A 57,671-nucleotide genomic window follows, 5' to 3' on the forward strand; every position below is an offset into this window, starting at 1 on the left:
CTGGCAACCAAAGCAGTGAGCCAATTTTTGTGTTAGGCATGCCGCGCTCTGGCACCACCTTAGTTGAGCGCATTTTATCTAGCCACAGCGACGTACAATCGGCGGGCGAACTGCAAGACTTTGGCCTAAGTGTAAAAAAACTTAGCCAAACGCACACGCCTCAAGTACTTGATACAGACACCTTAAGCCAAGCTTACCAGCTTGATTTTGCGAAACTTGGCAGCACTTACCTGGAAGCAACCCGTGTTGTAACCGGCAGTCATAAACACTTTATTGATAAACTACCGTTTAACTTTTTTTATATTGATTTAATTACCAAAGCACTGCCAAACGCGAAAATAATTTGCCTACTTCGCGACCCCATGGACACCTGTATTGGTAACTATCGCCAGCTATTTACTATCAACAACCCGTATTATGCCTACTCGTTAGACTTACTCGACACCGCTAAATTTTACAGCCGCTTTTATAAACTGATGCAGCACTTTAGCGCCCTTCACAGCAATATTAAACTAGTAAAATACGAAGAACTCATCGCCGCACCAGAGCAAAAGATAAAAGAGTTAGTGAGCTATTGCGACTTAGACTGGCAACCACAGTGCCTTGATTTTCATTTAAACACCGCACCGGTTTCAACCGCCAGCAAAATGCAAGTGCGCCAACCGCTTAACAACAAAGCCATAGGCCGCTGGAAAAAATTTAAGCCCCATACCGATGAAGCGCAGGCTTATTTAGTTAAGGAAGGAGTTATAGGTTCAATTAAATAACAAAAAATATTAGGTGGAAGGATAGTTCAGTTTGATTAATTTGAAAGTTAGCGGATGGATATAAATTTTTAGGCTGAATGTATTTGGGGGTTTTTCTCTGTTAACTTACCCTCTTCCACTTAAGGAAAAACCCAACGCTACCATAAAAAACTAACAAAAAGTAATACACCAATTACAACAGCAGCTATAAATAAGTATTTACCAAGCTTAGCATTGTGTTTAAGAGATTCTTGGTGTTTAGCCTTAAGCATAAGTAATTGTGCTTCGTTTAAATCGGAACAATGCGTACATTTATCCAAAAATTCAGAATAATACAGTTCACACCTATCACATCGTTTTTGTTTAGGTTGCTTAGATCTCCATGATATGCTCATCCCTAAAGACATTATAACTTCCACTCGAGAGTACCAGCGTACTCAACCTTAACCAGCCTACCATTTAATAACGCAGGCTTAAATCGCCATAGTTTTAAAGCCCGTAAACCTTCCTTTTCAAATACACCTTTTGGGGCAGATTCAATTACTTCAACTCTTTCTAACGCACCAACTTCATTCACTATTGCTTTGAATTTTATGTAGCCCTCTACGTTATTTTTAGCCGCATCTTCAGGATATTTTGGTTCAATCTTCACAACCCATTTAGCAGGTGAATCTGTTTGCGCATTGATATACACAATACTTGAATTTGCCACTTTATCAGTGCTATTACAACCAGTAAAAGGACTAAAATTATAGTTATGTACTTCAAAGACTACTCCTAAAAATATAGCTCAGTTAAATGTACAACTAGTGGTTAAGTTTACTAAGGTGTGCAGCAGCGCTAAACGAACTTACTAAAATATTCCCAACAAAAAAACGCTTTTCTATAAACGTATAAACCTAGACAAAACATTTCAAAATTTATCTTAAACTTCTTTTGTAGTGTCATTTTTATCACGAACTCTGATCAAGCGGGTTGATATAATAATTAACACACCACAAACTATCCCCAAACCAATGGACTTACTTAATCCCAGTGATCCTAAAACAGGTTTTATCATAAAATAATTAAAAATAACCATAGGTAAAAGCGCAACGAAAAACACTTTTATATTAAAGGTTACTGCAAATGGTTTTTTGCATTGCGGGCACTCTCTTATCTTGCTCCAACTTTGTAACGCTTTAGAAAAAAATCCAATTTTTTCTTCACAATGAGGACATTTATAAAATTGTTCATTCGCCTCAAAGCCATCCTCAACTTCATGACTCGTTGTTGGGTTTACAAGGCGATTATTTAACTCTTTCTTTAGTTCATTTGTTCTTTCAGGATACGCTTCTTGATCGATAGCACGTAATGACTCTTCTAGCTCTGAAATTGAATATTCTGAGTAATTTGGTTCCATACCTGTGTTTTCCTTGTTTAATACAGCCCACTGAAAAAGAGTTAAAGTAATCGTTCAAGAGACGCTAGCCAACTGTTTTTTATATAAATAAAACAAATGTAAAGTCGCTATAAAGGGTGCAATAATAATATACATAAAAATAAATTCTTGTGGTTTCATCGTACTAAATTCAGTCGTTGTTAAAACGACAGGACAAAAACTACAACCTAATAACAATCCAACTATCACAATAATAGGATGCTTTAATACCGTTAAGTTTTTCATCGTTTTTATTAATGAATGGAGTGACCATAAACCATAAGCACCACCCACCAAAAAATAACCCAAAAAAGGGTTTAATGTAAGTGAAAATACAACCCAACCAAATATACTATAAATCAAATAAAGCAATAACGTAGGTACAAAAGCAAAAGCAGTATAAAGAGATATTAGATTTTGTAGTTGAGAGTTACTCATACGTTTTATAAACATCCAAAACTATGTTAAATTGCAGATAATAGCTGGCTAAAGCATCGTGCGATTGCAATATGTCGCTTTTTCAAAATCACTAATATTCATTGCAATGTTAGAAATTTCAGGAAATAAAGTAACAAGCTTACTAACAATTACTCGTGAGAGGTTCGCTTTTTGTTCTGTTGTTCTTCCTTGCATTATATGGGCAAACACATGAATAAAGTCTTCACGCTTATTCCCCACAGAGAAAGTATTAAATGGGTTTATTCTAACTTTTATATCACCTTCGTCAAATAAACCTGTAGCGTGAGCTACAAAATGAATTTGTTCAATAATGTATTCCTCATCATGTTCCCCAAAAACATTTTCAGAACAGTCCATTATAAAATGAGGCATATACTCTCCTTGATATTAATCGCTGATGAAAATAGCTTGACCGCATCTTACTTGTGCATGAGATTCAAATCGATACCTGTCTTAAACACTTTTTTCAATACAACTTATATAAACATTTCGTGAGGGTTTAAAAAAAACATTCTTTTCCAACCCTGAGTCTGTGTTGTAGCTAACCAAGGAATTGGAATTATTGATAAGATTGAGTAATGAATGTGTGGCTGTTTTCCTTGGGCATTACCTGAATCCCCCAAAACACCAATAACTGAGCCAGTCTTAACAACAGTACCCGTTGTAACAGAGTAACTGTCCATATGCGCATAATAGTGAATACGCCATTTAGGCCCTAAAACTGCCACTACATTCCCGCCTTTACTTATTGTGCCCGTATAAATGACTAAGCCTTTACTAGAAGAAAGTGTGGTAGTTCCTTTTTTACCAAATATATCAATTCCCTTATGGACCACAGAGCTTCCCCATGGCTCATACCAAAAAGTATTATGGTTCCAATCGTTGGGTGTCGCACCCTCAACAGGAATAACAATGTCATCTGGTATGATCATACCTATAAGGAAAACTGCGGTAAGTAGAATGAGTATAAACCTTAATTTTTTCAATGAGCTATCCTTGGCACATATTAACTAAAACACTACCAGTTTGGGTGTCAGCGTGGGAACTATTTATACAATGGGCTTTAGTTTATAAAGGGAAGATTTTAATGCCCTAACCAGGCCCAAGTTAATGAAATCCGCTGCCCTAGGCCATCCCTGCATTACTCAGCATATTAATTAAGCTGATATTAAACCGAATTAGGCGCGTTAAATCAACACACTAATTTCGACTATAAGTTAAGTTGAATATGAGCGTCTCAATTAACATAAGCGTTTTGTATTATCGATTGTCTGCAAAGTGCCATAAGCGGACTGTAACAATAAAGTTGTAGAATAACCCCAAAATAAGCTCTTGAAGTTAATGGAGCCCATATAAAAGCCAACTTTTTTATCCTTGTTTAGTTTCTCGTTAGATTTTTACTCACCTACATGTATTTTTAGCAAAGCTTCACTGCCATCTAAGTTTTTAACTAGTAATAGTAATATTTCACCTGTTTCTTTATCCATAAGCTTTTTAGCTTTATCTGCTGGGCAGCCCGGGATTTTGCAACCATCAAGTTCGATAACTAATTGACCAACTTTAACTCCAGCTTTTTCTGCAGGAGATCCAGAATGAACTTCATCAATTTTAAACTCGGTTATTTCAGGACTAAAAAACCCATCAACAGACACACCGACGGCAATCCCAACTTTCCCTTTGGCGAAAGCTACAAATGGAAAAAACAAACAAATTAATAGAACCTTCCTAGTTAAATTCAAAAACCTTACTCCTTTAAAAAATTAACCGCCGTTTTAAGCGGTTTGTAATTATTTGCTAAAATATGAAACGACGTGGAACCGACAAAACTGTTAGAGGCCCGACTTGAAAAACCTTATACACGTATTGCTAATTAGTGAATTTTGTTTCTTAATTTCGTTAGCATTTTTATTTGTTTCTGCAACTGCTAAGTCAATTTTAGCTTTGGTACATTTATCAGACAGCTCTTTACTTACAAGGTAATTCTGATCTTTTTGATACTGAGCCATACCTTCTAAACCGTTATATTGATCTCTATCTTCAAGTATTTTATCTTTTTGGTATGGTGCTGGTTGGGTTGCACCACAAGCTGATAACAAAACGATCAGAGAAATTGGAATTAATTTATTGAACAATACCCTTACTCCATGTGTATAATTTAATAGCACGCGAATAGCGCATTTCTCTGCTATAGGCACGATAATATCTACATAGTTTTACCAAATTACCTAAGATATTACTATCTCTAAGTTTCTATCGCCTACAAAAAAGCTGAGTCAACAATATACGCTTTTCCTCATTTCATGAATATATGAGTAAAAAACAGTTTGACCAATCAATTAACTCTTACATTTAGCCACTCTCAATGTCCGCTTCTCGCTCATACCCGAATTCTTTTGTAGCGAGCTAAGCTTAAAACTCCATAAACACCGGAGTACAACTAATGCACCAGTTAACTATATATCAGCCTAAAGAGCCTTGGAATAAAAATAAGCTTGTAGGACAAAAGTTACCTCTAAAATTACAGCAAATATGGGCTATCCGAATACGACTGGAACTTTTTCATAAAATAAGAGATCTAGCACTATTTAACCTAGCCATAGATAGCAAACTAAGAGGGTGTGATTTAGTTTCACTAAAAGTTAATGACATTGCACATGGTAAAGCAATCCAATCACGGGCAATAGTCGTTCAAAAAAAGACTGGTATGCCTGTTCAATTTGAAATTACTGGAAATACAAGGAAATCAATTGTGGCGCTCATAGAGCAATTTACTCTCAATTCTTATGATTACTTGTTTAAGTCACGAATTCATTCCTCTGAACACCTTTCAACCCGTCAATATGGACGTATAGTTGACTCTTGGGTCACCTCAATTGGGTTAGATAAGACTCAATATGGCACTCATTCAATGAGACGTACCAAACCATCACTAATTTACAAAAAAACTAAAAATTTAAGAGCCTGTCAGCTTCTACTTGGCCATAGAAAACTAGAGAGCACTGTCAGGTACTTGGGAATAGAAGTTGATGATGCGTTAGAAGTATCAGAACAGATCGATGCTTAAATTTGAACCTAAGCCAGACTCGAAGTTAGAGTCTGGCACGTGCCATAATCCGACCTTGAGACACATAGAGATTAAGACTGCAAAGATACGAAAGCGGAAGTTAGCTTTGGCCTGTTTAACGACAAATATTCCGACAAAGCAGTCATGACTATTAGTTTATTGTTAAATCTAATCTTTCTTTTCGTTCATCTACTCAATAACCCCACGCTAAACGTGACTTTAGCGTGGGGTTAGAGTTCACAGTAATTTTATCTGGATAGCTCTTTTATTTTTTTCTCTGAAAACCAGCGATATAAAACAGGTAAAACAAATAATGTTAACAGTGTTGCAGTTACCAAGCCGCCAACAATAACACTCGCTAATGGGCGCTGTATTTCTGCACCAACACCATTAGACATTAACATCGGTATCAAACCTAAAGCTGATGTTATAGCAGTCATAAGTACAGGTCTTAATCTTGAAGTAGCGCCTTCAAAAACGGCTTTAGATGCTTCTAGACCGTCTTTAATACGTTGGTTGATACTTTCTACCATAACGACCCCATTCAATACCGCTACACCAAATAAGGTAATAAAGCCAACGGAGCTTGGTACAGACAAGTATTGTCCAGATAAATATAAGGAGAAAACTCCGCCAATTACAGCAAGCGGCACGTTGACCAATATCAGCATAGCTTGACCAACAGAACCAAAGGCAAAGTAAAGTAGTAGTGCGATTAGTGCTAACGATAAAGGTACAACTATAGCTAACCTATTTTGAGCACGTTTTTGACTTTCGAACTGGCCGCCAATCGAAACAGAATAACCTGAAGGTAAGTCAACCTTTTCAGCAATTACCGTTCTGATATCGGCAACCACGCTTCCCATATCTCGATTTTGTACATTTGCTTGGATAACGACTCTTCGTTGTACATCATCGCGTCTAACTTGTGGTGGGCCTGACTCAAATGAGACTGAGGCTACGTCACCCAGCCGCACCCAAGCACCAGTAGGTGATTGAAGCCGAATATCAGCAATAGCTTCTTTGTTACTTCGGTACTCTTCCTCTATGCGAACGTAAATATCATAACGTTCATTACCATTGATTATTTGTCCGGCTTCAACACCACCAATACCATCACGCACAACCTCCATTATGTCACTCACAGACAATCCAAAGCGTGATAGTTCTTGCCTGTTAGGACTTATCACCAATTGCGCTTCACCAGCAATTTGCTCCAATGCAACATCCCTTGCACCTTCAATGTTTTTAATTGCTGTTTCTATTTCTTGACCTTTAGCCGCCAGTACCTCAAGTTCAGGCCCAAACAACTTTATCGCCAACTGAGCCTTAACACCAGATAGTAGCTCATCGACACGAGTCGCAATAGGTTGAGAAAAGTTGAGTAGCAACCCAGGGAATTCTTCTAAAGATCTCTCCATTTTTCCTTGAAGTTCATATCGATTAGATGCACTGGTCCACTCAGAAACAGGCTTCAACCCTATGTAAATTTCGATGTTATTCACAGGCTCTGGGTCTCCACCTATTTCTGCTCGACCAATTCGGCTTAATGCATAGGTTACTTCAGGGAAAGCCATTAGTTTTTCTTCTAGAATTGGTGCCACAGTGAGCGCGGTATCTAAACTGGAAGAAGGTGCAAGCGTTGCTCTTAAGTTTATCGTCCCTTCTTCTAACTCAGGTACAAATTCAGTACCAATTAATGGAACTAATGCAAAGGCAGAGAAAACTAATATAAGTGCGGCTGAAATGACTAATTTGGTGCGTTTTAGTGCGAATGTAAGCCCTTTTCTGTAGAGTTTGTCTAATGGCCTAAGAACAAAGCTTTCCCTCTCTTTTACACCTGACTTAAATAAATAAGTAGCTAAAGCGGGTACAACAAACAACGCAACCACAATAGCAGATATAACAGCTAAAATGATGCTTATTGCCATAGGTTGAAATAACTTTGCCTCAACACCTTCAAAGCTAAATAAAGGCGTAAATACGACTAAAATAATAGAAGCTGCAAAAAATACGGGACGAGCCACTTCTTTACCCGCATTTTGAAGACGTAACTTAATACCATGCTCATCTTGTTCTACATCATGTGGATCAGTATCAGCACTAGGCACTCTTTCTTTTACAGTTTTTAAATGGGTAGAGTCTGGTCTATTTAAATGCTTAAACATGTTTTCAACCATCACGACTGAACCATCAACTAGCATACCAATGGCTACGGCAATGCCACCCAATGACATAAGGTTTGCAGAAATGCCCCACCAAGCCATGATCATTAACGCGATACCAATTGAAATTGGAATAGATATTAGGACAAGGAAGGTTGCACGTATATTCATTAAAAATAGTGCTAATACAATACAGATGAAAATAAATGCTAGTAATAGTGCATCAACTACTGTATCAACGGCTTTTTCAATCAAATCAGCCTGATCATAAAATGGTTCAAAGCGAACACCTTTAGGCAATGCTTGATTAATCAATGGGATTCTTGCATTGATACCATCAATGGTGGCTTTAGTATTAGACCCCATGCGTTTTAAGACAATGCCAGAGACAACTTCACCTAAATTTTCGACTTTACCGTCTTCGGTTTTGCGCGTCATTGTGACAGCACCTTGACGAATTTCACTGCCCATTTCAACTTTAGCAATATCCGAAACCGTCACAACTGTCCCATCAACTGTTTTGACGGGAACTTGTTTGATATTACTAATACCAGCGTCACCACTTTCAAACCAACCTGCACCTCTAATAACAAGCTGCTCTTGCCCACGGTTCATATACCATCCGCCAACATTGGCATTGTTGTTATCTAGGGCACCAACAACGTCTTCTTGCGTTAGGTTATAAGAAAGAAGCTTAGATGGATCTACATTTACTTGGTACTGCCTAACAATACCTCCAAAGGAGAGTACATCAGTAACACCATCGACAGGCATAACGAGTAATTTTACTACCCAATCATTGAGACTCCTGAGTGCCATAGCATCATAGCCTGCATCTTTATCTGAAATAAGAAGGTACTGAAATACTTGGCCTAGCCCTGAGGTGTTTGGCCCCATTTCGGGTGTGCCGACACCTTCTGGTATCAGTTCTTTTGCGGCTTGAAGACGCTCAAATACAAGTTGTCTTGCAAAGTAAATGTCGGTGCCTTCTTTGAAAACAACCGTGACGCCAGACAAGCCTGTTTTAGAAATTGAGCGCACTTGTTCTACATCAGGTAAGGCATACATGACCGCTTCAATGGGGTACGTAATGAGTTGTTCAACTTCTTCAGCAGCTAGTCCTGGCGCTTCAGTATTTACAGCAACTTGAACATTAGTAACATCAGGAAAGGCATCTAAATTTAGTTTTGGTATAACCATAATTGCGCCGACAATTGTGGCAAACAGCGCAATCAAAATCAGGAGTCTATTATTAACAGACCAATCTATTATTTTATTAAACATAGTCTTGCTCCTTAGTGGTTATGCGGATCAAATCCGCCTTTAGCGATTTCAGAAGCAACAAAAAATGCGCCTTTGGTTACAATTCGCGTCCCACTATCAAGGCCAATGATTTCCCTAAAATCACCTAAGGCTCGGCCTAGTTCTACTTCTACAGCTTTAAATTCTCCAGGGTGGTCTTCGACAAATACGGTCCAATCACCATCTACGCTGCGGATCAATGCTTCTTCTGGCACAGCCATCACTTTCTGCTTTGTGGCAAACTGAAAGTAAACTTTTACAAACATACCTGAATGAAGGTTATCATCAGCATTCTGTACCCCCAATCTAATAATTCTTGTACGAGTTACGGGATCAATTGTATGGGCTTCTTGGATAACTTTGGCATTGTAACTCTGGCCTTCTAATTTAAGTACCGCAGGAGAATCAATTGATAAATTTAGCTTTTTATTTGGAGAAACTTTTGCTTCAACCCATAGTTGTTTTTCATCAGCTAACAACATGACTGAATCCCCAGCATCAACACGTTGCCCTTGGATAAAGTCGTCTTGAAGCACGACACCTTCACGGTGCGCCGTTAATGCATATTGTCCAAATGCTTTAATGTCTTTGTTAGAAATACCATTTATTGCTTTTTCAGTTAACCCTAAAGCAATGAGCTTGCCATAGCTCGCATTGTATGTTGTTTCAGCTTGTAATAATCGACTTTCACTCACCGTCTTATTACCCAGCTTTTTTACACGTTGCCATTCGGTTGAAGCGATTAAATAGTCAGCTTGTGCTTGTGCCATTGCTTCACTAAATAATGTAACTAACTTCTGACCTATTTCTACATACTCGCCAAGCGCTGCATGGCGACTGATAATGACTGACTCTGTACGTGGTGATACCACATAACTTTTATAGCCATTAGCTTTTATTTCGCCAGGTGCATATACGGAGCTAAATTGATATTCAGGCTTAACACTTTCCACTTTAATGTTAGCAAGCGACATCTTCTTTGGATCAATAGTGATACCTTCTTCATGTCCTTCTTCTCCCTCTTTATTACCACCTTCATGGCCGTGCTCGTCATGGTCACCTTTATCTTCTTCATGTCCCTTTTCGTGTTCATGCTCATCTTGATGTTCTTTTTCTTCTTGTTTCGAAACGTTTGTGACAGAACCAGTTCCATCTGACGACTGTGCAAAAGCATCATGATTTGTAGTAAACCCAACTAACAGGCAGCTAATTACTACGGCTAAAAATTTTTTACTAATTACTGTATTCATTTTTGTAACCTATATTTTTAATAAATTTAAGATTTCGTTTTTCGCTACTGAAAAAACAAAGCGCTCAAATCTCAAATTTGGATAACTGACCCATACTTAAAATGAAGGATATTTCTGCAAGCTTGAATTGATTTTCCAAACGTATTCCTGCATGAAGCCCTTCCGCACGTTGATTTAATGCAAGTAAGTAGTCAGAAGTATTAATGTCACCAGCTTCCCAGCGCTTATTTAATAAGTTTTCGCTGCTATCTAATCTGCCTTTTGTCAGTTTTTGCCATTGCTCATAATATTTTTTACTGACAATAAGCGATTCATAATTAGCTTTTGCTTCAAATGACTGCTTTCGATAAACCGACCGAAAGTTAGCCTCTGCTGCAATTGCTTCTGAATAAGCGGCTTTAACAGTATCTGAATAGTTATTTCTGATATTTAAAGGCATTGAGAAAGTCACGCCAATCAAGTCTTCATCTCCACTTTTCCCTGCGTTAACTCCAATGGTTGGATTGGCTTTAGATTCCATAGTGGTTAGTTGAGCTTTAGATTGTTTTATCTTCCATTGCGCTCTAGCGAGTTTAACTTTTGGATGTTCCTCAACCCACTGAGAGTTAAATGAATAGTTTGTTGCTCCAAAAGTAAATGAAAACAAATTGGTAGTATTAGGCGTCCAATCAGGCAATAACTCCTGAACATTTACCTCTGCATTTTTCAAAGCAATTTGCGACTCAGATATTTCACTGAAAACTTGGGACAAGTTTAAATAAACCAGTTCAGCGTCAAGTGGCTCTAAAAGTCCTGCTTTTCGCTTATCTTCAATAATTCCAACGAGCGTTTGTAATTGATTTTCTCTTACTGAAAGTAACTGAGCCACCTTTTTTGCTGCTTGCCAATTAACTATTGCAGTTAAAGCGTTAGCCTTTTTAGAATCGAGTAGAGATAACAATTGTTGCTGGTTTGCATAAACACCAATTTCACCAATGCTTTTATTTGCTGATTGCTTATCCCAAAAATCAATCGTTTGACTGATACCAATAGAATAATTATCAAAATCACCCTCTTTTTCATAGCTTGCTTCAAGCTCTGGGTTATATACGGCTTTAGTTAAGCTCTTGGCTCTATGATTACTTGCATTAAGTAACTCTTTAGCCGCAACAACTTCGGGATCTTTATTTATTTGACTATCTAGCCATGAAATACTTTTCTGTTTGGCATAAGTGGCAACTGAAAAACTCACAGCCATACATAAAGACAGGACTAAACCTGCATTTTTTAAATATATATACATAAAAATTCTTAATTTTAAAATTAATAAACACGAAACCTTTATCCATTATTAAAGGATAAATAGGTCATTAAAAATTAATCTAATTAAGAAATGGGCGGACGAAGTATCGCTTCAAGAAAGGTACTTGTTTGATCAATTTGATAAGGCGTTTTATTGATAATGTTTAGTTTGCCCGTGGTATTTGAATTACTGACTAAAATCCAAGATAAGTGGCTGCCACTGCAATGTCCGCAGTGATGACAATCTTTTTCATTATGCTGCTCATCACCTACATTATCATTTGAGACATTTCGATCATCTGCATGATCATGTTGAATTTGAAGGTGCTCTATATCTATTTGGTGATTCTCAGGTGTTGCGGATACAACAGCAGTTAACGATTGCAAAACAATCGAAACGACTAATAGTATTTTTAACGCAACATTGAATTTCAAAATAAACACCTACTTAAATATGAAAAATTATAATATCAAAAAAAGGTTTTCTAAACTAGCCATGCGCATGTTTTTCATGCTCGTCACGGCAAGTTTCTTGAGGAAACTCAAACTCAATGGTTGTATGAGATAAATTATAAGAAGAAAGTTCCTTAGCCACTTGTTGTTTTAGCCTAATTAATTTATCAACCTCAAAGTTATGGGCTAACTCTAGGTGAGCAGTTAATACGTGACTTTCCCCGTCTAATGACCAAAAGTGCATATGATGAATCCCATTAATTTCAGGTATAGCCTTTATCGCTTTTTCAATATTATTCTGCACTTCTTCATCAGGTGTAGCTTGAAGAAATAGTGCCAATGTTGTTTTCAGGTTTTTCAAAACGTTAAACAATATAAACAGTGTAAAGCCTATAGAAAGCAAAGGATCTAATATTGGTAGATCTACAAAAAGCAGCACGATAGAAACAATTAGGACTGCAACCCAGCCAAGTACGTCTTCAAGCAAATGCCACGTAAGTACTTTTTCGTTCAGCGTTTTACCCGCTTTTAGTTTAAATACTGCATACCCATTAACAGCAACCCCAAGTAATGCAAGACCCAACATTCCTTCAGCCATTGGCATTTCAGGATTAGATAATCTTGGTATTGCTTCAAATAGCACCCAGACAGAACCAATAACTAATACAATACTGTTAATTAATGCGCCAAACAGGGTAAGACGACGATAGCCATAGCTAAATCTATCGGATGCTTCTTTATCCGAGAAACGACTCAGTATCCAAGCGAATCCTATAGATAAACTGTCACCCAGGTCATGTACAGCATCAGCCATAATAGCGGTACTGTTGGTTAGCCAACCACCAATAAATTCGATAATAGTAAATGAAACATTAAGGAAAAATGTCCAACCTATACGGTCGTCTTTTCCATGCGAATGGCTATGGCTATGATTGTGCATTTTCCACCTCAAGAACTTTTAAATTTCTTACATTGACTACGTTAAAATTGATAAAGTGACGGATCACTCGTTGATACATCCAACGTTTGATTCCTGATAAGTTAGTTCCTTTTTCGAGATAAAACTCATCAGGGGAATTATAAACACCAAAATCATCATGAATACCTTCTTTTTGTATATAGGTATCTTGACCACGCCAATCTGTATCTGGCGAAGAGAAACACTTTGTTGCAACACCATAACCACAAAATTCGTTTTTTATTTGACTAAATTTGTGCTGTAGTGAACTTAAATATTGTTCATCTAATATAAAGCCTTCTAAGTTTATCCAACGATCCTTGAAATAAACTTCAATCCAACTATGAATGATATATTTAGGTGCTAACCAAAATACATAAGTTGGAATAGCTCCTTTTTGTAATCGCTGCTCAATAGTAAAGCCGTGAAAACGACATTGAATACCTAATCCTCGTAACAAAGCCATCAGCAAGTTACCCTTGGTATTGCATTGTCCGTAACCATCGGCTAAAACACTGCTTGCTGAAATATCATCACTCTCATTGTAACCAAATAATATTTCATCTTTAACAAATTGGTAGGCTGCACCAATTTTGTTGAAGTCATCGAGTTCTTGCCAATTACGCTCAGAAATTAATGATTGAATTGTAGAGTGTTCAAAATTTACTATCTTGGTTTTTTCTAGATATTTGCTATTCATTGATGTTTCCTTACTTTGAACAACCAAAGGTTGATTGTTTATCTTCATTTGGTGTTTAACGTGTTTTCTCAGCAACAGCTAATTCTTGTTTAGCATCGCTTAGTATTCGGTAAGCGCCTCGAAGAATTAACATTGAAATGATGCTACCAATGACGATATCAGGCCAACGCTGTTTCAGCACCATAACGAGTATGCCTGCGATAACGACACCAAGATTTGCAATTACATCATTCGCTGAAAATATCCAGCTAGCTCTCATATGTACTTCATCGTTGTTGTGCTTTCGAATAAGGATGAGACAAATCACATTTGCAACTAAAGCAACCATGCCTACGCCAATCATAAACCAAGAGTGAGGCTCACTTTCACCATACAGCCTTCTAGCAATATCCATTAGAATTAGCACGCCTAACCCCAGTTGGAAATAGCCACTCACTAAAGCAGCATTAGCCTTATGTTGGATTGACTTTCCCACCGCGTATAGTGCAATTGCATAGACGATTGCATCCGCTAGCATGTCTAACGAATCTGCAATTAAAGCCGTTGATTCTGATAACCAACCAAAGCCAATTTCAAAAACAAACATCGAGGCATTGATAGCCAGAAGCCAATAAAGCACCGTTTTTTGCTGGTTATCTTTTAGCTCAACTTCACACCCACAATCGCTCATTTTCATCTCCGATTAACTTGTATGCTCTAACTATACATCCTATAGTGACTATAGGGTCAAGTTTATTTGGAAATTTTATGAAAATTGGTGAGTTATCGAAAACATCGGGGTATTCAGTACAAACCATCCGATATTATGAAAAGGAGGGCTTGCTGTCAGATCCTGATCGCACTGAAGGGAATTTCAGGTTGTATTCTAATAAGGCATTTAAAGAGCTAGAGTTCGTAAAGCATTGTCGAAGTTTAGATATTCCGCTTAATGATATTAAGCGACTCATTGAATTAAAAAACAAGCCAGAGGAGAGTTGCTCTAGTGTAAATGCATTAATTGATCGGCAACTAACTTTAGTTAATCAACGAATGAAGGAATTGAATGCACTCAAAAAAGAGTTAAAACTAATGGCAAGCTCTTGCGGGTCTGACGGTACAATTGAAGTCTGTGGCATTATCAAGTCATTAGATAGTTGAACTAAATATAACTTTAGATTAGTAGTATTCACAAAGGCAATAATGAAAACCATTGGCAAATTAGCACAATCATTAAATTTAAATGTAGAAACCATTCGTTTTTATGAACGAGAAGGACTGATTACACAACCTGAAAAACCAATATCTGGTTATAGACAATATGACGAATCAATAGCAGGACAACTTAGGTTTATCACAAAAGCCAAAGCGCTCGGCTTTACGTTAAGAGAAATAAAATCGCTAATGTCTATGGACAGCAACTGCGCTCAAGTTGAGCTATTAAACCGACAAAAGTTAGCAATCATTCGAGACAAAATTAATGACCTTCAACGTTTAGAGAAAGTAATTGTGGGTATGACAAATACCTGTATGCAAAACGAAGATCCAACACATTGCCCCATAATTGACTCATTAAAATGATTGACTCCGTACTTGTATACGGAGTTTAGAATGATGGTAATATCAACCAATAGACTTTCAAATGATAAATAAAATATTAGACAGAGTAGGCTCTAGTGGCGTTTGGCTAGCGGCACGGCCTGCCTCCCTGCATTAAGGTCACTTGCATCGGCATTAGGACTAGGCTTCTTCTCTCACTTCGAAGGAATAGCTGTAAATACGCTTTTACCTATTTTTGCATCTTTGGAACTATTGGTAAACTTATACAACTGGCACAAAAATAAAAACCATACCAGAGCTGTCTTCAGCATTCTAGGGCCTGTAGCAGTGCTATTAACGCTTTATCCTCTTTGGCTATATGATTGGAGCACATACCTATTTTACTTTGGTATTTGCTTAATGGTCGTTATGTCGGTTTTGGATATCGTAAAACCAGTAAGGGAGCAAACATGCAACGTATGGCTAATTGCCGTCGTTGAAACGATTAACGGTCAATGTCTGCTTTTCGCTCACAGCCGAACTTCGTAAAAGTGCCATGAGCGGAAGTTCGTAACGCCGCCTTAAGCTGTGAGTGAACGCGTGCCATGTTTGAGCGGAGAGTTCGGCACGCGTTTGCGAATCAGACTTAAAGGCTTTGTTAACCGTCAAAATCGATGATTATAAGAACACTGTTTGCTGTGTCGTAAAGAACCATAAGTGAATATACAAAAACACCAATAATGGCAACATTTAGAAGTAGTTCAGCATTATCCATAGCAATAATATGTTCTGAACCTTTAATACTAAGTATGCTGATCGATATGACGACCAGTGCTATTTGTTCTTTTATTGATAGTAACATTTGGTCACGTGTACGTTTGAAACAACCAGCACTACCTTTAGAATCAACCATTTCACGAACTTTAGTCAAAACAATACCCATCGTAGTAGCGTTAATAGCTAGCAAAGCAATGAGTATCGTAACTAGATTTTGTGCTAAAAACGTATGTAAAAACTCAGACCCAAGCCATGAGTTTGTCAGTTCAGCAATGAAGCCAACCCCTAAGGCAATGAATGTGGTTTTTACAACGTGTCCTATCATTTGAGCAACTCTTTTAATACTTGGGCAATTTGTTCCGCATTACCCGTTAATTCCATTTCACCCAACGATATTTCTTTGACTGTGCGGGAAGTCTGATGATGTTTCTTAATGCCATCAATTTTAAGTGAAATATTACCTCCCCCCTCACTACTATAGTCAACCAAACCTTTCAACGCAGAGTTATCCTCTTCAAGATGCAGTGCTGAATCATGCTCAGATTCAATTTTCAAATTGTTTCTTGTCGAGTTTGTACACTTTGCAAACAATTTAAGATCATCAGGTAATGTCCCTGAGATATTTGCCATATTTGGAGTTATTATTTCAAAATCAACTGATTTTACTTTGCCACGATATTTTCGTAATAAAGTCCAAAATTGTTGTTTTTCAAATAATGGTTCGTATATAGCTCGAAGTTGAAAATGAGTTAACTGCGGCTCTATTTTTTCTAGTATGAGTTTTGCTACGGTTTCACACTTTGCAAATGCAGTTGTTCTTTTTTGAACAGCTATGTACTGCTTATCAGGATGGTTCCAGATCGCGACGAGAATGGACGGCCAACTATCGATTGTTTCATCTTTGAAGTCACGCGTTTCTCTATGAAGAGTTTTATTGTGGGCAATTCGATACAAGTAAAAATCACCGTGATTAAGTAATTGCTTGACCACAGTCTTATGCCGTTTATTTGAAAAGTCTGATTGACCCAGCAAAGCTTGAGCAAAAAACTTGTTTTTCTGCTTGATCAATTCTTCAACATTATGAACTCCGTTAAAGAAGTCACCTTGAAAGTATCGGTCTACTGGAAGAATCTGATACCTAAACAACTCAAATGTGTTCGTTTTACTACTCATAATACTCCGAGATTAGCCCATGATGGTTAACAGCTTTATCAGAGGACACTTTCCCTATTTTAGCGTGAAAACATCCTTATTTTATTAGCTTCTATTAATAACAAAAAGCATAAGTTATTGCTAGCTATATATATTATGCTTAGGATGGCTTATTTCGTTATGTAGAAGGGGGGAAAGTACCCTTTAGCCTTACTCAGCAGGGGGCAAATTTCATGAATGACCGCTGATCGCTCTTACTTACCTTCTAGGTTTTGATCTAATAGTTAAAACTATATAAAACTCAGCACGTAAATTAAGGGTTATTCCTCATCGGCATCGCGAATGCGTTCTTTACGTTCTTGCTCTTCATCAAAGGCGGCTTGAATTTCGTCAAGTACTGAATCAACATCCGCAGCTTCGCCATCGTCTTCAAATTCGCCACTTAGCACTGAGTGCGGGGTTAAGTTAGCATCTGCAAACAATGCCCACATTTCTTTGGCGTATTGCGTGTGTAATAACGCAGGTGCAAATTGGCCATAATAGCGGCGCATGTTATTTACATCGCGGGCAAACATCGCCTCGGCGCTATTATTAGCAGAGGCGTTAACCGCTTGGGGTAAATCAATAATTACTGGGCCGTTGCTATCTACAAGTACGTTAAATTCAGATAAGTCACCGTGAATAATCCCTGCGCACAGCATGAGCTTGATGTAATGCATCATTAATGTATGCTGCTCAATGGCTTGTTGCTCGGTTAAATCAACCGCGCCAAGTTGTGGTGCAACATCGCCTTCATCATCACTTACAAGTTCCATTAACAAAACACCGTCAATGCAGCCGTAAGTTTGCGGTACGCGAACACCTGCTGAGGATAAACGCGACAGCGCGTCAACCTCGGCATTTTGCCAAATTTCTTCTTCTAATTGACGGCCATAGCTTGAACGCTTACCCATAGCACGGGCTTGTCGGCCACTGCGTACTTTGCGGCCTTCTTGATACTGGGCGGCTTTCTTAAAACTGCGCTTACTGGCATCTTTGTATACTTTAGCGCAGCGAATGTCATCGCCACAGGCCACCACAAATACATCGGCCTCTTTACCGCTCATTAACCGGCTGATCACTTCATCAATAAAACCATCATCAACTAATGGCTGTAAGCGTTTAGGTATTTTCAAACGACACCTACTAAAAATACAGGGTTGGCTTTTTGTTTTGCTATGTGGTTCAAACGAGGCATACCTTTGGGGATTGAAGAAAGTTATAAATTATTAGTAAACTTTAAAGTTACATTTAATGACTAAATACGCTGCTAGAATAAGCGACTACACAGAAAAAGCCAACCGCCTTTTGTGCTTTTTAAGTATTATTGACCAAGAACCTAAATAAAACCAAAAAACGAGCACGGTTTAGCGTACTCGTTTACTTTATATTATTAAAAAGTGTTTAGAACTGCCACACTAAAGACGCCCAATAGCGACGGCCATCTTCAACATAGCCATACTCTTGCTCTGTGATCTCTTTATCAAGCAAGTTGTAAATTCCAGCACCAAGTTTAACGTCATCACTAAGCTGATAATTAGCGCCTAAATTGGCAATGGTATAATCAGGAGCAATTAAACTACTTTGTGAAGGCCCTGTGGTAGGCTGGCTTTCTTCTCCACGATATTGCACACGTAACCATCCGCCTAACTTATCTGTTGGACGCCAATTTAAAGACGTTTGTAAACTATGTTTTGGTAGCTGATTAAGTGGGCTCCCCTTATATTCACCGGTTTTTTGCTCTGAGTCGGTGTAGGTATAACTAGCACTCAAATCAATTTCAGTTGAAATATCGTAATCTACTGATAGCTCAATACCTTGGGTTATGGCTTCATCTACATTAATGTACGTAGTTGGCATGGAGCCGAACTGATTTGGGCCATCTGTGCACTGCGTTAATGGGCATGCTATACGAGTTATTTTGTCATCAAATTCATTATAAAAAACGGTTGCCGATATACTTAAATCGCGTCCAGAGTCATAGTAAACACCCATTTCATAGTTGACTGATTGCTCAGGCTTTAATTCAGGGTTACCATAAATATTACCGCCACGACTCACTTGTCCCCATTGAGCAGTAGATTGGCGAATATTTGGGGCCCGAAAACCGGTTGATATGCCGCCTTTAATAGTGATCGCTTTAGATGCGCTATAAACACCATACAAACGTGGGCTCCAATGACCCGCAAAATTGCCATCATGATCGTAACGTAAGCCTGCGGTGAGCTTAAAGTCATCCGTTGCTGTCCACTCGTTTTCACCAAAAACAGACCATTGCTCGTTTTCTACATGGGTTAAGTCGCTGATTTTATTACTTGTATAATCATCCAATGACTCTTTTAAATAGGTCGCACCAAATGTAGAGTTATGATTGCTATAAAGCGGTAAACTCCAAGTTGTTTGAATGTCGGTATTTTCGACAAACATTTCACGTGAGTTATTATCAAACTTATCGTACTTAATATAACTTCGCGACGAGCCAAAGTCATAAAAACCATTGTGTGACATAGAGTATGTTTGTTGCTCATACTCAGTAGTTGATGATTCAGGACAGCCACGTCGACCACAGCTTTCACCTGGAGTAAGCTCGGCAACTGTTTTGCCGAGGGTTTCATCTAATGTTTGCTTTGCCGAGCCAAGTTCAAACATTAATTCGTGACTATCATTAGGTGTTAATGTGAACTTGGCTTTAACATTGCTTTGTTCTTTACCTCGAAATCCCGCAGTAAACTCATCTTCATTTCGCTTTGAAAACTGCCCATACAATTGCACACCCAATAACTGTGGAATAATGCCACCAGAAGTGAAAAAGCTCGCTTGGTTTATATCACCTGACTGACTTTGCTCTTGAATAGTGCTGTCTAAACGCAGTTCTCCATACCACTGCTCTGGCGCTTTACGGGTAATAATATTGATCACACCACCAATTGCATCAGAGCCATACAATGACGACATAGGGCCACGTATTACTTCAATACGTTCAATCGCAGAAATTGGCGGCGTCCAAGCGCCTTCTACGCCTGGGCCATCACTATTTGGTCGTGTTTCTCTTGAGCTTTGCCGTTGCCCATCAATTAAAATAAGCGTGTATTGGCTTGCCATACCACGCAAGCTAATATCTTTTCTGTCACCTCCGCCGGTCACTATTACACCCGGAATATCAGCCATTGCGTCGGTTAAGTCACGATAAAAGCTTTTTTCTAGCTGCGCTCTGTCGATAACGCTAATACTTGCAGGTGCCTCTTTGAGCATTTGTTCGTAACCAGAAGCAGTGACAACCATTACTTCCATATCTTGTTTTTTTTCATCAGCAAAAGCAGGGTTAGCAATTGCAAAAGTACTTAAAATAAATGCAGTTACCGGCCTTAACTTACAACTTACCGTGTTCATGATATTTCTCCGTGACATTCAGCATGTAAATGATAATAATTAGCGTTTGCGATAATAGTGAGAAGTCCCCTTCTTCTCAACGCTATTTTTATTAAAGCTAATTTAAGTAAGGCTTAACGGTATGAGTGATAAGTTAACTAAAACCCTGAATATATTTGTTCGCACTGTGCAAACGGGAAGTATGAGTAAAGCTGCCGCAGACCTTTTAATGACAACCTCTGCAATTAGCCAGCAAATAAAACAAATAGAGCAAGATGTAGGTTTGAGTTTATTTAATCGCAGCCCTCGAGAATTAACGCTTACCGAGGCGGGTGAACTTTATTATCAAAGTTGTTTACAAATGCTTGCCGTTGCAACAGCTACATCAGAACAATTACAGCATTTACAAAATTGCCCGAGTGGGCAATTAAAACTAGCAGCCCCTGTTGGTTTTGGAGGTGGGTTACTAAGTGAGCCTGTAAAGCATTTAATTAGCCAATTTAATGATATAGATGTGCACTTAACGCTTTCTGACGAGCCCATTGATATGATCAGAACAGGTATAGATTTAGTGCTGGCGATTGGCCCTCTCGAAGACTCAAACTTAATTGCACGCCAGCTCGCTAGTTGGCCATTAATACTGTGTGTTCATAAAAATCATGCACTAGCACAGCAGCCAAAAATCACACTGGATGACCTAAAAGCGCATAACCGCATTGCGCATATAGCTGTTGATCCGACGCTTACGCACCTTACTCGCGGCGTAAGTACAACACTACCAAAAGCGCGTATTACCATTAATAATATGCAAACTGTGATTCAATTTGTTCTCGACGAGTTAGGCTATGCTATTTTGCCTGAGCCTGAAGTACGCAATTTCTTAGCTACAGGAGAACTTTTAGAAATATGCACTGATTGGCAACTTCCCCATTACGATGTATTTGCTCTAACGCCTGCACGCGACACGTTAGCAGCAAAAACAAAAGCTGCAATTAAAGCACTTAACGCATCATTTTCAGCTATTTAAATAACCTAAGTTCAGGTTAAGGCTTGTTTATAGTTAACTAATTGCAAGCCAAACTCCTACTAGCACCATTAAACTCCCCGCAATTCGGTTCAGTCATTTAATATTGTTGCCTTTGGTTAGAATTTATACTTGCAGTTTTTCTGTTATGTAAACGCAAAACAAGCATATAGCTAAGCGCTCATTCAGTAAGACTGCATTATTATTAATACTTTACAGAACATTAATAAACACAGGATTATTACACAGGAGTATACATTACATGGCAACCACACCTAAAAAGTCACATGAGGTTAATAAGATACAATCGGCTTTATTAAACCCAGAGCACAGCATTCAAGTAAGAGGCGCACGTGTTCATAACTTAAAAGATGTGGATGTAAACCTGCCCCGTAATTCACTTGTGGTGTTTACCGGTATATCGGGCTCGGGTAAATCATCGCTCGCCTTTGGAACATTATTTGCCGAATCGCAACATCGTTATCTTGACTCGGTTTCACCTTATGCACGCAGATTAATTGATCAGGTAGACGAGCCTGATGTAGATTCGATCGAAGGCCTGCCACCAGCGGTCGCACTGCAGCAGCGTGGTGCACCCTCGGTACGTTCATCGGTGGGTAGTGTAACCACTATATCTAACGCGCTGCGAATGCTCTACTCACGCGCAGGCGAATACCCCAAAGGGCAAGGCATACTTTACGCCGATGCGTTTTCGCCCAATACGCCACAAGGCGCCTGCCCAGAGTGCCATGGTATTGGCCGCGTTTTTAACGTCACCGAAGAGCTACTAGTGCCCGATCCCACTAAATCAATTAAAGAGCGCGCCATTGCAGCATGGCCGCCTGCTTGGCAAGGTAAAAACCTAAGCCGTATTCTTACCTCTTTAGGCTACGATATTAATAAACCGTGGAATACCCTGCCTAAAAAAGCCCGTGATTGGATTTTATTTACAGACGAAACACCTACAGTGCCCGTGTTTCCTGAGTACACACTTGAGCAAACACAAGCGGCAATTAAAAATGAAGAAAGCCCTAGCTACATGGGTACATTTACAAGTGCTAAACGTTTTGTTTTACAGTCGTTTGCGAGCACTCAAAGCCCACGTACTAAAAAGCGCGTATCGCAGTATATGCAAATATCACAGTGCCCGCAGTGCGAAGGAAAAAAACTCAAAAAAGAGTCGTTATCGGTTAAAGTAGCTGGTCTTGATATAGGCGAAATTTCGCAGCTAACACTCAATGAGCTGGCAGATAAGCTAAGGTTTGCTGCTAATAATCCCGCTAAAAGTAACGCTGCAAACCCCGAAAAAGCCATAGTTGCAAAGCGTATAGCGGGCGACATTCTTAAACGCGTTGAAGCACTTACCAAACTTGGTTTAGGGTATTTATCGCTTGAACGCACCACCCCATCGTTATCGCCAGGTGAATTACAACGCTTAAGGCTTGCAACACAAATTCGCTCAAAATTATTTGGTGTAGTGTATGTGCTAGACGAACCCTCTGCAGGCTTACACCCTGCCGATACACAAGCCTTGTTAGCGGCATTAGATGAGCTAATAGCCGCTGGTAACTCAGTGTTTGTGGTTGAGCACGACGTAAGTGTTATTCGCCATGCTGATTGGGTGGTCGATGTAGGGCCAAATGCGGGCTCCCATGGCGGTAATATTGTTTATAGCGGCCCAGTTGAAGGCTTAAAGCAAATTAGCAGCTCACACACGAGCCAGTATTTATTTAAAAATATCGAAGCGCAACAAACTCACATACAACGTAAACAACGCCCAGCAAAAGCATGGCTAACGCTTAAAAATGTTGAGCGTAATAACTTACAAAAACTTAATGTAGAATTTCCGCTTGGGGTTATTACAAGTGTTACAGGGGTATCAGGCTCAGGTAAATCAAGCTTAGTAAGCCAAGCACTTGTTGAATTGGTTTACGATGCACTAGGGCAAAAATCGCAGCCACAAGTACCTACCGATGAAGCCGAGCTACTCGAGCAAGAGATTGATATAACAACCGGCGGGCAAATAACTCACGGCAGTGAACACATAAAGCGCCTGGTAACGGTTGATCAAAAAGCCATTGGCCGCACACCTCGTTCAAACCTTGCAACTTACACGGGCTTATTCGATCACGTACGTAAACTGTTTGCCAATACCAAAGAGGCAAAAGCGCGTAAGTACGATGCCGGTCGTTTTTCGTTTAATGTTAAAAAAGGTCGCTGTGAAAATTGCGAAGGCGTAGGCTTTGTAAGCGTGGAGCTGTTATTTTTGCCTAGCGTGTATTCGCCCTGCCCTGTGTGTAACGCCAAGCGCTACAACCAAAAAACACTCGAAATTACCTATAAAGATAAAACCATTGCCGATGTACTTAATTTAACTGTTGAGTCTGCGCATACCTTTTTTGCCGATGAACCCGCCATTTTACGTGCGCTAAATGCGCTGCTACAAGTGGGCCTTGGCTATTTACGTTTAGGCCAACCTGCTACTGAGCTTTCGGGCGGTGAAGCCCAGCGCATTAAACTTGCCACCGAGTTACAGCGTACACAGCGTGGCGATACGCTTTATATTTTAGATGAGCCAACCACTGGCCTGCACCCTAAAGATGTAGCAATGCTAATGGCGCAGTTAAATGGCTTAGTTGATGCGGGCAACACCGTCATTATGGTTGAGCACGATATGCAAGTAGCCAGTAACAGTGATTGGGTTATTGATATTGGCCCAGGAGCCGGCGACGAAGGCGGGGTAATAGTTGCACAAGGTAAACCTGAAGAGGTTGCGCAATCTACTAAAAGCCGTACTGCGCCGTTTTTGAATAGCGCTGTAAAGTCACGCATACTCAGATTAAAAGGTTAGCAGTTTTGTATGCTCAAAATAAAAAAGAGCCTCGGGCTCTTTTTTAACCCAAAGCTAACCAAACTCCTACTAGCACCATTAAACTCCCCGCAATTCGGTTCATCCACTTGATGTTATTGCCTTTAGTTAAAAATAACCGCAGGCTTTTACCACCTGTTGCGTAAATCATCATACAGATAAACTCTGAGAGCAAAATAATGGCCACCAGCACCGCTAATTGCGGCGCAACACTGTATTGCACGTTAATAAAAGGAGGTAATAAGGAAATCATAAACGCCCATCCCTTTGGATTGGCAATGGCGGTTACAAACCCCTGTGAAAATAATGAATATCGGCTCACGGCTGTTGTGTTATGCGTATCAACCGACATTTTTCCTTTTGCACGCCACATATTAATGCCAATGTAGATTAAATAAGCGCCACCTAGCCATTTTAAAATATCAAATGCACTGGGGTAATTAAGCATAACACTGGCTACACCAAGCACCGCGGCTACCGCAACTGTTGCTACACCGAGTAGTTCACCTATCATCATCCATAAAGTTCGTCGCACGCCAATACTCATGCCTAAGGTCATGGCCAGTGTCATACACATACCGGGTGTAATTGATACAAAAAAGAAGGTAGGAATAAATACCGCAAGTGCAGCTACATCAATCATTTAAAGCTCGCAATAGGTTAATAAATTAGTGTTAATTATGAATGAAATGGTAAAGGAAAAAAGCCAAAGGTGAAAGATAAAACAACTATCAGTAAGGTAGAAATAACGGCTTCGAGGATCGGGTTAATAGCACCGAGCTTAGCCCGAGGTTCTAAGCCCGATACTCGAAACTCGAAGCCTATAACTCAGCGCAATGTGCCGTGAGATTAAGAGAGGATATTTTTAATCTCACGGCATTAAGCAAATTAATTTGCGTTTACGTCTACAACCGCTTCAGTTGTTTCAGTATCTGCTTCTTTATCTGTAAACAAGTACTTATCAAGCCACTGCTCTTGCTCCCACAGTACATGTAATAAGCTTTTACGGGCACGGTAGCCATGAGCTTCGTAAGGAAGCATCACTAAACGCGCTTCTTTACCCAAACCTTTAAGCGCTGCGTACATACGCTCACTTTGCATTGGAAAAGTGCCCGAATTAGGGTCCTCTTGACCGTGGATCATTAACATAGGTTCGTTAATTTTTTCAGCATGGAAAAACGGCGACATGTTTGCGTACACACTTTGTGCTTGCCAAAAATCACGTTCTTCACCCTGAAAACCAAACGGCGTTAATGTGCGGTTATACGCACCACTGCGGGCAATACCTGCCTTAAATAAATCGCTATGTGCTAATAAATTAGCCACCATAAACGCACCGTAAGAGTGCCCTGCAATAGCAATGTTATCTTTATCGGCAATGCCCTTTTCAACCAGTACATCAACCGCTGCTTTAGCGCTAGAAACCAGCTGTTTTCTAAAGTGATCATTTGGCTCACTACCATCAACGCCTACAATCGGCATTTTAGGATCGTCAAACACCGCAATCCCTTTCGCAAGGTAAGGCATAGGGCCCCAATAACCTATGTAGGTAAATTCGTATTCTGATTCACGCACTTGTGATGCAACTGCTTTATCTTTATATTCAAGTGGATATGCCCACATCAATACTGGTAATGGCCCTTGTGTTTTGTCATACCCTGGTGGTAAATAAAGCGTACCTGAAAGCTCAACACCGTCATCACGGGTATAACGTAGTTGCTCTTTGGTTACGCCTTTAAATGCAGGGTAAGGATGCTCAAACTGAGTAAGCTGTGTTAGCGAGCCTTTATCTAAATCGCGAATAAAAAAGTTTGGCTGCTGCGATTTAGACTCACGAATAGTAATGAATTTTGTGCCTTCATCATCTAACAATGCACGCACACGCTCGTAATAAGGCGCTGCTGATTGCCATAAACGTTTGGTGCTATTCGTTTTAACATCGTACTGATCTAAAAAAGGAATGTTTCCTTGCTCAGATGCGCCATCGCCACGTAAGTAGATGTAACGTCCGCCAACAACTTTTATTACGCTAACACCTAAATCGTTACGCTCGTAAATTGCACTCCCTGGATCTTTATAGGCATCGTTATAACTGCGCTCTGAAAATAACACGCGGTTACTATCGGCATTACGTGGTTGAATTACATAAGTGCGCACTTGTCGGTCACTAAAACGCCAATCACTTAGCATAGCAATATTATCATTACCCCATTGTATGCCAGCAAAACGACGCTCTACTTTGGCAAATAATTTAGGGTCGCGTTTAAATGGCGCTCGTAAACTGTAAAGGTAGTCATGATATTCAACCTCAGTTTTCATATCACCACCATCTTGCGCCTCGGCCCATATGACTTCAGCACCTTGATCGGCTCGCCATTCAAAATCACGACGACCGGTGCGTACACTGTCGTAGCCTTGTGGAATGTTGTCGGCAAGGGGTTGCTTTGCCAGCTCTACTAATGCATACCCACGCATTCCCCATATTTGCCATGTAGTTGCAAAACGGCTGTAAGGCACTTGATACGAAAATGGCTCGTCGATGGTCGCGACTAAAATATTGGTTGAATCAGGCGAAATTGAAAACGATTTAAATAAACCGGCACGGCCAATCGGCTGTGCTTTACCATCAAGCGTGATATACGCTAATTGACCTTGACCATAAAATTTAAATTGTGCTTCATCAAACGGGCTGGTCAATAAGTTTTGATAAGTCCTTGCTGGGGCTTTTTCGCCAGTGCTTTGTTGAATAACCGGCACTGTACTTTGAGTATCATTAGTTAATCTTGGTTTGTCTAAGTTTACTGCTAAATTAGCCACAATCGCCGTGCTATCGGGTAACCACTGATAAGGCGTAGCGGTTAATACTGAATTAAGTGCAAGCTCACTTAACTGCTTAGCTTGTTTGGTTTTAACGCTATAAACCCATAGCCGTGCGTTATCCGGTTGTTCAACAATAAACGCTAAATGTTCGCTATTTGCTGACCAACGCGGCGAGCGAATAATCCCCTGAGGCAAATTATTAACGTTTATTACTGTTCCACTTTGAACATGCTTAAGCTCTAACGCGCTGTACTTTGCACTTACCCGTGAGCGTGAAAAGTTAGCAGGATTAAGCTTAATTCCCGCAAGCTTAAATTCTTCTTTGGCCAGCTCATCAAGCGACACAACACGCTTGCGTTCAAACAGAGCAAGCCACTGACCATCATTTGATAAAGAGCTAGTTGGTGCTAACTTAGCATCTACGAGTGCCGAAAGCGCCGGTGAAGGGGTTTGATATCCTTGCTCTGCATAACTTGCAGGCAATAAAACAATGCAGCCTACCAAGGCAATAAATAGCCTAAAAGCATTCATGTTTTCATCCTTTTTTATTGTTAAATATTACCCGCTATATAAACACGTTTTACCTTGTTCATAAAGTGTTAAGCAAGGATAAAATCAGCTAAATGATGCTTAAGTAAGGCGAATAAGTTAAACTACGCGACTATTTACTTATCGCTACTGCGTTTTCGTTATGTACTTTGGCTTAATAAAACGCAGCGTATTTACACTGCTGAAAAAGCACGCAAATAAACTAGGGTCTATTGACCTTTGCGGATTATAATTTGTTCAAACTAGGGGCGGTTTAATCGCGGCGCGAGGTTTGTAACCTAGTGGGTTAAGTAAAAACCGAGCAACAAAGAGTAAATAGCCCCTAGGCAAAACCCTTCGGGCAGCGCCTGTTTGGTATTGATGCTGCGTTATCGCCTATTTGTGGGGAACAACCACACCACATAGGCTCTGCCTCGCCTAAATACCAAACAGACTGCTGCAAATTTAACCTTGAAAGGTCAACAGACCCTAATAATAAGAGATCTAGCCAATGAAAAAAGTGCTGGTAATTGGCTATGTATGGCCAGAGCCCAATTCGTCTGCTGCGGGTACGCACATGATGTCGTTACTTAATGCGTTTAAATCGCAAAACTGGGATGTTGAATTTGCTACGCCTGCACAACCTACCGAGCACATGGTAAATCTGAACGATTACGGCATCACCAGTCAAAGCATCGCACTTAACTGCGATAGTTTTGATGATTACGTTAAAGCCTACAACCCAGATATTGTTATGTTCGACCGTTTTATGATGGAAGAACAATTTGGCTGGCGCGTAGATAAGCATTGCCCAAATGCACTTAAAATTTTAGACACCGAAGATTTACAATGCCTGCGCAATGCCCGCCATGAAGCCCATAAAGGCGAGCGTGAATTCAACCATAGCGATTTACTATCAGACATAGCTAAACGTGAAATAGCCGCTATTTTACGCTGTGACTTAAGCTTAATTATCTCAAGCTATGAGATGGAACTACTCAATGAAGTGTTTAAAGTTGAGCCTAGTGTGTTACATCATTTACCATTTATGGTTGATTTAAGCGCCTTACCTGAGCAAACTAAATCGTATGAGCAGCGCCAACACTTTATGACTATTGGTAATTTTAGGCATGCCCCAAACTGGGATGCGGTACTGTATTTACAAAAAATTTGGCCGCTTATCCGCAAACAACTTCCACAGGCAGAACTGCACATTTATGGCTCTTACCCGCCACCTAAAGCCACCGCACTTAATAACCCTAAAACCGGTTTTTTAATTAAAGGCTGGGCAGATGATGCTTATGAAGTAATGCAAAGCGCGCGCATTTGTTTAGCCCCGCTTCGTTTTGGTGCTGGCATAAAAGGCAAACTTTTAGAGGCCATGATCATGCAAACCCCAAGCGTCACCACGCCAATAGGTAGCGAAGGTATGCATAGCCATTTACCATGGCCTGGGGCTATCACTCAAAATGCAGAAGAATTTGCAAACGCTGCTGTCTCAATTTATACCAATCAGGCTGAGTTTATAGCTGCACAAAAAGCTGGTAATGAGTTACTTCATACACTTTATGATAAAGCGCAGTTGAGCCACAATTTAATCGAAAAAATTCAATTAGTAAGCCAAAATTTATCGGTACACAGAATGAAAAATTTCACCGGTCAAATGCTAAAACATCACACCATGCGCAGCACACAATACATGTCGCAATGGATAGCAGAAAAAAATAAAAAATAACGGTGAGAAATGACTAGACAGACGGCGATTTGTGTTTAAAATCGCCGCAAATAAACTTGGGCAATTTTAGCATTATTGCCTATATTTTTAGCTTAGTTATTTAATAGTTGGTTCAAAACAAATTTGAAAACCGCAACGTTTACAGAAAAACGCAAATTTATCGTTAAATTGGGCAAAATGCTTCATAAGTACGGTACACCGGCATATCGCCTAGAAGCCCATTTAATGGAAGTGGCGACTTACCTCGGTCTTAAATCATCGTTTGTCATGTCGCCAACATCGGTTACCTTTGTTATTTGGACTGATGGCCACGAAGATGAATACACCCATGTTGCCCGCGTAGACCCTGGCGATCATGACTTAGGCTCACTTGCAGATACCGATGATCTCGTTAATAAAATGCTTAATGGTGAATTAACGTTGCAAGAAGTTGATCAGCAACTTGATATCATTTTTGATGCCCCAAACCCTTACAATAGAGTGATTACAGGTATTGCCTTTGCTACCTCTGGCGGCGCATTTGCAATGCTTATGGGCACCAGTTGGAATGACGTGCTGTGGTCTGGTTTATTAACCTTTGTTGTTTATTTATTTGTGCTGTGGTCGGCACGTTCCAAGCGCGTTGCCCACATGTTAGAACCCTTAGTGGCCATTGTTTCAGCGGTACTGGCGTGTGCCATTAGCGTTCATTTAGATGCGCATATTAATATTCGTTTAATTGTTCTGTCGGCCATTATTGTGTTTATTCCAGGCCTAGCACTGGCACTTGGTTTAGCTGAACTCGCAGCGCGGCATTTAGTATCTGGCACAGCACGCGTTATGGACTCGTTTATGTTGCTGTTTAAACTTTATTTTGGTGCATTTATTGGTATTGCTATTGGCTTTGCTATTTTTGGCCAAGCTGATTTTGTACAGCCAGAGCCACTGCCTAAATGGACAGCTTGGTTAGCTATATTTTTACTATGTAGCAGCTTAATTGTGATATTTAGAACTAAGTTTAAACATGCTGCTTGGTCTATTGCTTCAGGATTTATAGCCTACGGCACCAGTATTGGCTCCGCCATGTATTTAGATTACACGCTGGGTACCTTTGTTGGCGCATTTTCTGTCGGTGTATTTAGTAACTTATTTAATCGAGTTGCTAATGCCCCTGCTTCCATTGTAGCTATGCAAGGCTTAATTGTGTTGGTACCGGGGAGCAAAACGTACATAGGTTTAAACTCACTCATTGAAGGTCAAGACTTTGTTTACGCTGAGCATATTGGGCAGCAAACGTTTTTAATATTTATGTCACTGGTGGCAGGACTTATTTTTGCAAACGTGGCGCTTCCTCCTAAAAAGAGTCTATAAATGTATGCGCGGTATTGCACAAGAATCACTTCACTTAACGTCCTCTTTTGAGGATTAATCGCATTTTTTAGTATATTGGTTACACATTGTTATAATGAGGTAAATCTTATAAAGCAAAGGAAATAACAATGCTAAAAACTAGCTTAGCGCTGGCAATTGGGCTTTCAAGCTCAGTTGCATTTGCGCAATCGGCCATCACTGTTGAAGACATTCCAAAAATTAAATCTGTGATCCAAACCAGTGTTAGCCCAGATGGCGACAACGTTGCGTTTACACGATCGTTACCGCGTACATTATATGTTGATGAGAATGGCAGTAATTACAGTGAGCTTTATGTTGTGGATGATAAAGGCGTTGAACGTCCTTTTATTACCGGCTCGGTTAACATTAAAAGCATAGAATGGTCAAACGACAGTAAAACAATTTACTTTTTAGCGAAATTAAAAGACGATAAATTTACCTCGCTTTACCAAATACCTGTTGATGGCGGCCAAGCACAACCTGTTCTTGCTTTAAAAGACACATCAATTTCAAGCTACAAATTAAGCCCAGACAACAAACAGGTGGCTATTTTAGCGATGCCTGCAGCAGACAAGTCAGAAAAAGAACTTAAAAAACTTGGCTTTAAAGCTGAAGTATATGAAATGGGCTTAAAGAACAAGCAGCTTTTTATTGTTGACTTAGCTAAAGCGGATAAACCACTTACCCCCACCGCACTCAACGTTAATAATTACGTGAGTGATGTTAACTGGGCAGCTAATGGCGAAAAACTACTGGTTAAAACTCAACCTACCGCATTAATTGATGATAAATACACAAAATCTATATGGCATTTGTTTGATATTGCTAGCAATAAAGTAACCTTATCGTTTAAAACTGAAGGCAAGCTAGGTGATGCAGAACTGTCGCATGATGGTAAATACATTGCTATTTTAGGTGCAGAAGATAAGCACGACCCTGCAACAGGCCGCTTATTTATTGCTGACACTAAAACCGCTGAAATCACTGAATGGTTACCTGACTTTATGGGGCACGTTGTTGATTTTGAATGGTCGCATAAGCGTAATACACTTAACTTTATTGCCAATGTAGGCACGCAAAGTTTTGTAGCGAGCATTAAAACGGGCTCTAATAAATACAAAAAATTAGTCAACGAAGGTGAATTTATTGCCTCACAATTAAGTGTTTCAGATTCAGATAAAACACTCGCACTTCGTGGTAATACCGCAAAACACCCTAACGAAGTGTTTATTGTGCGCAGTAATAAAGCAACACGTTTAACCGATTCAAATAGCTGGTTAAATGATAAACGCTTTGCCAAGCAAGAAACCATTACCCTTAAAGCACGCGACGGCGTTGAGCTTGATGGCGTGCTCGTTTACCCATTAGATTATGAAAAAGGCACACGCTACCCACTGATTATGTCGGTACACGGTGGCCCTGAAAGCCATGATAAAGACGGCTGGGTCACTAACTACTCACGCCCAGGTCAAATGGGTGCAGCACGTGGCTATGCGGTGTTTTATCCCAACTACCGAGGCTCTACAGGTAAAGGCGTAGATTACTCAAAATTAGGCCAAAACGATTACGCAGGTAAAGAGTTTGACGATTTAGTTGATTTTAAAAATCACCTTGTTGATATGGGTTTAGTAGACACTAAACGTGTTGGTATTACTGGGGGATCTTACGGTGGTTATGCATCGGCGTGGGGCGCAACAAAACTAACCAAACACTTTGCTGCAAGCGTTATGTTTGTGGGTGTCACCAACCAACTGTCTAAATTTGGTACTACTGATATTTCTAACGAAATGAACCTAGTTCATGCGCGTTCATACCCATGGGATAAATGGCAGTGGTACTTAGAACGCAGCCCTATTTACTGGGCAGGCCAATCTGAAACACCTCTGCTTATTATGCACGGTAAAGACGACCCTCGCGTTCACCCTGCACAATCTATGGAGCTTTACCGCTACATGAAAGTGCAAGGTAAGGATGTACGTCTTGTTTATTACCCAGGTGAAGGTCATGGTAACCGTAAAGTGGCAGCGCAATACGACTACAGCTTGCGTTTAATGCGCTGGATGGACAACTATTTAATGGAAGGCAAAAAAGAGATGCCAGCGTTTGAAATTGACCATGCTGCTAAGTTAAAAGAAGTCAAAGACGCAAATAAATAAGCACTTACGAACGCGTTTAATTTTAAAAGGCCAACATAAAAATGTAGGCCTTTTTTATAGGTCTAAATTGGCGAGCACGCATCCTTAGTGACATAGCACAGCTTATGTTAAACTCTTGGCAATTATTTTGTTAACTGCTAATTTTACTGCCATGTCAAACCCTGCTAGCTGCTTTACCGTTTTTGATCAAAACGTCGATTCCCTTACTCTGCCTGAGCAGTTTACATTTCCATTTTATTATAAACCGCACCCTTTGGCCGTTGCCGCTGCACAGCAATTACAACAGCAATTAAAAAAGCTAGATAAGGCTATTTTAGATACGGATGATATTGATGCGGGTAAAATGTTTGGTGTGCTCGTCGTTCAAAATCAGGCGCAACAACTGGGGTTTATTAGCGCCTATTCGGGGCAAATAGCGGGCATAGATGAGCAATTGAATTTTGCACCTAATGTGGCACTTAAACACATAGACGATGCTGTATTTAGTCAGCAAAGCCAAATCATTAACGCCATTAATGCGCAAATTACGGCATTAGAAAACAGTGAAGATTATCAAGCCATTGAGCAGCAATTAGCTACAGCACGTAAAAATTATGAACAGCAACTTGTAGCCAAACAACAAGCCATGCAAGTGACCCGCAAACAGCGAAAAGAGCAACGCCAAACTGGCCAAGAGCAACTCAATGCCGATGACTTTGAACAGCTTAAAACAACCTTAGCTGGGCAGAGTATTGTTGAGAAAAAACAACTGCAGGCATTAAAGCAAGACTGGCAAACGCAAATTACAGCGCTTGAGCAAACCCAAGCAGCTATGCTGGGTGAAATTAACGGATTAAAAAAGCGCCGCAAAACACTCTCAAAAAACCTACAAAAGAAATTATTTGCTCAATACCAATTTTTAAATGCACACGGTGAAGTGACCGATCTGAATGCTATTTTTGCCAAACTTCCTGAGCACACGCCGCCTTCGGGAGCGGGGGATTGCGCCGCCCCTAAATTATTACAATATGCATACAAGCACCATTTAAAACCAGTGGCTATGGCCGAATTTTGGTGGGGTGCACCGCCTAAATCAGCAATTAGGCATCACTTACATTATTACCCATCGTGTTATAGCAAATGCCAACCCATTTTAGGTCATATGCTAAAAGGCTTAAATGTTGAAGAAAATCCATTACTAACAAACCCTGCAAAAGGAAAAAACTTAACTATTGTTTATCAAGACGATGATTTACTGGTAATAAACAAACCCGCTGAATTTTTATCGGTGCCAGGGATTAATATTGATGACTCAGTGTACATGCGTATTAAAACTCAGTTCCCCGCGGCTTCTGGCCCACTTATTGTGCACCGGTTAGATATGTCGACCTCAGGGCTGTTAATTATTGCGCTTAATAAGCGCGCGCATAAAGCGCTGCAAAAACAGTTTATTGAACGCACAATTGAAAAGCGTTACGTTGCTTTAGTGGCGGGCAATATCACTGAGAATAGCGGAGTGATTGATTTACCCCTTGTGCTCGACTTTGATGATAAACCACGCCAAATGGTGTGTTATAAAACCGGTAAACCGTCGTTAACAACATGGCATGTACTGGAGCGCAAAAACAACACCACCCGACTGCAGTTATACCCTAAAACAGGGCGCACACATCAGTTACGGGTGCATTGCGCTCATCAATTAGGTTTAAATACCCCGATAGTTGGCGATACTCATTATGGTGAAGAGGCAGAGCGCTTACATTTACATGCCGAGTATTTAGCCTTCACCCACCCTATTTCTCATCAACGTTTAGAATTTGAAGTAGCCGCTGATTTTTAAATCAGCGATACTAAAACTCCTCTCTGTTTTAAAAAGCCTTGCCATTTTTTTATATTGCAAAGTCGGTAACCTTTACCGTTGCAATATAGAAAAATTTACCTGCATTATGCAAAGCTTCTACTTATAAACAATAAATAGCTATATATTTCAATGCATTAAAAGTTGGCATTAGCTTTGCTTTTATGAAAACAAGTATTTATTACAGTCCACTTTATTTGATTAAAAGCGCCAATAAGCGCTTTTGATGACACACAGTAAATGGGTAACTAACCGTTTACTGTGTACAACAGAACTTCCTACACTCCCTGTGTACTTTATTGGTTATAGGCTAACGCTTATAACCATTTTTTTTGCCTTTATTATTTAATCGTAAATTTTACGTCTTGATCGCGTAATAAATAAAGCGCAAAACACGCAGCCCACATCGGCCATGCCGCAAAAAACAGTAAATTATTAAAGCCATCAATGTATTGATTATATGAAGAAAGCGTAGATAAACCATGCATTATAAAAATAGCACCGTAAGTAATACGTTTTTTAATACCGACCAAAAATGCTATTACTAGCAATAATTGCAGTGCACCTAAAATATAAGCAATAGTATCGGTAGAGCCACTGATCCCATAAAAGTGTTCAAAAATTCGGGCGCTATGCCCCGGATTTACAAATTTATCTAGCGTCCACATTACCATCACTATAAACACCCCACACCGAAGCGATAATAAAGACCACTGCAAACGATTTTGTACATCAGTATTCATTGAACCTGTCATAAAATTTCCTTAAAAAAGATATAAATAAACTAATAAGCAATAAAGACCGTACAAACTCCCTTTTATTTCATAATAATTGTAAATAGCTGTTAAGCTTGTTTAATAAATCGATTAACAAAGCAGCTATTTTTAATATTTTAATAAATAACAATATTGTTAAATTGCTGAAAGTTATTTTTAAGCCTTTCGGTCTTTTATAACCATCAACATACAATTACAGAGAGAAAACGTTTGAAATATTCATCCTTGGCCGTATCTATAGCCGCTTTATTAAATACACCCGCTATTGCTTTTGCTACAACAAAGCCTGTAACAGAAAATGCCATAGAGCGTATTGAAGTAGCGGGCCAAAGTTTAAATTCTCAAGGACTTTCTGTTAAAGATGCAACCATAAATGGCCCCTTTGGCGATAATTTAGCACTGCAAGATATAGCACGTTCAGTCACGCCTATTTCAAAAGAGCTAATAGAACAACTTAACATTACCACCTTGCAAGATGTACTTGCTGTGAGCCCTAATACGTATGCCGCCAGTGGCTTTGGTGCACCAAGCTTACCCACTATTCGTGGCCAATTAGGTGAGCTTTTTCAAGATGGAACTCGTCGCCAAGCAGGTAATAACGGCTTTGGTGTGCCGTTATCATTTAACGCGGTAGAACAAATAGATGTAGTTAAAGGCGCTCCTCCAGTATTGTTTGGTTCAAGCCAGCGCAATGGTGGTTTTGTAAATTTACACTCTAAGCAAGCCTCCACTGAAGAACACAAAGGTAAAGCGAAGCTCTCTGCGGGTCGTTGGGATCAATACACCGCTCAGCTTGATTACACCGCACCGATTGTAAAAGACAAAATTGGTTTTCGTGTGAGTTATGAACACCTTGATCATGGAAGCTACTACGATTACTCAGGGACTAAAAGTGACAGTCTTTTTGCAGCACTGCGAGTATTGCCTGATGATAAAAGCAGCTGGGATATTAACTTTGAGCTATATCAGGTTGAGTTTACCGACAACGCCGGTATTAACCGCCCTACTCAAGCACTCATCGACCATGGTCTTTACATTACCGGCCAAGGCGTTCAAGCAAACGGCAGCACAGTACCCGCAGCGGGTTCAATTGTATCTCCTACAGGGTTAGTTAACATTGATCGCAGCACCGTACTTACCGACCCTGATAACCAAAACGAAGCCACTACTTACCTACTACACAGTATTTATAAGCGCGAGCTTTCAGATAAAGCGTCGCTTAAAAATATTAGTTATTTTCAGCACTTAAAACGTGATGAAGTGGCTCAAAACAGTTTTGTTGAAATTATAGATGGTGCCGATACCGCACAAAACCGCACTGAACTAACGTATCAATGGAATAATGAACAGCAAACTATCTTAGCCTTTGATGTACGCTACAACAAAGTACTTGGCTACAGCCAATTTACCACCGAGGCCGACACGCCAATTGATTTAACGGGTCCACTTTCAAACCGTCGTATTCCATTAACCGATGCGCAAAAAGCACGCTTAGTTGAGCTGCGCCCCGGTGTATTTGTATCTCCAGGTGGTCAATACGATATAAACGGTGATGGCAGTGGTGATTTTAACTTATCAGACACCACCGACTCGCGTTCTTGGCAAACTGGCTTTGCTATACAACAAGACTCACAGTGGACAAATAAACTGCGTACCAGTGTGGGTTACCGCCTTGATTATTATGATGTAGAAGCACACGATCCCATAGCGCCACAAGGACAAACAGCAGCCAGTGATAGCATTAACGACACGCTGCAATCTGGCCAAATCAGTTTTAATTACAAGCTCAATACTGATTTTACAAGTTACGGCGCAGCAAGTTACAACGAAGCGACTTCAAATAGTATGGCCGGTGGTAACACCTTAGGTGGTGACAACACGATTAGTGCGCAAAACTTTGCAACCGAAAACACGCTGGTAGAATTTGGCTTAAAATATGCGCCTACTAACAGCGATTGGTATGCTGATGCCGCCCTATTTAGCCAGCGCCGTAGTTTACGCAACCGCGATGGCAGCAATACCGGTATTCGTACCTCAGGTTTTGAAGGCCAAGTATTTTACGACGCTTACCCATATTGGTTAAGTGCAGGTTATAGCTATATTGACGCGCGCTATGATAACTCTGCGACTGGCCAAGACTCGGCGCAAATTGCTGATGCGTTTGATAACTCACGCCCAGATATTATTGCCGGTAATGGTATAGGCGCGCCAAGTTATACAGCGTTTGCCCCTTCAAATAGCCAAGTACAAGGTATTCCTGAGCAATCGTTAAGCGTTAATGGTAGTTATTCAATTAATGAGAAATGGCAGGCAGGTTTTTCAGCTTTATATGCAAAGAGTTACCCGCTAGATTTTTTACAAACAGTGAAAATTCGTGACCAATACACGCTAAACGTCAATACCAGCTACGCGTTTACGCCTAGCACTAAGTTGCGATTAGATGTGAACAACGTCACAAATCAAGATAACTGGCGTCCAGTGTTTGAAGGCGGCTATTTTGGCGCAACATTAGCATTCCCTGAATTACCAATAAACGCCAAGCTTACCCTAACGCATAACTTTTAAGCCCAAGAGATAATATGATTAAAAAACTATTGTTAGTATTGATTGCAGCAGCCGGTATTGGCATGTTCTTTCATTTTAATTTGCACCAGTTGCTTACACTCGATGGCTTAAAAGGGTCGATGGATCAGTTTAACCAATACAAAGCGCAATCGCCGTTGTTAGTTATTGGCGGGTTCTTTTTACTCTATGTGGTAGTAACGGCTCTCTCTTTACCTGGCGCAGCTATTTTAACATTGGCCGCAGGCGCATTATTTGGCTTAGTAGAAGGCTTACTGGTGGCGTCGTTTGCCTCAACGATTGGTGCTACCCTTGCCTTTTTAGTGTCACGCTATTTATTACGCGACACCATTAAAAAACGGTTTCCTGAGCGTCTAGCTGCTATCGATAAAGGCGTAGATAAAGAAGGCGCTTTTTACCTTTTTACTTTGCGTTTAGTGCCGGTATTTCCGTTCTTTTTAATTAACCTATTAATGGGCTTAACCGCTATTAAGTCGTGGACTTTTTATTGGGTGAGCCAAATTGGTATGTTGGCAGGCACCTTTGTGTTTGTGAATGCCGGTACTCAACTTGCACAAATTGAGCGTTTATCGGGCATTTTGTCACTAGGTTTAATTCTGTCATTTGCTCTATTAGGTGTATTCCCACTGATTGCGAAAGCGATTTTAAATGTGTTTAAAAAGCGACGAGTTTATAAAAATTACACTAAACCTAAAAAATTCGACCGTAACATGATTGTTATTGGCGCGGGTGCAGGCGGCTTAGTTACCAGCTATATTGCCGCCGCAGTAAAAGCCAAAGTCACTTTAATTGAAGCCGGCGAAATGGGTGGTGACTGCTTAAACACTGGCTGTGTGCCTAGTAAAGCGATTATTAAAAGTGCAAAAATAGCACAGCAAATGCGCCATGGTGAAAACTATGGCCTTGAAAACACTACACCGCATTTTTCCTTTAAAAAAATAATGGCACGTGTACATCAAGTCATTGCTGATATAGCCCCGCACGACAGCGTAGAGCGCTACACAAATTTAGGTGTGGAGGTTTTAAAAGGCTATGGAAAATTGATTGACCCGTGGACAGTAGAAATTAAACTTAACGATGGCAGCACGCAAACTCTTACCGCTCGCACACTTGTTATTGCCACAGGTGCTCGCCCGTTTGTACCGCCACTGCCAGGTATTGAAGAAACCGGTTACGTTACCAGCGATACTTTATGGAGCAAATTTGCCGAGCTCGACGAAGCGCCCAAAAAACTTGTTGTTTTAGGTGGGGGCCCGATTGGTTGTGAGCTTGCACAAAGCTTTGCCCGTTTAGGCTCAAGTGTGACGCAAGTTGAAATGACTCAGCGCGTTATGATCAAAGAAGATGTTGAAGTGTCAGCTTTTGCACACCAATCACTGGCCGATAGTGGCGTTAATATTTTAACCTCACACCAAGCGCTGCGCTGTGAAGCACGCGAGGGTAAAAAGTACCTCGTGGTGAAACACAACGACACCGAAATTGATATTGAATATGATGAGCTACTGTGTGCGGTTGGCCGAAGCGCACGCCTCAAAGGCTATGGCCTTGAAGAGCTTGGTATAGAAACTAATCGCACCATAGTAACTAACGACTACTTAGAAACACTCTACCCTAATATTTTTGCCGCAGGCGATATTGTAGGCCCGTACCAGTTTACTCACGTTGCGGCTCATCAGGGGTGGTACACGGCGGTTAATGGCTTATTTGGCCACTTTAAAAAGTTTAAAGTAGATTACCGTGTGATTCCATGGACCACCTTCATTGATCCAGAAGTCGCGCGCGTAGGCCTAAACGAGCAAGAAGCAATTGATAAAGGCATAGACTATGAAATCACCCGCTTTGAGTTTGAAGAGTTAGACCGCGCCATTACTGAGAGCGCCAATAATGGCTTTATTAAGGTGATCACCCCTAAAGGAAAAGACAAAATACTCGGAGTTACTGTGGTTTCTGAGCATGCAGGCGATTTAATTGCTGAATTTGTTTTAGCCATGAAACACGGCCTTGGCCTTAATAAAATTCTAGGCACAATTCACAGCTACCCAACATGGGCAGAAGGCAACAAATATGCCGCTGGTGAATGGAAGCGTAACCATGCTCCACAAACTGTTTTAAACATGCTTGAAAAATACCATGCATGGCGCCGAGGTTAAGCCTTTGTATACGTTATTGAAGTTTTTAGTTTTAAGTGCACTACTGGTCACGGCGTTTAAAAGTAGTGCACAAAACCTGCACGATAGTTGGAACACGCTATTAACTAAACATGTTGTCGCTATTAATCATGGGCACAGCACTGAGGTTGATTACGCTGCAATTAAACACGAGCATACCCAATTAAAAGCATATTTAAATACGTTAACAGCCATCACACCAGGTGAATTTAACACGTGGGGTAAACACAAACAGTTGGCGTTTTTAATTAATGCCTATAATGCCTTTACCGTTGAACTAATATTAACGCAGTACCCTAATATTGAATCAATCAAAGAGTTAGGTAGCTTTTTTAGTTCACCGTGGAGCAAAGAGTTTATTTCGCTGCTAGGTAAAACACGCAGCCTTGATGATATAGAGCATGAATTAATTCGTGGTAGTGGTAAATACAACGACCCGCGTATTCACTTTGCAGTAAACTGCGCCAGTATTGGTTGCCCTGTACTTCGTGAAGAAGCCTACTCGGCAGATAAACTAGAAGAGCAATTACACCAGCAAACTGTTCGTTTTTTGTCAGACAACACCCGCAACATGGCAACAGGCAATACTTTAAATGTATCGTCTATTTTTAAATGGTACGGCGGTGATTTTGAACAAGGCTTTAAAGGAGCAAACACATTACACCCGTTTTTAGCACAATACGCTGATGCATTAAAACTGCTACCCGCTCAACAAGAAGCGCTGCAAAATAATGACATGAAAATTAAATTTTTAGATTACAACTGGAATTTAAATGCACGTCGTTAAGCCAATACAAATACTCAGCCGATATTGTTTTTTGAGTATTGCTTTGTGCATTGTTTTAATTGCTAGCTTTAAAACCATGGCAGCCTCTTTTTCTGATACTCGCTGGCAAACTATCCAAAGCCAAGGTAAAAACCAACCCGTTTATTTTTATGCGTGGGGCGGCGATCCGCAAATAAATGCCTACATTCAATGGGTGGCTGAGCAGGTCAAAGCGCAATATGATATTGAATTAGTGCATGTAAAATTAAGCGATACCAGCGAAGCAGTAAGCCGAGTATTAGCAGAAAAATCAGCCAATAATCACGTTCAAGGCAGTGTCGATTTAATTTGGATCAATGGCGCTAACTTTGCCGCTATGAGTAAGCATGACTTGCTGCTTAAAGACTGGGCCCAGACGCTGCCAAATTTTGCATTAACCGATCCTAATAATAACCCCGCGGTAAACTTTGATTTTGGTTTGCCTACAAACGGGATGGAAGCGCCTTGGGGGCAAGCGTCGCTCACTTTTTATTACGACAGCCTAGCAATAGATGGCAGCACAACGAATCAATTACCCACCACCCTACATCAGTTATTAACTTGGAGCGCGCAAAACCCTGGGCGTTTTAGTTACCCAAAGCCGCCTGATTTTTTAGGCATGAGCTTTTTAAAATACGCTTTAGTGGTACTACATAACAACAGCGATGATGAATTAAAAGCACAGCTAAACCAGCCAGCTACAGATAAAAACACCACTGAGGTGCTCAACCCTTTGTGGGTATTTTTAAATAAATTACACCCTACGCTTTGGCGCAGCGGCAAACATTTTATGCAAAGTGGCGCACAAATGCGCCGCTTAATTGACGATACTGAGCTTAGTATCGGGTTTACCTTTTCAGCGCCAGAAGTGCCCGCTGCAGTACAACGCTTTGATTTACCCACCAGCACCCGCAGTTATGCTATGCATGATGGCAGTTTAAGTAACACCCACTTTGTAGCAATACCGTATAATGCAAGCCATGCACAAGGCGCACAGTTAGTCGCTAATTTTTTATTAAGCCCTCAAGCGCAAGCTCATAAACAAAAGCCCACTATTTGGGGCGATAAAACCGTGTTGATCCAATCAATGCTAAATACCCAGCAACAAGCCTTATTTAAAACCACACAACCGCACCCAAGTGCGCTGCCCTTTAATAGCATAAAACGCACACTCAGTGAGCCTCACCCAAGTTGGGTTAATGCCATAATGCAAGGTTGGCAAACGCGCTATGGGGTAAGTCAATGAATAAAGTACCCACTTTAAATAGCCTATTTACCTTTTTGGTCAAAATAAGTCCTTACTGTTTGGTTGCATTGCTTACTTTACCCGTTTTAGGGGGGGTAATCGGCGTGCTTTTACCTGCCTTTGGTTGGGCGCCGGCACTCAATGAAACAAATATTGGCTTAGCAGGATTTAACGCATTATGGCAAACACCTGGATTGACACACATGGTAGAGCTGAGCATACGAACAGGGCTTATTAGTACCTTAATCGCGTTTATGCTGATGATCATTATGCTTGGCGCGTTTTTTAATAGTGCGTGGCTTAAACGCATTGAATATATTTTAAGTCCAATATTGGTTATTCCGCATGCCGCTGCGGCGATTGCGGTGAGTTTTTTAATTACGCCATCGGGGTTATTTACTCGTTTATTTTCTCCATGGTTAACTGGCTGGCAATTAGCGCCAGAAGGCGCGTTACCTTACGACGCTTTTGGCTGGAGCATTATTATTGGGCTTGTGCTTAAAGAGTTACCTTTTTTACTACTGATTGCATTGGGTGTTTTGGCGCAACCCGAACTTGGCAAAAAGCTACGCAAACAGCATCAAATTGCGGTTAATTTAGGTTATTACCCTATGGTGGCGTTTTTTAAAGTGGTGCTACCCAGTTTATACCCACTGTTACGTTTACCTATTTTTGCAGTACTTGCTTATGCCAGCGCCAGCGTTGAAATGCCACTCATTCTTGGCCCAAATACCCCTCCCACTTTAGCCGTTGCTATAATGCACTGGTTTAACGATTTAGATTTAAACCTGCGAATAAAAGCCTCGGCGGGTGCCCTGTTACAATTAGCGGTCACTGTTGGACTACTCTTAACGTGGCTATTGCTTGAAAAAATCATTGCTCTAGTTTTTAAGCAATCACTTATTAATGGCCGCCGCCAGTATGCACATCAATTGATCTGCACATTTACTCATGTTTTCACGAGTCTAATTTTAATTTTTATTGTTGCTGCGCTAATTGGGTTAGTGATGTGGTCAATAGCGGGCTATTGGCGTTTTCCGGATACCGTGCCCTCAAGCGTGGTATTTCTGCATTTTCAACATGCATTTACACAAATACATACTCCCTTGTTTAATACCTTAATAATAGGGGTAATAAGTACGCTGTTTGCTATCACTATGGTATTGCTGTGCTTAGAAGCCGAGCAGTTAAACACGAAACCCATGTCGAAATGGACACAGTTAATTATTTATCTTCCTTTATTAGTGCCCAGTATTGCGTTTTTATTTGGTATTGTGTGGTTACAACAACTGCTCAATAGCCAGCATGCCTTTTTTAATGTGATATTTGTGCACGTTTTATTTGTTTTACCGTATGTTTTTTTATCTATTGCCGATAGTTACAGGCGTTTAGACCCTCGATTAGCGCGCGTTGCCGCAAGCTTGGGGGCAAGTCCCTGCAAGGTGTTTTTACAGGTTAAATTGCCACAACTATTCGCCCCTATTTTAATCGCGATAGCGCTTGGACTGGCGATTAGTTTTGGCCAATATTTATCTACACTTTTAGCCAGTGGCGGGCGTATAAGTACCATTACCACCGAAGCCGTAACCCTTGCTAATGGCGCAAGCAGACGCACCAGTGCAGTTTACGCCATTTTACAAATGGCATTACCGTTAATTGGTTTTGGTGTGGCATGGGTGTTACCTAAATACTTTTTTAAAGCGCGCGCTTAACTATAAAACCATTAAGGCTATTTAATGCAGTCATCATTACACATCAAAGATTGTCAGCTTTACCGTCAAGGCGAGCTGTTACTAAGCTTAAACGAGCAAGTAAATGGCGGCGAAATACTCACCATTATGGGGCCATCGGGCAGTGGCAAGTCAAGCTTATTAAATTGGCTTACAGGCTGTTTGCCCAAAGACTTTAGGGCACAAGGCGAAGTATGGCTAAATGATCAAAATATAGATAACACCCCCCCGCATTTACGCCATATTGGGGTGCTCTACCAAGACGCTTTATTGTTTTCGCATTTAACAGTGGCAGGAAATATTGCCTTTGCTATGCCCAAAGGCAATAAAAAGCAGCGTCTTGAAAAAATAGACCACGCCCTAGAACAAGTTGGCTTAACAGGATTGGCAGCCCGCCATCCCGACAGTCTATCTGGTGGGCAGCAAGCGCGTGTTGCACTGCTACGCATGTTGCTCAGCGAACCTAAAGCTATTTTACTCGACGAGGCTTTTAGTAAACTCGACACCCAATTGCGTGTTGATACCCGCGAACTGGTGTTTAGTCAAATACGCGAGCATAAATTGCCTGCCATTATGGTTACGCACGACCACAGTGACGCGGAGGCAACAGCTGGCAAAGTGATTACTTTAGGCACTGATGCTTAAAACCTGACTCATATTCAAGGCAATACGTATGTTAGATAAATTTGTTACCCCCATTATAAAGCCACTACTAACACCGGTTGTTATGCTCATTAATAAAAGCGGCATTACAGCTAATCAACTCACTGTTTTTGGTTTTTTAGTGGGTATGTTTGCCGTGCCTTTACTTGCCTTTGAAATGTGGTATGGCGCATTAATCGCCATTGCGTTGAATAGAATTTTAGATGGACTGGATGGCGCATTAGCCCGCTATGCTAATCAAAGTTCTAGCGCGGGTGGGTTTTTAGATATTACTCTCGACTTTTTATTTTACGCAGCGATTCCACTGGGCTTTATTTTGGCTAATCCAGCACAAAATGCCATTGCAGGTGCTATTTTACTGGCTACTTTTATAGGTACCGGTTCCAGCTTTTTGGCCTTTGCGATTGCCGCTGAAAAATTTAAACTCGACAAACCACAATTTAAATATAAAAGTTTTTACTACTTAAATGGCTTAACCGAAGGCACAGAAACCATTGCCTTATTTGTTGCCTTTTGTGTTTGGCCGCAGCACTTTGCCATAATGGCCAGCTTATTTGCTGCAGCTTGCGCCATAACGATTTTCACCCGTATTTATGGCGGTTATCACACATTAAAACAACAAGAAGCTAATATCAGTAAAACGGAGGCTATCAATGGATAACGAATTATGGTGGCGGCTTGGATGTTTTATAAGTATTTTAGTCATAATGATGCTGCTTGAGTGGCAAGCCCCTGCACGGCAATCACCCATAAAAGCCACTAAACGTTGGGTTGCGAATTTTGGTCTTGTATTTACCTCTTCAGTGATTGCTCGGTTAGCGGTTCCTTTAGGGTTAACCGCCGCCGCGCTTTATAACCAAGAACATAGTATCGGTGTGTTTAATCAACTAACTATGCCTCTTTCAGTAGCAATTATACTTAGCCTGCTGTTGCTAGATGTACTGATTTATTGGCAACACAGGTTATTTCATAAAATTCCAGTTTTATGGCGTTTACACCGTGTTCACCATGCTGATGCGCACGTAGATACAAGCACTGGGCTGCGCTTTCACCCTATTGAAATAGGTATTAGCATATTGATAAAGCTTGCCGCCATAACTGCTCTTGGCGTGCCCGCCATTGCAGTACTTATATTTGAAATAACACTCAATGGGTTAGCACTGTTTAACCACGCAAATATTCGCTTGCCAAACGCAATAGAAAAACCACTGCGCCTCATCCTTATCACCCAAGCGCTGCACCGCATACATCACAGCCAAAACCCCGAAGAAACAAACAGTAACTTTGGGTTTAGTGTAACTTGGTGGGATAGACTTTTTGGCAGCTATAAATCACAGGCAAGCCAGCATGATAAACGTATTGCACTTGGTTTGAGCCAATACCCAAACCCCGAACAAAATTCATCCTTGTGGCAATTGTTAATAATGCCATTTAAAAAATAGCAATACGGCTAATGAAAACGCCCATGTACACCTTTTAAACCTTTATTTATAACATTACTTGGGCGTTTAACCGTTCCTGTTAACAAAAACACCCTGTTAAAAGTAAATCAATTGTAAATTATTTAAACAAATTCTTGACCCAGTTAAAAATCCCCCATATTATTTGTAAGCGCTTACATTTATCACACATAAAAATGTAAGCGCTTACAAAAATGAAAAATCAACAAATACACTATATTCTGACAATAATCAGTTGAACGGGGTTCAGTTATGAACATTGAAACAACACGCATTACTCGCCTTTTGGCTGCTATCTCATTAGCAACTTTGGCTGGCTGTGGCGGCGATGCTGCAACAACATCCAATTTTGAAAAAGTAGATCCTGCCCAGCCAGTTTCAGATTGGCAAATGGTTTGGAGTGATGAATTTGATGGCACAAGCATTGATACAAACAAGTGGAACTTTGAATTAAACTGCGCTGGTGGTGGTAACAACGAAAAACAATGTTACACCGACAGTGAAGAAAACGCCTTTATAAAAGACGGTGTACTAAACATAGTCGCCTTACCTGCTGAAGAAGGCGCAGAAAAACCATACACATCAGCCCGTTTAAACACCCGTTACAACGCTGATTTTACTTATGGTCGCTTTGAAATGCGTGCAAAGTTGCCTTCTGGTCAAGGTAGCTGGCCAGCTTTTTGGATGATGCCAACTGATGAAGAATATGGTACTTGGCCGCGCTCTGGCGAAATTGATATTTTAGAAGCGGTAAATTTAAAAACAGTTGCTGAAGATGGCACCGTTGAAGCTAATATTCATGGCACACTTCATTATGGTCGCGAATGGCCAAATAACTCAAGTTCAGGTAAAGCGTATACATTCCCTGAAGGGATGAATCCTGCAGACGATTTTCATACTTACGCGATTGAATGGCAAGAAGGCGAAATTCGCTGGTACGTAGATGGCTATTTATACGCCACACAACGTCGTTCTGAAGTTCGTTACAATTCAAAAGATGAACCTGTTGGCTTAAAGCATAAAGGTTGGTTTGCTGAATACTTTGAACAAGGTAGCGGCGAGCTAACAACGCATTGGGATACAGCACCATTTGATAAAGACTTTTACCTTATTTTAAACAATGCCGTTGGTGGTGATTGGCCTGAAAACGTAAATAACTTAGGCGTTGACGCTGCAGCATTTGCAGAAGGTCAAAGCTTTGAGATTGATTACGTTCGTGTTTATGAATGTGCCTCTAACCCAACCACAGGTAAAGGCTGTGAAACAGTCCGCCCAGGTTACGATAGCCTAGAAGATGCACTCGTTGAAGGTAAAGCCCCTGTACCTACTCCACCAAGTGATGGTGTTGCAAGAAACCTTGATATATTTAATGGCACATTAAACGAAAACTGGATCGCTTGGGATTGTTGTGGCGGAACCACACCAGAAACCATTACCGATGCTGACAAAGGCGACGTAATTAAGTTTAACATTAACGATAATAACGGGACTGTGCTTGGTTTTTCTACCCGTGGCGGTCATTTCCCTGATGGCTTTGCAGGGTCATCGTCGCCATTTGACGCTTCTTTATTGCTTGATTTAAATGGCCGTGTATCATTTGATATGAAAGTAGTAACACCTCCAACATCTTCAACTACTTGGTTATTAAAAGCCGAAGCGGGTGATGGTGGTCCTAATACAGGCGATGTAGCCCTTAGCGATAGTACTGAAGGCGTAACACCGGTTACAGGCCAATGGCAAACCTATACATTCCCGCTTTCTTTACTACAAGAAAGAGGTTTAGATTTAAGTGCCATTGATGTTTTAATGGTATTCCCAGCATGGCAAACAGGTGAAGGCGCAGAATACTTAATTACCAATGTGGCTATTGAAGGCGACTTACCAAAAGTCGACCTTTTTAGTGATGAACAAAACCTAAATTGGCCAATGTGGGATTGCTGCGGTGGCTCAACGCCAGTTGAGGTAGTAGATGATGAAGAGCACGGTTTAACTGCTGAGTTTACTATTGGCGCAACAGCAACAGTAATGGGCTTTAATAGCCGCACAGCTGCAGGCGGAAGCGGTGAAGCATTCGATGCTACTTCAATATTAGAAAACGGTGTAATAGCGTTTGAGTTAAAGGTGATTTCAAAACCAAATAATCTTGATTCAGTTTGGACTTTCAAAGTGGAGTCTGATAACGGTAGCTCAGCTGTCGAAATTCCACTAACTGACAGCATTGAAGGTATAGAACCTACTGTTGGTGAATGGCAAACATATACCTTTACCCTTGCTGATTTAGCGGGTGCAGGTTTAGATGTTAGTGCGTTAGATGTAGTGATGATTTTCCCAGCTTGGGACACAGGTGAAGGCGCCGTTTATCGTGTAGATAACGCTTTCATTAGCGTTCCATAATTAAAAGTCACTTAATGGTAGGTGCATATATGCACCTACTTATCGTAAAATTTAGTTAAAAGCAGAGCAATTATGAACACATTTAATTTTAAAAAAAGCCAATTAGCGGCTTCTGTGTCACTTATCATCACTGCAAGCACGCTTAACTTCGCTTATGCTGCGCAAGAAAATACTGCCGAACCTGAACTAGAAGTTATTGAAGTAAAAGGTATTCGTGGTTCATTAATCCGCTCTATGGATATGAAACGCGATGCATCTGGGGTAGTCGATGCTATTTCTGCTGAAGAAATGGGTAAATTCCCCGATACTAACTTAGCAGAGTCACTACAGCGTATTACGGGTGTATCGGTGAGTCGTGCAAACGGTGAAGGTAGCCAAATTACAGTGCGTGGTTTTGGCCCATCATTTAACTTGGTAACACTTAATGGTCGCCAAATGCCTGGAACGGGTAACTCTCGTTCGTATAATCTTGAAAACATTGCCTCAGAAGGTGTCAGTGCCTTAGAAGTATTTAAGACTGCCCGTGCTGATGTGCCGAGTGGTGGCTTAGGTGCAACGGTTAACATTTCAACAACTCGACCTTTACAAAGACCTGGCCAGCACTTTTCAGCAACGGCTAAAGCCATTCATGACTCATCAAATGAAGCGGGGAGCGATGTAACACCCGAAGTATCAGCTATTTACAGCAATACCTTTGGTGATGAAATGTTTGGTATTGGTTTTTCTTTTTCGCATCAAGAACGTGACTTTCAAAAGCAAAGCGCCAATATTCAAGGCTGGCAAGCTAATGTCGACTTACCTACTCTTGCAGAAGGTGATTTTATTGATCCACGCCCAGTAGATGCTGAAGGAAATCGTGTAGGTAATCACTTTTTTGCAAAAGATATGAACTACGCAATTGAAGATTTACAACGCGAGAGAACCAATGGGCAAGTCACACTACAATTTGCACCTACAGATAATTTTGTAGCTACCCTTGATTACACAGCAAGTGAGGCTACAACAGGCTCAGAAACTCTCGGCTGGGGTATTTGGAACGACTTTGGTAGTAACATCAACGGCTACGAGTTAGATGAAAATGGCACAGCAATTTATGCAGATATAAGTGGTAACGATGCGTCATTTACCTCGAGTAAAAACACCACTGAAGTTAAAGCTCGTTCTATCGGCTTAAATTTAGATTGGCAAATTAATGAAACATGGCAAGTTGAGCTTGACTACCATGACTCTAAAAACGAAACGGATAACGGCTCAGACAAAGGTCTTGGTAGTGATGGGCAAGTTATTTTAGGTTCTGATCAGCTTGTAAATAAAATTTATGATTATCGCACTGGCGAAATTCCACATGCGCAAGTTAATTGGAAAAACGGTACCAGCGTATTAAGCCCTGGTGAAATTGATTCAAACTTTAGCCAGTTTATTCACTCACCGGGAGAATCCAATATTGAGCAACTTCAATTACATACAACATGGATAAACGATAGTTTTGACATTGGTTTAATTGAAGTTAAGTTTGGTGGTTCGCGTACAGAGCAAAATACTGGTGGTTATGAAGCATGGAGTGGCTTAGTTGGCGGCCCTGGTTTTAACCCTTCTTACACCGAGATATTCCCTGATGGCATGTTTACCCTTAATGACACTTCAGGACTATTAGACCAATTTGCCGGTGGTGGTAACGATTTACAACCTAACTATTACTATAGCTTTGATTTTGATGAAGCCGTAGCAAGACAAATGGCATACCTTACAGCTGATGTAACTGGTGGCGATGCCTATGCACCTAATGCCTACCTTGATGGTATTGACAGTCAAAGCGCTGTTGAAGAAATTACCAACAGTATCTATGTTCAATCGCGTTGGGAGTTTGAAATTAGCAATTACTACATAAAAGTAAATGCAGGTCTACGCTATGAAGAAACCGATGTAAGTAGCTCTGTTCGTCAACGAGTAGAGCAACAAGTAAATTGGATCAGTGCTTCAGAGTGGATCACTCAATATGAAGCTGGCGGCGATGACAACTTCTTAGTTCAAGAAGGCAGTTACGATATTTTACTACCATCAATAGACCTAAGTGTTGACGTAACTGATGACTTAATTGCTCGCGTATCATGGGGTAAAACTATGTCGCGCGCTCCATTAGGTGATTTAGCTGGTGGTCGTAACCTAACAGGCAGCCCAAAACCGGGGTCACGAGTAGGTAGCCAAGGTAATACAGGATTATTGCCGTTTGAATCAACAAACCTTGATTTATCATTAGAGTATTACTACGCAGAGGGCAGTTATGCATCTATAGGTTACTTTAAAAAGGACGTTGATAACTTTATTCAAACCACCATTACTCCAACCACCATTGAAGGCTTACATGATATTTTAAATGGCCCACGCTATTTACAAGCGGTTAGTGATATTGAAGCTCGTGGTGATCAAGCAACAACCGATGCTATTTTTGCGCAAATGCTTGCAAATGGTGATGGCAATGCCAACGGACAAATTGAACCAAATAGTAATGATCCACTTATTACTTGGAACATTAGCCAACCACAAAATACCGATAGCAAATCAGTCGATGGTTTTGAAGTGGCAGTACAGCACTTAATTGGCGAGACAGGTTTTGGTGTCGGTGTAAATGCAACGTTTGTTGACGGCGATGTTGAATTTGATACAGACAGCCTAGACCAACAAGCTCCATTAACCGGCTTAAGTGATTCAGCTAATTTCCAAGCGTTTTACGAAAAAGAAGGTTTATCTGTAAAAGTTACTTATGCTTGGCGTGATGCATATTTAATTGGTGTAGGGCAAGCGCAAGGTTCTGCTGATGCACCACCACAATATGCTAAATCATATGGCCAATGGGATATGAGCGTAAATTATGACGTTAATGAAAATGTGACGGTATTCTTTGAAGGTATTAACCTTAATAATGAAACCGAGCAAGGCTATGGCCGTTACGAAGAGCAATTCTTATTTGCTCGCCAGTATGGTCCACGCTACGCAATTGGCGCACGCTATACCTTTTAATAAACCTAAGTAATTAAACAGTCCAGCCGCTCACTGAGCGGCTTTTTTATAACTGTTTAATTTTTTCTAATAGCTTATCGGTTGTCCAATCAATATCGTTATAGGCAATATCGGGTTTATAATAATCGCCCTTTCCTCTTGCTCTATTCACATACACTTTATTAGGCACTATCACTTTACCTAAACCTGAGGGTAACTCAGCTAATCGAACATCCATATACAGTGAGTCAGCACTACTTGGCGCGCCAAATAACTGAGTGTTTGAAAACTGCTTAAATACATCAATGGCATCAAGACACGCACTTGCACACTGTGGCGGCACAATAACAAAAACCTGTGTTTTAAAGTCACTTACTGGCACTGTAATTTCGCTTTGGTTTGGTTTACTTTGCGGCTCTTCGATGTAAAATAGCTTATTATTTTCAAGTGACTGCGCCATACCTGCAGCTATTTCTTTAAACTCTTTTTGTGCTTTAGGTTGATCTTTCAACACTTCAATTAATGATTTAACATGGCTAGTATTATCTTTTGACGCTCTCCACCAAACTCGGCTATTTTTTGTGTAGTTATCCATTTTTTGTTCAACAACTTGCTCACCCCACAACGCTTTTGCAAGCGTTAAGCTCCAATACGACGAGCCACCTTGGTTATGACGAAGATCTAAAACCACCGTTTTTGCACTGAGTAACTTAGTACGTTGATCAGTCACTTTTTTATACAGGTTATTGTAATCATGAGTTTGCTTATCGTTATTTGCAAAACTGGGCATAGCAATCCACGCTATGTTTTGCGCAGGCCAAGTTAAATCGGTTGTAAGCTCATCCCCATTATAGGCATGTGTTAAATGCTTACTTACACTCTTTGGCCGAACAGACCAATCAAGGGTTTTACTGTAAGCTTGCCCATTGGCTTTAACAAATTGACATTCTTTTAGAGGTGTTAAAAATGGGTTGCCCTCATCAATTAGTAACCGCCAACCTTGCTGCCACCAATGCCCAGGTTGTGTAACCTGTCCATGAAATTTAAACACTCTTTGTCGCATTAACGTCTCGGTACTTTGCCCATCGCATCCACTTATCACATCACCTTTATTTATATTATCTGTTTCACTGTAATACACTTTTAATGCATCACCCCGCCAAACGGCACTAAAACCAGGCCAACGACGAGCAGGTCGTTCAACGCTTGAAAACACACCTGCATGACCATCTTGTAGCACAGTACTAAAACGCGCAATTGCCGCAACATGAACCTGCGGCCCGCTCGCTTTAGCAGACAGTGCAAGTGCTTCTGCTTTTGCTTGCTTTAATAGCTCAGGAAAGACTGGGTTGTTAACATCAAACATACCGGGGTGGTTTTTTGCCGAAATACTGTAAGCAGCTTCAATATCACGTTCAGTAACACTGCGCCATTGCTCTGGTGTTTGAGGAGTAACTGCTAATTCTGCCATGCTCAAGGTAGGCGTAATTAATAAAGCACTCAATAAAGTACGGCTAACTATTTTTGTTTTTATGTTCATGAAAATCCATTTTAAATTAGGTTATATAATTACTGTAAACTCATTTGGTGGAACTAAAAATACCTTAAATCAAATAAGTATCAGCAAATTATTTTTATAGCAGTAACTTAACAACATTAAAAGCAGCTAACAACGAGTAAGATTTAAAATGAACTGGCTTTAAATTTAGAGCAACACCTTACTTAGACGTTTGTTCAATTTTGGTTTGCAGTAGTGTTATGCGGGCGTTGAGTTTTCTAAAGCTATACTGTGAATAGAAAAAGTTCAAAAAGAAAGCAGCAAAACCTGAACAAGCAAGCCCTATCAATGGGCTGAAATAAAACATTAACAACAAAACAATAACAGCCATCGCTATCGTAAGCCCCAAATAATGAGATGCACTAAATAACTTTCGGTTGTTTTTTTCAAGTTGAACTATATGAGAATCTATATCCATTAAAAATTTCCTTTTAACAAATCAACGTTAACTATTTTGAGCTTTAGATGGCTACATAAGTAGCATCTAAAGAAGTCCATTCACTCCACTGCGCTTTAGTTAATCGATATAACTGTACGGTACGACCATGAAATTCATGAGTACTGTAGTCTGTAAAGCCAATTTTCTTTGCTACTTTTAATGACGCAATATGCTCAGGTTCAATAATAACAACGACTGATTGATGAGTAGTTTGAGTAAACACATACTTTAAAACACCTTTAGCCGCTTCGCAGGCTAATCCTTTATTCCAAAAATCGCCCGCTAATCGATACCCTAAATTAGGCTCTTCGTTACCCGCGACACTTTGTGGAGAAACACCACAAAACCCTATAAGTAGGTTACTGTTTTTATCTATTAGTGCCCATGGGCCCAAACCGTATGAACCGTAGCATTGTAAACACCACTTTATAAATTCACGAGTTGCAGCTTCATCGCACACACCTCGAATTGAGTATTTCATCACTTCATCGTCATTAAGAATTTCACTTAATGCCGGCACATCATCAATTGAAAATGGCCGAATAACCAACCTTTGGGTTTCACAAATTTTCACTCAAACCTTCTTGTTATCAAAGCTAAAAAAATTCAACAAACCAAGTGATTAAGGTTGTTATCTCAGTTATTTCGCTCTTTTTTATATTTCGAATGCCATAAAAAGTATCCAAATAATATGCCTACTAAAGGAAATATTATTAAAGATGAAATGATTCCATCAAAAAAATCTTGCTCACCTGTAAAGTACATAATTAATTGAAATAAAATAGCTGTAGGAATTCCCCAGCCTAGAACACCTTTTAGTAAAATAAAACGGAATTTAGCGTGGTTTATATTCATGAGCCTTCCTTGAGTTGTGGCGCCAAATAATAAGCTGAAATAAATCATAGTCGTTAGTGAGTTAAGTCTCTAAATTATTGAAGACGATTTAAATTAGTTTAAAATTACATTAACACTATTGAAAAAACACTTAACCAACTTAATTGGATACCATAAGAGATACGTTGATAGGTACCTGGATTACTTTGAAGCTTAACCGCTTTAGCCATAGCAAACAGATAATAAACAGTAGCGATAACAGAAACAATTGAAAAAACACGAAAGTATAAAGGAGTAATTTCTGTGGTTGGACTGATCGCTATTAATATTGGTGCTAAAACGAGCGAAAGCAACATAATGAAACCAGCCCAAGAGTGAACCTTGCAATTAAAAGTTGGGTGTTTAGTAAATGGATCTGCATCCATAGGAAAATAACCTGCAACCCATGTACCAATACCATGCATTATGACTAACCAACCAGCAATATTAACCAAAATAGATACATTAGATAGTTGTGTTAAATACCAGCCAAAAAAGCAAAATAAAAAACCTAATGGATAATTATTAATTAGCGGTGACAGTTTTTCAGTTGGGCTACCTGTTGCACCTAATTCACTACAAAATTGTTTAGAATGGCTGTAGCCTTCATAAAATAGACTTGCTACATAAACGCCAATGAATATCCATAATGTGGCTATTAACCCTGAATAAATCGCAATCGTTTCAAACATCACCATAATCCTTTTTGTGATTAATTCATTAAAGCCTTTTTGAACACAGAGGAGAAAATGAGCCGGCTTCGAGTGACGAGCTGTGAGCTTGTACAAACAGCCTGAAACCTAGTCATAACAGCCCTGAGCTAGAACCTTTAATCTACTTTTTCAACCCAGCGCCTCATTAATAAATCATTTCTTTATCATTATAATTAACCACTAATCAAATGCTATCGGTATTAGTTTTAAAAAAAACAAAGCGCTACAAAAATGTAGCGCTTTCATTACTTATAGGTTGTTTGTTTAAACTAAAACGCGTTATTAAAAAAAGCCAAGCGGATCTTCGCTGTAACTTACTAGCAAGTTTTTAGTTTGTTGGTAATGATCAAGCGCGAGTTTGTGCGTTTCGCGGCCTATACCAGACTTTTTATAACCGCCAAACGCTGCATGTGCTGGGTACATATGGTAACAATTAGTCCATACACGACCTGCTTCTATTTTGCGACCAAAGTGATAAGCACGGTTCATATTACGGCTCCATACCCCTGCGCCTAAACCAAATTCTGAGCTGTTAGCCAGTTCAAGTGCTTCGGCTTCGTCTTTAAAGGTCGACATTGAAATAACGGGGCCAAAAATTTCTTCTTGGAACACGCGCATGTCATTACGTCCTTTTAATAGTGTAGGTTGAATGTAATACCCGCCGTTTAGCTCGTCGCTTAATTGCTCAACATGGCCGCCAGTTAATACTTCAGCACCTTCTTCTTTACCAATTTCAATGTAGCTTAAAATTTTATCAAACTGCGCTTTAGAGGCTTGAGCGCCTACCATGGTTTCACTATCAAGCGGGTTGCCACGTTTAATTTGTTTAGTACGTTTTAAAATACGTTCTATAAATTTCTCATAAATATCTTCTTGAATGAACAAGCGTGATGGACAAGTACATACTTCACCTTGGTTAAAGTAGGCAAGAATGGCACCCTCAATTGCCTTATCTAAATATGAGTCGTCTTTTTCCATAACATCGCTAAAGAAGATATTAGGCGATTTCCCCCCAAGCTCGACCGTTGAAGGAATAATATTCTCGGCTGCACATTTTAAAATATGTGAGCCCACAGGAGTTGAGCCTGTAAAGGCAATTTTAGCAATGCGCGTACTAGTTGCTAGTGCTTCACCTGCTTCTTTACCAAAGCCGTTTACCACATTTAAAACACCCCCTGGCAGTAAATCGCCAATAATTTCCATTAACACTAAGATTGAGGCGGGTGTTTGCTCTGCGGGTTTTAATATTACACAGTTACCTGCTGCAAGTGCAGGCGCTAATTTCCATGCGGCCATTAATAATGGGAAGTTCCACGGAATAATTTGCCCTACAACGCCTAGAGGCTCATGAAAATGATACGCCACCGTGGTTTCGTCTATCTCGCCAATACTGCCCTCTTGAGCACGCAAACAACCGGCAAAGTAACGAAAGTGATCGGCGGCCAGTGGAATATCAGCGGCAAGGGTTTCACGAATCGCTTTGCCGTTATCCCATGTTTCGGCCACTGCAAGTAGCTCCAAGTTTTGTTCAATACGGTCGGCAATTTTTAATAGTATATTGCTGCGCTCGGCGACTGAGGTAGTGCCCCACTGGGTTTTTACTGCATGGGCTTTGTCGAGTGCAAGGTTTATGTCGTCTTTATCTGAGCGCGGTACTTTACAAAATACCTTGCCATTAACTGGGCTTATATTATCAAAGTACTGGCCGTTAACTGGGGCAACCCACTCGCCGCCAATGTAATTACCATACTGCTGTTTAAATGTGACGAGTGCGTCTGCTGAACCTGGATTTGCGTAAATCATATGTGTGTTCTCTTGTTGTTAGCTAAAAGTCTAAGCCGAAATTTGTTAGAGTAATGTAGCAACTTGCTTTATATTTAATCGGTATTGATTGACATTAGACCATTAAGCGCTTAAAAACTTGCTTAGCTGTCCAAAAAAGTTGTCTGTGAGTCCACATTAAAAACGCTCTATAACGATTAAAAAAGGCTGAACATGCACACATCTCAGTTAAATAAAAAACGCCAACAACTTGATGTACTGATTGAAAACAAAGTGACCTTTGCTGCCGATAACTCTGAGCTAAGTATTTACGATACCTATAAAAGTGCGCAAAAAGTGGCGTTGCACTCAAACGAATTACTGTTTTGTGCCATGCTCAGTGGTAAAAAAATAATGCATGTTGAGAGCTGTCAATACCACAAAGCGTTTTTACCACATGAATCGTTTGTATTAGCACCCGAGCAAGGCGTACTAATTGATTTTCCGCATGCATC

The 57,671-nt window shown here is 40.3% G+C and carries 49 protein-coding genes and 1 pseudogene (2 of these 50 cut by a window edge); 22 read left to right on the plus strand and 28 right to left on the minus strand.

Features of this window, described 5'->3' with window-relative positions:
• Window positions 1-767 carry the end of a tetratricopeptide repeat-containing sulfotransferase family protein gene (locus tag QL986_RS02705; protein WP_290191119.1) on the plus strand. The gene continues 823 nt to the left of window position 1, outside the view, so only the last 767 of its 1,590 coding nucleotides appear in the window; its start codon lies off the left edge, out of view; the stop codon is at window positions 765-767.
• 385 nt (window positions 768-1,152) lie between these two features.
• Here QL986_RS02705 and QL986_RS02710 read toward each other — a convergent pair whose 3' ends face one another.
• From QL986_RS02710 to QL986_RS02740, 7 genes are all read right to left on the minus strand, one after another.
• Complete coding sequence (locus QL986_RS02710; RefSeq protein ID WP_290191120.1) at window positions 1,153-1,458, minus strand: energy transducer TonB; 306 nt, start codon at window positions 1,456-1,458, stop codon at window positions 1,153-1,155.
• A gap of 213 nt (window positions 1,459-1,671) precedes the next feature.
• The gene (locus tag QL986_RS02715) at window positions 1,672-2,148 is read right to left on the minus strand and encodes a hypothetical protein (protein WP_290191121.1); all 477 of its coding nucleotides are present in this window, start codon (window positions 2,146-2,148) and stop codon (window positions 1,672-1,674) included.
• Window positions 2,149-2,202: 54 nt separating this feature from the next.
• The gene (locus tag QL986_RS02720; RefSeq protein WP_290191122.1) at window positions 2,203-2,604 is read right to left on the minus strand and encodes a hypothetical protein; all 402 of its coding nucleotides are present in this window, start codon (window positions 2,602-2,604) and stop codon (window positions 2,203-2,205) included.
• A gap of 48 nt (window positions 2,605-2,652) precedes the next feature.
• A complete protein-coding gene (locus tag QL986_RS02725) occupies window positions 2,653-2,997 on the minus strand; it encodes a 5-carboxymethyl-2-hydroxymuconate Delta-isomerase (protein WP_290191123.1) in 345 nt (114 codons plus the stop codon).
• Window positions 2,998-3,101: 104 nt separating this feature from the next.
• Entirely contained in the window at window positions 3,102-3,557 is a 456-nt protein-coding gene (locus QL986_RS02730; protein WP_290191124.1) for a M23 family metallopeptidase, read from the minus strand.
• A 465-nt stretch (window positions 3,558-4,022) separates the two neighbouring features.
• Window positions 4,023-4,364, minus strand: a complete 342-nt coding sequence (locus tag QL986_RS02735) for a PDZ domain-containing protein (protein WP_051385864.1) — start codon at window positions 4,362-4,364, stop codon at window positions 4,023-4,025.
• Window positions 4,365-4,454: 90 nt separating this feature from the next.
• The gene (locus QL986_RS02740; protein WP_024601566.1) at window positions 4,455-4,757 is read right to left on the minus strand and encodes a hypothetical protein; all 303 of its coding nucleotides are present in this window, start codon (window positions 4,755-4,757) and stop codon (window positions 4,455-4,457) included.
• A 308-nt stretch (window positions 4,758-5,065) separates the two neighbouring features.
• Here QL986_RS02740 and QL986_RS02745 point away from each other — a divergent pair, with 308 nt between their 5' ends.
• Window positions 5,066-5,689, plus strand: coding sequence for a tyrosine-type recombinase/integrase (locus QL986_RS02745; protein ID WP_004589486.1), 624 nt, complete (start codon window positions 5,066-5,068; stop codon window positions 5,687-5,689).
• Between the two features lie 248 nt (window positions 5,690-5,937).
• On the opposite strand, the gene QL986_RS02750 is transcribed toward QL986_RS02745, so the two are convergent.
• The 7 genes from QL986_RS02750 to QL986_RS02780 form a co-directional block, all read right to left on the minus strand.
• Entirely contained in the window at window positions 5,938-9,138 is a 3,201-nt protein-coding gene (locus tag QL986_RS02750) for a CusA/CzcA family heavy metal efflux RND transporter (protein ID WP_004588883.1), read from the minus strand.
• An 11-nt stretch (window positions 9,139-9,149) separates the two neighbouring features.
• Complete coding sequence (locus QL986_RS02755) at window positions 9,150-10,406, minus strand: efflux RND transporter periplasmic adaptor subunit (RefSeq protein WP_290191125.1); 1,257 nt, start codon at window positions 10,404-10,406, stop codon at window positions 9,150-9,152.
• Between the two features lie 64 nt (window positions 10,407-10,470).
• The gene (locus tag QL986_RS02760; RefSeq protein WP_008468875.1) at window positions 10,471-11,688 is read right to left on the minus strand and encodes a TolC family protein; all 1,218 of its coding nucleotides are present in this window, start codon (window positions 11,686-11,688) and stop codon (window positions 10,471-10,473) included.
• 83 nt (window positions 11,689-11,771) lie between these two features.
• Complete coding sequence (locus tag QL986_RS02765; RefSeq protein WP_004588885.1) at window positions 11,772-12,122, minus strand: hypothetical protein; 351 nt, start codon at window positions 12,120-12,122, stop codon at window positions 11,772-11,774.
• 55 nt (window positions 12,123-12,177) lie between these two features.
• Window positions 12,178-13,080 carry a cation diffusion facilitator family transporter gene (locus QL986_RS02770; RefSeq protein ID WP_004588886.1) on the minus strand — a complete coding sequence of 301 codons (903 nt, stop codon included), beginning with the start codon at window positions 13,078-13,080 and terminating at the stop codon, window positions 12,178-12,180.
• A complete protein-coding gene (locus tag QL986_RS02775; protein WP_004588887.1) occupies window positions 13,067-13,798 on the minus strand; it encodes a transglutaminase family protein in 732 nt (243 codons plus the stop codon). The genes QL986_RS02770 and QL986_RS02775 overlap by 14 nt, the downstream gene beginning before the upstream one ends.
• A gap of 55 nt (window positions 13,799-13,853) precedes the next feature.
• Entirely contained in the window at window positions 13,854-14,468 is a 615-nt protein-coding gene (locus tag QL986_RS02780) for a cation transporter (RefSeq protein ID WP_004588888.1), read from the minus strand.
• Between the two features lie 77 nt (window positions 14,469-14,545).
• On the opposite strand from QL986_RS02780, the gene QL986_RS02785 reads away from it, so the two are divergent.
• From QL986_RS02785 to QL986_RS02795, 3 genes are all read left to right on the plus strand, one after another.
• Complete coding sequence (locus QL986_RS02785; protein WP_004588889.1) at window positions 14,546-14,935, plus strand: Cd(II)/Pb(II)-responsive transcriptional regulator; 390 nt, start codon at window positions 14,546-14,548, stop codon at window positions 14,933-14,935.
• Window positions 14,936-14,977: 42 nt separating this feature from the next.
• On the plus strand, window positions 14,978-15,355 hold the full coding sequence (locus QL986_RS02790; RefSeq protein ID WP_004588890.1) for a MerR family transcriptional regulator: 378 nt from the start codon (window positions 14,978-14,980) through the stop codon (window positions 15,353-15,355).
• A gap of 102 nt (window positions 15,356-15,457) precedes the next feature.
• Window positions 15,458-15,862, plus strand: a complete 405-nt coding sequence (locus QL986_RS02795) for a MerC family mercury resistance protein (RefSeq protein ID WP_290191126.1) — start codon at window positions 15,458-15,460, stop codon at window positions 15,860-15,862.
• A gap of 109 nt (window positions 15,863-15,971) precedes the next feature.
• On the opposite strand, the gene QL986_RS02800 is transcribed toward QL986_RS02795, so the two are convergent.
• From QL986_RS02800 to QL986_RS02815, 4 genes are all read right to left on the minus strand, one after another.
• Window positions 15,972-16,415 (minus strand): hypothetical protein, encoded by a 444-nt coding sequence (locus QL986_RS02800; protein WP_290191127.1) that lies wholly within the window; start codon window positions 16,413-16,415, stop codon window positions 15,972-15,974.
• Window positions 16,412-17,263 carry a hypothetical protein gene (locus QL986_RS02805; RefSeq protein WP_290191128.1) on the minus strand — a complete coding sequence of 284 codons (852 nt, stop codon included), beginning with the start codon at window positions 17,261-17,263 and terminating at the stop codon, window positions 16,412-16,414. The genes QL986_RS02800 and QL986_RS02805 overlap by 4 nt, the downstream gene beginning before the upstream one ends.
• Before the next feature lie 299 nt (window positions 17,264-17,562).
• Complete coding sequence (locus tag QL986_RS02810) at window positions 17,563-18,417, minus strand: PA4780 family RIO1-like protein kinase (RefSeq protein WP_290191129.1); 855 nt, start codon at window positions 18,415-18,417, stop codon at window positions 17,563-17,565.
• A 268-nt stretch (window positions 18,418-18,685) separates the two neighbouring features.
• Window positions 18,686-20,671, minus strand: coding sequence for a ligand-gated channel protein (locus QL986_RS02815; protein ID WP_290191130.1), 1,986 nt, complete (start codon window positions 20,669-20,671; stop codon window positions 18,686-18,688).
• Window positions 20,672-20,792: 121 nt separating this feature from the next.
• On the opposite strand from QL986_RS02815, the gene QL986_RS02820 reads away from it, so the two are divergent.
• Window positions 20,793-21,677, plus strand: a complete 885-nt coding sequence (locus QL986_RS02820; RefSeq protein ID WP_290172034.1) for a LysR family transcriptional regulator — start codon at window positions 20,793-20,795, stop codon at window positions 21,675-21,677.
• Window positions 21,678-21,710: 33 nt separating this feature from the next.
• Here QL986_RS02820 and QL986_RS02825 read toward each other — a convergent pair.
• Window positions 21,711-21,797: pseudogene (locus QL986_RS02825) on the minus strand (LysE family translocator); the annotation flags it as partial.
• Between the two features lie 139 nt (window positions 21,798-21,936).
• Between QL986_RS02825 and uvrA the strand changes: the two are divergent.
• Entirely contained in the window at window positions 21,937-24,525 is a 2,589-nt protein-coding gene (gene uvrA, locus QL986_RS02830; protein ID WP_290191131.1) for an excinuclease ABC subunit UvrA, read from the plus strand.
• A 43-nt stretch (window positions 24,526-24,568) separates the two neighbouring features.
• On the opposite strand, the gene QL986_RS02835 is transcribed toward uvrA, so the two are convergent.
• Both QL986_RS02835 and QL986_RS02840 read right to left on the minus strand, forming a co-directional pair.
• On the minus strand, window positions 24,569-25,186 hold the full coding sequence (locus QL986_RS02835) for a LysE family translocator (protein ID WP_016900609.1): 618 nt from the start codon (window positions 25,184-25,186) through the stop codon (window positions 24,569-24,571).
• A 245-nt stretch (window positions 25,187-25,431) separates the two neighbouring features.
• Window positions 25,432-27,894, minus strand: a complete 2,463-nt coding sequence (locus QL986_RS02840) for a prolyl oligopeptidase family serine peptidase (protein ID WP_290191132.1) — start codon at window positions 27,892-27,894, stop codon at window positions 25,432-25,434.
• 508 nt (window positions 27,895-28,402) lie between these two features.
• On the opposite strand from QL986_RS02840, the gene QL986_RS02845 reads away from it, so the two are divergent.
• From QL986_RS02845 to QL986_RS02860, 4 genes are all read left to right on the plus strand, one after another.
• The gene (locus tag QL986_RS02845) at window positions 28,403-29,626 is read left to right on the plus strand and encodes a glycosyltransferase (RefSeq protein ID WP_290191133.1); all 1,224 of its coding nucleotides are present in this window, start codon (window positions 28,403-28,405) and stop codon (window positions 29,624-29,626) included.
• Window positions 29,627-29,749: 123 nt separating this feature from the next.
• Window positions 29,750-30,976 (plus strand): threonine/serine exporter family protein, encoded by a 1,227-nt coding sequence (locus QL986_RS02850; protein WP_083494678.1) that lies wholly within the window; start codon window positions 29,750-29,752, stop codon window positions 30,974-30,976.
• Window positions 30,977-31,104: 128 nt separating this feature from the next.
• Entirely contained in the window at window positions 31,105-33,153 is a 2,049-nt protein-coding gene (locus QL986_RS02855) for a S9 family peptidase (protein ID WP_290191134.1), read from the plus strand.
• A gap of 151 nt (window positions 33,154-33,304) precedes the next feature.
• The gene (locus tag QL986_RS02860; protein ID WP_290191230.1) at window positions 33,305-34,972 is read left to right on the plus strand and encodes a pseudouridine synthase; all 1,668 of its coding nucleotides are present in this window, start codon (window positions 33,305-33,307) and stop codon (window positions 34,970-34,972) included.
• Between the two features lie 359 nt (window positions 34,973-35,331).
• Here the strand turns inward: QL986_RS02860 and QL986_RS02865 are convergent, their stop codons facing one another.
• Window positions 35,332-35,745 (minus strand): hypothetical protein, encoded by a 414-nt coding sequence (locus QL986_RS02865; protein WP_013463037.1) that lies wholly within the window; start codon window positions 35,743-35,745, stop codon window positions 35,332-35,334.
• A 231-nt stretch (window positions 35,746-35,976) separates the two neighbouring features.
• On the opposite strand from QL986_RS02865, the gene QL986_RS02870 reads away from it, so the two are divergent.
• From QL986_RS02870 to QL986_RS02915, 10 genes are all read left to right on the plus strand, one after another.
• Window positions 35,977-38,331 carry a TonB-dependent receptor gene (locus QL986_RS02870; protein ID WP_290191135.1) on the plus strand — a complete coding sequence of 785 codons (2,355 nt, stop codon included), beginning with the start codon at window positions 35,977-35,979 and terminating at the stop codon, window positions 38,329-38,331.
• A gap of 14 nt (window positions 38,332-38,345) precedes the next feature.
• Window positions 38,346-40,499 carry a bifunctional TVP38/TMEM64 family protein/FAD-dependent oxidoreductase gene (locus QL986_RS02875; protein ID WP_290191136.1) on the plus strand — a complete coding sequence of 718 codons (2,154 nt, stop codon included), beginning with the start codon at window positions 38,346-38,348 and terminating at the stop codon, window positions 40,497-40,499.
• Window positions 40,480-41,304 carry a DUF547 domain-containing protein gene (locus tag QL986_RS02880; RefSeq protein WP_290191137.1) on the plus strand — a complete coding sequence of 275 codons (825 nt, stop codon included), beginning with the start codon at window positions 40,480-40,482 and terminating at the stop codon, window positions 41,302-41,304. The genes QL986_RS02875 and QL986_RS02880 overlap by 20 nt, the downstream gene beginning before the upstream one ends.
• Window positions 41,291-42,568: an ABC transporter substrate-binding protein gene (locus QL986_RS02885; RefSeq protein ID WP_290191138.1), complete on the plus strand. Its 1,278-nt coding sequence runs from the start codon at window positions 41,291-41,293 to the stop codon at window positions 42,566-42,568. Before QL986_RS02880 ends, QL986_RS02885 begins: the two co-directional genes overlap by 14 nt.
• Window positions 42,565-44,280, plus strand: a complete 1,716-nt coding sequence (locus tag QL986_RS02890; protein ID WP_290191139.1) for an ABC transporter permease subunit — start codon at window positions 42,565-42,567, stop codon at window positions 44,278-44,280. The genes QL986_RS02885 and QL986_RS02890 overlap by 4 nt, the downstream gene beginning before the upstream one ends.
• A 24-nt stretch (window positions 44,281-44,304) precedes the next feature.
• Window positions 44,305-44,943 (plus strand): ATP-binding cassette domain-containing protein, encoded by a 639-nt coding sequence (locus QL986_RS02895; protein WP_033103274.1) that lies wholly within the window; start codon window positions 44,305-44,307, stop codon window positions 44,941-44,943.
• A gap of 28 nt (window positions 44,944-44,971) precedes the next feature.
• Window positions 44,972-45,622 carry a CDP-alcohol phosphatidyltransferase family protein gene (locus tag QL986_RS02900; protein WP_290191140.1) on the plus strand — a complete coding sequence of 217 codons (651 nt, stop codon included), beginning with the start codon at window positions 44,972-44,974 and terminating at the stop codon, window positions 45,620-45,622.
• Window positions 45,615-46,403 (plus strand): sterol desaturase family protein, encoded by a 789-nt coding sequence (locus tag QL986_RS02905; RefSeq protein ID WP_290191141.1) that lies wholly within the window; start codon window positions 45,615-45,617, stop codon window positions 46,401-46,403. The genes QL986_RS02900 and QL986_RS02905 overlap by 8 nt, the downstream gene beginning before the upstream one ends.
• A 270-nt stretch (window positions 46,404-46,673) precedes the next feature.
• Window positions 46,674-48,815, plus strand: coding sequence for a glycoside hydrolase family 16 protein (locus tag QL986_RS02910; RefSeq protein WP_290191142.1), 2,142 nt, complete (start codon window positions 46,674-46,676; stop codon window positions 48,813-48,815).
• A gap of 72 nt (window positions 48,816-48,887) precedes the next feature.
• Window positions 48,888-51,833 carry a TonB-dependent receptor gene (locus QL986_RS02915; protein WP_290191143.1) on the plus strand — a complete coding sequence of 982 codons (2,946 nt, stop codon included), beginning with the start codon at window positions 48,888-48,890 and terminating at the stop codon, window positions 51,831-51,833.
• A 46-nt stretch (window positions 51,834-51,879) separates the two neighbouring features.
• Here QL986_RS02915 and QL986_RS02920 read toward each other — a convergent pair whose 3' ends face one another.
• The 6 genes from QL986_RS02920 to QL986_RS02945 all read right to left on the minus strand — a co-directional run bounded on the left by QL986_RS02920 (window position 51,880) and on the right by QL986_RS02945 (window position 57,198).
• Window positions 51,880-53,352 carry a S41 family peptidase gene (locus QL986_RS02920; protein WP_290191144.1) on the minus strand — a complete coding sequence of 491 codons (1,473 nt, stop codon included), beginning with the start codon at window positions 53,350-53,352 and terminating at the stop codon, window positions 51,880-51,882.
• Window positions 53,353-53,530: 178 nt separating this feature from the next.
• The gene (locus QL986_RS02925) at window positions 53,531-53,788 is read right to left on the minus strand and encodes a hypothetical protein (protein WP_054201353.1); all 258 of its coding nucleotides are present in this window, start codon (window positions 53,786-53,788) and stop codon (window positions 53,531-53,533) included.
• Between the two features lie 43 nt (window positions 53,789-53,831).
• Window positions 53,832-54,383, minus strand: a complete 552-nt coding sequence (locus QL986_RS02930; RefSeq protein ID WP_290191145.1) for a GNAT family N-acetyltransferase — start codon at window positions 54,381-54,383, stop codon at window positions 53,832-53,834.
• Window positions 54,384-54,445: 62 nt separating this feature from the next.
• Window positions 54,446-54,664, minus strand: coding sequence for a hypothetical protein (locus tag QL986_RS02935; protein WP_024602708.1), 219 nt, complete (start codon window positions 54,662-54,664; stop codon window positions 54,446-54,448).
• A gap of 104 nt (window positions 54,665-54,768) precedes the next feature.
• Window positions 54,769-55,374, minus strand: coding sequence for a DUF998 domain-containing protein (locus QL986_RS02940; RefSeq protein WP_290191146.1), 606 nt, complete (start codon window positions 55,372-55,374; stop codon window positions 54,769-54,771).
• 303 nt (window positions 55,375-55,677) lie between these two features.
• On the minus strand, window positions 55,678-57,198 hold the full coding sequence (locus tag QL986_RS02945; RefSeq protein WP_290191147.1) for an aldehyde dehydrogenase family protein: 1,521 nt from the start codon (window positions 57,196-57,198) through the stop codon (window positions 55,678-55,680).
• Window positions 57,199-57,390: 192 nt separating this feature from the next.
• Here QL986_RS02945 and QL986_RS02950 point away from each other — a divergent pair, with 192 nt between their 5' ends.
• Window positions 57,391-57,671, plus strand: partial view of an AraC family transcriptional regulator gene (locus QL986_RS02950; protein ID WP_290191148.1) — the 5' portion only. 613 nt of this gene lie beyond the right edge of the window; only the first 281 of its 894 coding nucleotides appear in the window; its start codon is at window positions 57,391-57,393; the stop codon falls past the right edge of the window.

Origin of the sequence: Pseudoalteromonas sp. APC 3250, from assembly GCF_030407915.1 — a bacterium.
Taxonomy (GTDB): domain Bacteria; phylum Pseudomonadota; class Gammaproteobacteria; order Enterobacterales; family Alteromonadaceae; genus Pseudoalteromonas; species Pseudoalteromonas tetraodonis.

Coding starts and splice junctions, on each gene's coding strand:
- QL986_RS02715 (WP_290191121.1), bottom strand. CDS start 2,148: ATGGAACCAAATTACTCAGAATATTCAATTTCAGAGCTAGAAGAGTCA.
- QL986_RS02720 (WP_290191122.1), bottom strand. CDS start 2,604: ATGAGTAACTCTCAACTACAAAATCTAATATCTCTTTATACTGCTTTT.
- QL986_RS02725 (WP_290191123.1), bottom strand. CDS start 2,997: ATGCCTCATTTTATAATGGACTGTTCTGAAAATGTTTTTGGGGAACAT.
- QL986_RS02730 (WP_290191124.1), bottom strand. CDS start 3,557: ATGATCATACCAGATGACATTGTTATTCCTGTTGAGGGTGCGACACCC.
- QL986_RS02745 (WP_004589486.1), top strand. CDS start 5,066: ATGCACCAGTTAACTATATATCAGCCTAAAGAGCCTTGGAATAAAAAT.
- QL986_RS02750 (WP_004588883.1), bottom strand. CDS start 9,138: ATGTTTAATAAAATAATAGATTGGTCTGTTAATAATAGACTCCTGATT.
- QL986_RS02755 (WP_290191125.1), bottom strand. CDS start 10,406: ATGAATACAGTAATTAGTAAAAAATTTTTAGCCGTAGTAATTAGCTGC.
- QL986_RS02760 (WP_008468875.1), bottom strand. CDS start 11,688: ATGTATATATATTTAAAAAATGCAGGTTTAGTCCTGTCTTTATGTATG.
- QL986_RS02770 (WP_004588886.1), bottom strand. CDS start 13,080: ATGCACAATCATAGCCATAGCCATTCGCATGGAAAAGACGACCGTATA.
- QL986_RS02775 (WP_004588887.1), bottom strand. CDS start 13,798: ATGAATAGCAAATATCTAGAAAAAACCAAGATAGTAAATTTTGAACAC.
- QL986_RS02780 (WP_004588888.1), bottom strand. CDS start 14,468: ATGAGCGATTGTGGGTGTGAAGTTGAGCTAAAAGATAACCAGCAAAAA.
- QL986_RS02785 (WP_004588889.1), top strand. CDS start 14,546: ATGAAAATTGGTGAGTTATCGAAAACATCGGGGTATTCAGTACAAACC.
- QL986_RS02790 (WP_004588890.1), top strand. CDS start 14,978: ATGAAAACCATTGGCAAATTAGCACAATCATTAAATTTAAATGTAGAA.
- QL986_RS02800 (WP_290191127.1), bottom strand. CDS start 16,415: ATGATAGGACACGTTGTAAAAACCACATTCATTGCCTTAGGGGTTGGC.
- QL986_RS02805 (WP_290191128.1), bottom strand. CDS start 17,263: ATGAGTAGTAAAACGAACACATTTGAGTTGTTTAGGTATCAGATTCTT.
- QL986_RS02815 (WP_290191130.1), bottom strand. CDS start 20,671: ATGAACACGGTAAGTTGTAAGTTAAGGCCGGTAACTGCATTTATTTTA.
- QL986_RS02820 (WP_290172034.1), top strand. CDS start 20,793: ATGAGTGATAAGTTAACTAAAACCCTGAATATATTTGTTCGCACTGTG.
- uvrA (WP_290191131.1), top strand. CDS start 21,937: ATGGCAACCACACCTAAAAAGTCACATGAGGTTAATAAGATACAATCG.
- QL986_RS02835 (WP_016900609.1), bottom strand. CDS start 25,186: ATGATTGATGTAGCTGCACTTGCGGTATTTATTCCTACCTTCTTTTTT.
- QL986_RS02840 (WP_290191132.1), bottom strand. CDS start 27,894: ATGAATGCTTTTAGGCTATTTATTGCCTTGGTAGGCTGCATTGTTTTA.
- QL986_RS02845 (WP_290191133.1), top strand. CDS start 28,403: ATGAAAAAAGTGCTGGTAATTGGCTATGTATGGCCAGAGCCCAATTCG.
- QL986_RS02855 (WP_290191134.1), top strand. CDS start 31,105: ATGCTAAAAACTAGCTTAGCGCTGGCAATTGGGCTTTCAAGCTCAGTT.
- QL986_RS02860 (WP_290191230.1), top strand. CDS start 33,305: ATGTCAAACCCTGCTAGCTGCTTTACCGTTTTTGATCAAAACGTCGAT.
- QL986_RS02865 (WP_013463037.1), bottom strand. CDS start 35,745: ATGACAGGTTCAATGAATACTGATGTACAAAATCGTTTGCAGTGGTCT.
- QL986_RS02875 (WP_290191136.1), top strand. CDS start 38,346: ATGATTAAAAAACTATTGTTAGTATTGATTGCAGCAGCCGGTATTGGC.
- QL986_RS02880 (WP_290191137.1), top strand. CDS start 40,480: ATGCATGGCGCCGAGGTTAAGCCTTTGTATACGTTATTGAAGTTTTTA.
- QL986_RS02885 (WP_290191138.1), top strand. CDS start 41,291: ATGCACGTCGTTAAGCCAATACAAATACTCAGCCGATATTGTTTTTTG.
- QL986_RS02890 (WP_290191139.1), top strand. CDS start 42,565: ATGAATAAAGTACCCACTTTAAATAGCCTATTTACCTTTTTGGTCAAA.
- QL986_RS02895 (WP_033103274.1), top strand. CDS start 44,305: ATGCAGTCATCATTACACATCAAAGATTGTCAGCTTTACCGTCAAGGC.
- QL986_RS02900 (WP_290191140.1), top strand. CDS start 44,972: ATGTTAGATAAATTTGTTACCCCCATTATAAAGCCACTACTAACACCG.
- QL986_RS02905 (WP_290191141.1), top strand. CDS start 45,615: ATGGATAACGAATTATGGTGGCGGCTTGGATGTTTTATAAGTATTTTA.
- QL986_RS02910 (WP_290191142.1), top strand. CDS start 46,674: ATGAACATTGAAACAACACGCATTACTCGCCTTTTGGCTGCTATCTCA.
- QL986_RS02915 (WP_290191143.1), top strand. CDS start 48,888: ATGAACACATTTAATTTTAAAAAAAGCCAATTAGCGGCTTCTGTGTCA.
- QL986_RS02920 (WP_290191144.1), bottom strand. CDS start 53,352: ATGAACATAAAAACAAAAATAGTTAGCCGTACTTTATTGAGTGCTTTA.
- QL986_RS02925 (WP_054201353.1), bottom strand. CDS start 53,788: ATGGATATAGATTCTCATATAGTTCAACTTGAAAAAAACAACCGAAAG.
- QL986_RS02935 (WP_024602708.1), bottom strand. CDS start 54,664: ATGAATATAAACCACGCTAAATTCCGTTTTATTTTACTAAAAGGTGTT.
- QL986_RS02940 (WP_290191146.1), bottom strand. CDS start 55,374: ATGTTTGAAACGATTGCGATTTATTCAGGGTTAATAGCCACATTATGG.
- QL986_RS02945 (WP_290191147.1), bottom strand. CDS start 57,198: ATGATTTACGCAAATCCAGGTTCAGCAGACGCACTCGTCACATTTAAA.